The organism is Leifsonia sp. NPDC058292, from assembly GCF_042880955.1.
Lineage (GTDB): Bacteria > Actinomycetota > Actinomycetes > Actinomycetales > Microbacteriaceae > Leifsonia.
This window is the reverse complement of the sequence record NZ_JBHVYL010000007.1, coordinates 1-57,045: the sequence shown is the minus strand read 5'-3', so window position 1 is coordinate 57,045 and position 57,045 is coordinate 1. Positions and strand designations below refer to the sequence as shown.

General features: G+C 68.5%; 51 protein-coding genes (1 of these 51 only partly in view). 22 read left to right on the top strand and 29 right to left on the bottom strand.

The features are described from left to right. The 3 genes in view from gltX to ACFVWR_RS06440 are tightly spaced (at most 52 nt apart) and all read right to left on the bottom strand, a layout consistent with a single transcriptional unit that may run on beyond the window. Positions 1-785: the 5' portion of a glutamate--tRNA ligase gene (gltX, locus tag ACFVWR_RS06450; RefSeq protein ID WP_387209224.1), read on the bottom strand. The gene continues 733 nt to the left of window position 1, outside the view; the window shows 785 of its 1,518 coding nt (coding positions 1-785); the start codon lies at positions 783-785; the stop codon falls past the left edge of the window. Between the two features lie 36 nt (positions 786-821). Continuing rightward, complete coding sequence (locus tag ACFVWR_RS06445; protein WP_387209222.1) at positions 822-1,595, bottom strand: fumarylacetoacetate hydrolase family protein; 774 nt, start codon at positions 1,593-1,595, stop codon at positions 822-824. Positions 1,596-1,647: 52 nt separating this feature from the next. Then, positions 1,648-2,601, bottom strand: coding sequence for a LysR family transcriptional regulator (locus tag ACFVWR_RS06440; protein ID WP_387209219.1), 954 nt, complete (start codon positions 2,599-2,601; stop codon positions 1,648-1,650). An 83-nt stretch (positions 2,602-2,684) separates the two neighbouring features. Between ACFVWR_RS06440 and ACFVWR_RS06435 the strand changes: the two genes are divergently transcribed. After that, positions 2,685-3,746, top strand: coding sequence for an aminotransferase class V-fold PLP-dependent enzyme (locus ACFVWR_RS06435; RefSeq protein WP_387209216.1), 1,062 nt, complete (start codon positions 2,685-2,687; stop codon positions 3,744-3,746). Between the two features lie 15 nt (positions 3,747-3,761). On the opposite strand, the gene ACFVWR_RS06430 is transcribed toward ACFVWR_RS06435, so the two are convergent. Genes ACFVWR_RS06430 through ACFVWR_RS06420 form a run of 3 tightly spaced genes read right to left on the bottom strand, consistent with a single transcriptional unit; the run spans position 3,762 to position 7,595 of the window. Continuing rightward, entirely contained in the window at positions 3,762-4,895 is a 1,134-nt protein-coding gene (locus ACFVWR_RS06430) for a branched-chain amino acid aminotransferase (RefSeq protein WP_387209214.1), read from the bottom strand. Positions 4,896-4,934: 39 nt separating this feature from the next. After that, on the bottom strand, positions 4,935-6,002 hold the full coding sequence (locus ACFVWR_RS06425) for a 3-isopropylmalate dehydrogenase (RefSeq protein ID WP_387209212.1): 1,068 nt from the start codon (positions 6,000-6,002) through the stop codon (positions 4,935-4,937). 57 nt (positions 6,003-6,059) lie between these two features. Then, positions 6,060-7,595: an MFS transporter gene (locus ACFVWR_RS06420; RefSeq protein ID WP_387209209.1), complete on the bottom strand. Its 1,536-nt coding sequence runs from the start codon at positions 7,593-7,595 to the stop codon at positions 6,060-6,062. Positions 7,596-7,655: 60 nt separating this feature from the next. On the opposite strand from ACFVWR_RS06420, the gene ACFVWR_RS06415 reads away from it, so the two are divergent. Next, complete coding sequence (locus tag ACFVWR_RS06415; RefSeq protein ID WP_387209207.1) at positions 7,656-8,216, top strand: TetR/AcrR family transcriptional regulator; 561 nt, start codon at positions 7,656-7,658, stop codon at positions 8,214-8,216. On the opposite strand, the gene ACFVWR_RS06410 is transcribed toward ACFVWR_RS06415, so the two are convergent. The 3 genes from ACFVWR_RS06410 to serA form a co-directional block, all read right to left on the bottom strand. Beyond that, positions 8,213-9,460: an RNA polymerase sigma factor gene (locus tag ACFVWR_RS06410; protein WP_387209205.1), complete on the bottom strand. Its 1,248-nt coding sequence runs from the start codon at positions 9,458-9,460 to the stop codon at positions 8,213-8,215. The genes ACFVWR_RS06415 and ACFVWR_RS06410 overlap by 4 nt on opposite strands. Then, positions 9,457-9,822, bottom strand: coding sequence for a YciI family protein (locus ACFVWR_RS06405; RefSeq protein ID WP_387209203.1), 366 nt, complete (start codon positions 9,820-9,822; stop codon positions 9,457-9,459). The genes ACFVWR_RS06410 and ACFVWR_RS06405 overlap by 4 nt, the downstream gene beginning before the upstream one ends. A 106-nt stretch (positions 9,823-9,928) precedes the next feature. Beyond that, complete coding sequence (gene serA / locus ACFVWR_RS06400) at positions 9,929-11,521, bottom strand: phosphoglycerate dehydrogenase (RefSeq protein WP_387209201.1); 1,593 nt, start codon at positions 11,519-11,521, stop codon at positions 9,929-9,931. Between the two features lie 159 nt (positions 11,522-11,680). Here serA and ACFVWR_RS06395 point away from each other — a divergent pair, with 159 nt between their 5' ends. After that, entirely contained in the window at positions 11,681-12,070 is a 390-nt protein-coding gene (locus ACFVWR_RS06395; protein ID WP_387209199.1) for a DoxX family membrane protein, read from the top strand. A gap of 15 nt (positions 12,071-12,085) precedes the next feature. Here the strand turns inward: ACFVWR_RS06395 and ACFVWR_RS06390 are convergent, their stop codons facing one another. The 7 genes from ACFVWR_RS06390 to otsA all read right to left on the bottom strand — a co-directional run bounded on the left by ACFVWR_RS06390 (position 12,086) and on the right by otsA (position 20,497). After that, positions 12,086-12,808, bottom strand: coding sequence for a copper homeostasis protein CutC (locus ACFVWR_RS06390; RefSeq protein ID WP_387209197.1), 723 nt, complete (start codon positions 12,806-12,808; stop codon positions 12,086-12,088). A gap of 112 nt (positions 12,809-12,920) precedes the next feature. After that, positions 12,921-13,949, bottom strand: coding sequence for a ketol-acid reductoisomerase (ilvC, locus tag ACFVWR_RS06385; protein ID WP_387209195.1), 1,029 nt, complete (start codon positions 13,947-13,949; stop codon positions 12,921-12,923). A 57-nt stretch (positions 13,950-14,006) separates the two neighbouring features. Continuing rightward, the gene (gene ilvN, locus ACFVWR_RS06380; RefSeq protein ID WP_387209193.1) at positions 14,007-14,516 is read right to left on the bottom strand and encodes an acetolactate synthase small subunit; all 510 of its coding nucleotides are present in this window, start codon (positions 14,514-14,516) and stop codon (positions 14,007-14,009) included. 3 nt (positions 14,517-14,519) lie between these two features. Then, positions 14,520-16,319 (bottom strand): acetolactate synthase large subunit, encoded by a 1,800-nt coding sequence (locus ACFVWR_RS06375; protein ID WP_387209191.1) that lies wholly within the window; start codon positions 16,317-16,319, stop codon positions 14,520-14,522. A gap of 49 nt (positions 16,320-16,368) precedes the next feature. Next, positions 16,369-18,063 carry a dihydroxy-acid dehydratase gene (ilvD, locus tag ACFVWR_RS06370; RefSeq protein ID WP_387209189.1) on the bottom strand — a complete coding sequence of 565 codons (1,695 nt, stop codon included), beginning with the start codon at positions 18,061-18,063 and terminating at the stop codon, positions 16,369-16,371. Positions 18,064-18,132: 69 nt separating this feature from the next. Next, complete coding sequence (gene otsB / locus ACFVWR_RS06365) at positions 18,133-18,945, bottom strand: trehalose-phosphatase (protein ID WP_387209187.1); 813 nt, start codon at positions 18,943-18,945, stop codon at positions 18,133-18,135. Positions 18,946-19,018: 73 nt separating this feature from the next. Continuing rightward, entirely contained in the window at positions 19,019-20,497 is a 1,479-nt protein-coding gene (otsA, locus tag ACFVWR_RS06360; protein WP_387209185.1) for an alpha,alpha-trehalose-phosphate synthase (UDP-forming), read from the bottom strand. Between the two features lie 198 nt (positions 20,498-20,695). On the opposite strand from otsA, the gene ACFVWR_RS06355 reads away from it, so the two are divergent. Continuing rightward, positions 20,696-21,511, top strand: coding sequence for a sugar phosphate isomerase/epimerase family protein (locus ACFVWR_RS06355; RefSeq protein ID WP_387209183.1), 816 nt, complete (start codon positions 20,696-20,698; stop codon positions 21,509-21,511). 46 nt (positions 21,512-21,557) lie between these two features. Here ACFVWR_RS06355 and ACFVWR_RS06350 read toward each other — a convergent pair whose 3' ends face one another. Both ACFVWR_RS06350 and ACFVWR_RS06345 read right to left on the bottom strand, forming a co-directional pair. Continuing rightward, positions 21,558-22,445 carry an SGNH/GDSL hydrolase family protein gene (locus tag ACFVWR_RS06350; RefSeq protein WP_387209180.1) on the bottom strand — a complete coding sequence of 296 codons (888 nt, stop codon included), beginning with the start codon at positions 22,443-22,445 and terminating at the stop codon, positions 21,558-21,560. 58 nt (positions 22,446-22,503) lie between these two features. Beyond that, positions 22,504-23,163, bottom strand: a complete 660-nt coding sequence (locus ACFVWR_RS06345; RefSeq protein WP_387209178.1) for a TetR/AcrR family transcriptional regulator — start codon at positions 23,161-23,163, stop codon at positions 22,504-22,506. A 120-nt stretch (positions 23,164-23,283) separates the two neighbouring features. Between ACFVWR_RS06345 and ACFVWR_RS06340 the strand changes: the two genes are divergently transcribed. Both ACFVWR_RS06340 and ACFVWR_RS06335 read left to right on the top strand, forming a co-directional pair. Continuing rightward, positions 23,284-26,169 carry an MMPL family transporter gene (locus tag ACFVWR_RS06340; RefSeq protein ID WP_387209176.1) on the top strand — a complete coding sequence of 962 codons (2,886 nt, stop codon included), beginning with the start codon at positions 23,284-23,286 and terminating at the stop codon, positions 26,167-26,169. Beyond that, positions 26,169-28,109 (top strand): YhgE/Pip family protein, encoded by a 1,941-nt coding sequence (locus ACFVWR_RS06335; protein ID WP_387209174.1) that lies wholly within the window; start codon positions 26,169-26,171, stop codon positions 28,107-28,109. Before ACFVWR_RS06340 ends, ACFVWR_RS06335 begins: the two co-directional genes overlap by 1 nt. Before the next feature lie 15 nt (positions 28,110-28,124). Here the strand turns inward: ACFVWR_RS06335 and ACFVWR_RS06330 are convergent, their stop codons facing one another. After that, on the bottom strand, positions 28,125-29,282 hold the full coding sequence (locus ACFVWR_RS06330; RefSeq protein ID WP_387209172.1) for an SLC13 family permease: 1,158 nt from the start codon (positions 29,280-29,282) through the stop codon (positions 28,125-28,127). 110 nt (positions 29,283-29,392) lie between these two features. On the opposite strand from ACFVWR_RS06330, the gene ACFVWR_RS06325 reads away from it, so the two are divergent. Beyond that, positions 29,393-29,590, top strand: coding sequence for a hypothetical protein (locus ACFVWR_RS06325; protein ID WP_387209169.1), 198 nt, complete (start codon positions 29,393-29,395; stop codon positions 29,588-29,590). A gap of 87 nt (positions 29,591-29,677) precedes the next feature. After that, positions 29,678-30,178 (top strand): hypothetical protein, encoded by a 501-nt coding sequence (locus tag ACFVWR_RS06320; protein ID WP_387209167.1) that lies wholly within the window; start codon positions 29,678-29,680, stop codon positions 30,176-30,178. Here the strand turns inward: ACFVWR_RS06320 and ACFVWR_RS06315 are convergent. Further along, positions 30,175-31,551 carry a glucose-6-phosphate dehydrogenase gene (locus tag ACFVWR_RS06315; protein WP_387209165.1) on the bottom strand — a complete coding sequence of 459 codons (1,377 nt, stop codon included), beginning with the start codon at positions 31,549-31,551 and terminating at the stop codon, positions 30,175-30,177. The genes ACFVWR_RS06320 and ACFVWR_RS06315 overlap by 4 nt on opposite strands. Before the next feature lie 30 nt (positions 31,552-31,581). Between ACFVWR_RS06315 and ACFVWR_RS06310 the strand changes: the two genes are divergently transcribed. Genes ACFVWR_RS06310 through ACFVWR_RS06290 form a run of 5 tightly spaced genes read left to right on the top strand, consistent with a single transcriptional unit; the run spans position 31,582 to position 35,530 of the window. Then, complete coding sequence (locus tag ACFVWR_RS06310) at positions 31,582-33,363, top strand: glycoside hydrolase family 15 protein (protein ID WP_387209162.1); 1,782 nt, start codon at positions 31,582-31,584, stop codon at positions 33,361-33,363. Further along, a complete protein-coding gene (locus tag ACFVWR_RS06305) occupies positions 33,360-34,154 on the top strand; it encodes an alpha/beta hydrolase (RefSeq protein ID WP_387209159.1) in 795 nt (264 codons plus the stop codon). The genes ACFVWR_RS06310 and ACFVWR_RS06305 overlap by 4 nt, the downstream gene beginning before the upstream one ends. Continuing rightward, positions 34,147-34,437: an ATP-dependent Clp protease adapter ClpS gene (clpS, locus tag ACFVWR_RS06300; RefSeq protein ID WP_387209157.1), complete on the top strand. Its 291-nt coding sequence runs from the start codon at positions 34,147-34,149 to the stop codon at positions 34,435-34,437. Before ACFVWR_RS06305 ends, clpS begins: the two co-directional genes overlap by 8 nt. Continuing rightward, positions 34,434-34,931 carry a DUF2017 domain-containing protein gene (locus ACFVWR_RS06295; protein WP_387209155.1) on the top strand — a complete coding sequence of 166 codons (498 nt, stop codon included), beginning with the start codon at positions 34,434-34,436 and terminating at the stop codon, positions 34,929-34,931. Before clpS ends, ACFVWR_RS06295 begins: the two co-directional genes overlap by 4 nt. Before the next feature lie 44 nt (positions 34,932-34,975). Further along, the gene (locus ACFVWR_RS06290) at positions 34,976-35,530 is read left to right on the top strand and encodes an isochorismatase family protein (RefSeq protein WP_387209153.1); all 555 of its coding nucleotides are present in this window, start codon (positions 34,976-34,978) and stop codon (positions 35,528-35,530) included. A 58-nt stretch (positions 35,531-35,588) separates the two neighbouring features. Here ACFVWR_RS06290 and ACFVWR_RS06285 read toward each other — a convergent pair whose 3' ends face one another. Continuing rightward, positions 35,589-36,710 (bottom strand): hypothetical protein, encoded by a 1,122-nt coding sequence (locus ACFVWR_RS06285; RefSeq protein WP_387209151.1) that lies wholly within the window; start codon positions 36,708-36,710, stop codon positions 35,589-35,591. Positions 36,711-36,830: 120 nt separating this feature from the next. Between ACFVWR_RS06285 and ACFVWR_RS06280 the strand changes: the two genes are divergently transcribed. Genes ACFVWR_RS06280 through ACFVWR_RS06245 form a run of 8 tightly spaced genes read left to right on the top strand, consistent with a single transcriptional unit; the run spans position 36,831 to position 46,162 of the window. Then, positions 36,831-38,918 carry a hypothetical protein gene (locus ACFVWR_RS06280; protein WP_387209149.1) on the top strand — a complete coding sequence of 696 codons (2,088 nt, stop codon included), beginning with the start codon at positions 36,831-36,833 and terminating at the stop codon, positions 38,916-38,918. Continuing rightward, entirely contained in the window at positions 38,915-39,943 is a 1,029-nt protein-coding gene (locus ACFVWR_RS06275) for a LacI family DNA-binding transcriptional regulator (RefSeq protein WP_387209147.1), read from the top strand. The genes ACFVWR_RS06280 and ACFVWR_RS06275 overlap by 4 nt, the downstream gene beginning before the upstream one ends. Before the next feature lie 16 nt (positions 39,944-39,959). After that, positions 39,960-41,252: an ABC transporter substrate-binding protein gene (locus ACFVWR_RS06270; protein ID WP_387209145.1), complete on the top strand. Its 1,293-nt coding sequence runs from the start codon at positions 39,960-39,962 to the stop codon at positions 41,250-41,252. 2 nt (positions 41,253-41,254) lie between these two features. After that, positions 41,255-42,241 carry a carbohydrate ABC transporter permease gene (locus ACFVWR_RS06265; protein ID WP_387209143.1) on the top strand — a complete coding sequence of 329 codons (987 nt, stop codon included), beginning with the start codon at positions 41,255-41,257 and terminating at the stop codon, positions 42,239-42,241. Next, on the top strand, positions 42,238-43,173 hold the full coding sequence (locus ACFVWR_RS06260) for a carbohydrate ABC transporter permease (protein WP_387209141.1): 936 nt from the start codon (positions 42,238-42,240) through the stop codon (positions 43,171-43,173). The genes ACFVWR_RS06265 and ACFVWR_RS06260 overlap by 4 nt, the downstream gene beginning before the upstream one ends. Before the next feature lie 5 nt (positions 43,174-43,178). Next, a complete protein-coding gene (locus tag ACFVWR_RS06255) occupies positions 43,179-44,225 on the top strand; it encodes a hypothetical protein (protein ID WP_387209139.1) in 1,047 nt (348 codons plus the stop codon). Then, on the top strand, positions 44,222-45,295 hold the full coding sequence (locus ACFVWR_RS06250) for a glycosidase (protein WP_387209137.1): 1,074 nt from the start codon (positions 44,222-44,224) through the stop codon (positions 45,293-45,295). The genes ACFVWR_RS06255 and ACFVWR_RS06250 overlap by 4 nt, the downstream gene beginning before the upstream one ends. Before the next feature lie 27 nt (positions 45,296-45,322). Then, a complete protein-coding gene (locus ACFVWR_RS06245) occupies positions 45,323-46,162 on the top strand; it encodes an NAD(P)-dependent oxidoreductase (RefSeq protein WP_387209135.1) in 840 nt (279 codons plus the stop codon). A 22-nt stretch (positions 46,163-46,184) separates the two neighbouring features. Here the strand turns inward: ACFVWR_RS06245 and ACFVWR_RS06240 are convergent, their stop codons facing one another. The 7 genes from ACFVWR_RS06240 to ACFVWR_RS06210 all read right to left on the bottom strand — a co-directional run bounded on the left by ACFVWR_RS06240 (position 46,185) and on the right by ACFVWR_RS06210 (position 53,881). Next, entirely contained in the window at positions 46,185-47,231 is a 1,047-nt protein-coding gene (locus ACFVWR_RS06240; RefSeq protein WP_387209133.1) for a Gfo/Idh/MocA family protein, read from the bottom strand. Beyond that, positions 47,228-48,286 (bottom strand): Gfo/Idh/MocA family protein, encoded by a 1,059-nt coding sequence (locus ACFVWR_RS06235; protein WP_387209131.1) that lies wholly within the window; start codon positions 48,284-48,286, stop codon positions 47,228-47,230. Before ACFVWR_RS06235 ends, ACFVWR_RS06240 begins: the two co-directional genes overlap by 4 nt. A gap of 11 nt (positions 48,287-48,297) precedes the next feature. After that, a complete protein-coding gene (locus ACFVWR_RS06230; protein ID WP_387209129.1) occupies positions 48,298-49,167 on the bottom strand; it encodes a carbohydrate ABC transporter permease in 870 nt (289 codons plus the stop codon). Then, positions 49,160-50,140 carry a carbohydrate ABC transporter permease gene (locus ACFVWR_RS06225; protein ID WP_387209127.1) on the bottom strand — a complete coding sequence of 327 codons (981 nt, stop codon included), beginning with the start codon at positions 50,138-50,140 and terminating at the stop codon, positions 49,160-49,162. The genes ACFVWR_RS06230 and ACFVWR_RS06225 overlap by 8 nt, the downstream gene beginning before the upstream one ends. After that, a complete protein-coding gene (locus ACFVWR_RS06220; protein WP_387209124.1) occupies positions 50,140-51,405 on the bottom strand; it encodes an ABC transporter substrate-binding protein in 1,266 nt (421 codons plus the stop codon). The genes ACFVWR_RS06225 and ACFVWR_RS06220 overlap by 1 nt, the downstream gene beginning before the upstream one ends. 98 nt (positions 51,406-51,503) lie before the next feature. Beyond that, positions 51,504-52,676: a Gfo/Idh/MocA family protein gene (locus tag ACFVWR_RS06215; RefSeq protein WP_387209122.1), complete on the bottom strand. Its 1,173-nt coding sequence runs from the start codon at positions 52,674-52,676 to the stop codon at positions 51,504-51,506. Continuing rightward, positions 52,673-53,881, bottom strand: coding sequence for an ROK family protein (locus ACFVWR_RS06210; RefSeq protein ID WP_387209337.1), 1,209 nt, complete (start codon positions 53,879-53,881; stop codon positions 52,673-52,675). Before ACFVWR_RS06210 ends, ACFVWR_RS06215 begins: the two co-directional genes overlap by 4 nt. Positions 53,882-54,076: 195 nt before the next feature. Between ACFVWR_RS06210 and acs the strand changes: the two genes are divergently transcribed. Then, positions 54,077-56,143 (top strand): acetate--CoA ligase, encoded by a 2,067-nt coding sequence (gene acs, locus ACFVWR_RS06205; protein WP_387209120.1) that lies wholly within the window; start codon positions 54,077-54,079, stop codon positions 56,141-56,143. Here acs and ACFVWR_RS06200 read toward each other — a convergent pair whose 3' ends face one another. Beyond that, positions 56,144-56,923: an SDR family NAD(P)-dependent oxidoreductase gene (locus ACFVWR_RS06200; RefSeq protein ID WP_387209118.1), complete on the bottom strand. Its 780-nt coding sequence runs from the start codon at positions 56,921-56,923 to the stop codon at positions 56,144-56,146. Positions 56,924-57,045 lie beyond the last annotated feature (122 nt).

Below are 57,045 nucleotides of genomic sequence, written 5' to 3'. Positions count from 1 at the left end.
CCCATGACGTAGGGCAGGTGCCCGAAGCGGGGCACGAACGTGGTGATGCCGGCTTCGATGAGCGCGTGGTACAGCGCGATCTGACGAGGAGTCGACGAGAGCAGGTCTTCGCCGCGCAGCACGTGGGTGATTCCCATCAGTGCGTCATCGACGGGATTCACGAACGGGTAGAGGGGGTGGCCGTTCGGCCGCACGACCACGAAGTCGCTGAACGAGCCCGCGGGAAAAGTGATCTCACCGCGCACGAGATCGTCGAAACTCAGGTCGGTGTCGGGCACGCGCAGACGCAGGGCGGGCAGACGGCCCTCAGCGCGGAACGCGTCTCTCTGCTCCTCGGTGAGGTCGCGCTCGAAGTTGTCATAACCGAGCTTGGGGTCACGCCCGAGCGAGACGTTGCGCGCCTCGATCTCCTCGCCGGTGGCGAAGCTCTCGTAGATGTGGCCCGTGGCTTTCAGCTTGTCGATGACCTCGGCGTAGATGTCGTAGCGCTGCGACTGGCGGTACGGCGCGTGCGGTCCACCGACGTTCACACCCTCGTCCCAGTCGAGCTTCAGCCAGGTGAGGCCGTCGACGATCTGGGCGTAGCTCTCTTCACTGTCGCGCGCGGCATCCGTGTCTTCGATGCGGAACACGAGCTTGCCGCCGGTGTGCCGGGCGTAAGCCCAGTTGAAGAGGGCGGTGCGGATCAGGCCGACGTGCGGCGTGCCGGTGGGCGACGGGCAGAACCGAACGCGAACGTCGGCGCCGGTGGCCGTGGAGAACGGGTGAGAGGCTGTGTCAGACATACGAGAACAGCTTAGTTGGGAGCGCCGTGGCCCGGGCTACGCCTGCTTGGCAGCGCGCACCGGGTTCACGAGCGAGCCGACTCCCTCGATCTCGACCTCGACGGTGTCACCGGCGACGATCGGCCCGACTCCCGCTGGCGTACCTGTCAGGATCACGTCGCCCGGCAGCAGGGTGAACACGCTCGACGCGTAGGCGACGATCGTGGGGATGTCGTGCACCATGTCGCTGATCTTGCCGTCTTGTTTGAGCTCACCGTTCACGCGCGTGCGGATGGCCGCGTCGGGCGCGAGTTCCGTCTCGATCACGGGGCCGAGCGGGCAGAACGTGTCGAACCCTTTGGCGCGCGCCCACTGCCCGTCTGCCTTCTGGAGGTCGCGGGCGGTCACGTCGTTGGCGACCGTGTACCCGAAGATGTACTCGCGCGCATCCGCCGCCGCCACGTTCTTGGCGATCTTGCCGATGACCACGGCGAGCTCGCCCTCGAACTCCACCTGCTTCGACTGCGGCGGAACGACGATGGCGTCGCCGAGCCCGATGACCGCGGTGTTCGGCTTCAGGAAGAGCAGCGGCTCCCCGGGGGCCTCCCCGCCCATCTCGGCGGCGTGGTCGCGATAGTTCTTGCCGACGGCGACGACCTTGGATCGAGGGATGACGGGCGCGAGCAGGGCGCCGACCTTTCCGAGCGGAACGCGCTCGCCCGTCGTCTCGAATCCGGCGAACATGGGGTCGCCCTCGAGAACGACGAGGGCATCCTCGTCGACGATTCCGTAGTCGATGGCGCCGTCGTGGCTGAAGCGTGCGATTTTCACGACTCCGAGTCTAGTGCGGAGCGGCGCCGCGTGCCTGTGCTAGCCCGCGCGATCAGACGGTACGGAGGTCCCAGTCGCTCGCGTCCAGAGCGAGCAACGCAGCTGCGGTGGCGGCGATGGCGGGCACCTGATCCGACCCCGCGGCGCCGACGAGGTTGATCGTGCGGTGATCATGGTTCACGGTCGGGCGCACGACAACGCCTGCCGTCCGCGCGGCCGAGCCGACGGCCAGCGACGGGACGAGCGCCACACCAACCCCCTCGGCGACCATGCTCATCACGGCGACGAAGTTGTCGGTCTCGTAGGCGATCCGTGGCACGAAGTCGCGCGCATCCGTCAACTCCAAGAGGTGACCGCGGCAGCGCGGGCAGCCGGCGATCCACGACTCTCCGGCGAGGTCGGCGAGGTCGACGGCAGCCGAGTCGGCGAGCGGATGCCCGGCCGGCAGCACGATGAGCATCTCGTCGCGCCACACCGGCACCACGGCCAGGCCGCGAGCGCTCTCCCGATGCGGGTCGACCCTGTCGCCCGGATAGCTGAACGTGATGGCGAGGTCGGCCGACTGCTTGCGCACAGCCGACACCGCTTCCGGCGGCTCGGCTTCGGCATACGTGATGCGCACCCCGGGATGCGCGCCGCCCATCGTGCCGAGCAGTCGCGGCACGATGGTGGCCGAGGCCGACGGGAACGCTGCGAGCCGCACGCGCCCCGATCTCAGGCCGCGGAGATCGGCGAGTTCACCCGCCGCGGCGTCGAGAGCGGTCGTGACCGTTCCCGCGTGCCGCGCGAGCACACGCCCCGCCTCCGTGAGACGCACGCCCCGGCCGGCGCGCGTGACCACGGGCATCCCGAGCCGCGCCTCGAGTCGTTTCAGGTGCTGACTGATCGCGGGCTGGCTGTAACCGAGCGCGACCGCCGCCTGCGTGATCGAGCCGTGGTCAGCGACGGCGCGCACGACCCGCAGCGCGTGCGAGTCGAGGTCGAGCCGGTCGAAGTCGGAGGTCATGACAATGAAGCATAACGTCGCTCAATGCGTGTGATCCAACACTTGCCGTGGACGAATGAATCGCGAGGCGTCACGCTGGAGACATGCTCCTCGATCACGCCCGCTCGCAGTTCACGGCGCCGGCCGGCTATCTGGCCGCCTGCACGCAGGGGCTCCCCCTGAAGGCGACCATTGCGGCATCCAGGACCGAGCTCGACGTCTGGGAACGCGGCGACGCCACCCCGGCCCAGTACGGCGAGTCGGTCGAGCGGGCGCGCGCGGCTTACGGGCGCATCGTCGGCGTGCCGACCGACCGGGTCGCGATCGGCTCCCAGGTGTCCGTGCTCGTGAGCCTCGCGGCCGCGTCGGCGCCCGATGGGGCCGAGATCGTGTGCGTGGACGGCGACTTCAGTTCGACGATCTACCCCTTTCTGCAGCAGGAGTACCGCGGGGTGACCGTCGTGCACGCGCCGCTCGAACGGCTCGCCGAGACCATCGGGCCGAAGACCTGGCTGGTCGCGTTCTCCGTCGTTCAGTCCGCGACGGGAGCGGTCGCCGATGTCGACGCGGTGGTCGAGGCCGCGAGCGTCCACGGCGCCCGAACGCTCGCCGATCTCACGCAGGCCACCGGTTGGCTCCCGGTCGACGCGTCGCGGTTCGATCTGACGGTGTGCCACGCGTACAAGTGGCTGTGCGCGCCGCGCGGGTCGGCCTTCCTGACTGTGAACGACAGGATGCTGGCCGAACTCCGCCCGGTGCAGGCCGGATGGTTCGCCGGCGACGACCCGTGGGCGTCCTGCTACGGCCCCGGTATCCGGCTGGCCGCGGATGCCCGCTGCTTCGACGTCTCCCCCGCCTGGCCGGTGTGGCCGGGGACGGCGGCAGCACTGGAGTTCTTCGCCGACATCGACACCGAGACCGTACGCGCACACAGCGCCGGCCTCGGCGACGAGCTCTGCGCGCGGCTCGGGATGCGGTCGCGCGGTCAGGCGATCGTCACCTGGCCCGACACCGACGGCGCCGACCTCGCTGCCCTATCGGCGGCGGGGATCCGCGCGTCCGGCCGCGCCGGCCGTGCCCGGGTGGCCTTCCACCTCTGGAACACGGCCGAGGATCTCGACCTGGTTCTCGCGGCACTCCCCCGGCGCAGTCGCGTCGAGCGGTGACGTCGAGCGGTCGGTTCAGCCGTCGAGGCGCATCATCCAGTTGTGACGGTCGGGAAGGCGGCCGTACTGGATGTCGGTCAGTTCCTGGCGCAGCGCCATCGTGAGCTCACCGGGAGGCGCCGTGATGTCGCCGACCGTGAACGTGTCCGACTTGAGCTCGCCGATCGGGGTGATCACCGCCGCCGTGCCGCAGGCGAACACCTCGACGATGTCGCCCGACTCCACGCCGACGCGCCACTCGTCGATGGTCACCTTGCGCTGCTCGACCTTGTGGCCGCGGTCGCGAGCGAGCTGCAGCACCGACTCGAGCGTGATGCCCTCGAGGATGCTGTCCGACTCAGGGGTCACCACGGTGCCGTCTTTGTAGACGAGCACCACGTTCATCCCACCGAGCTCCTCGATGTACTTGCCCTCGACCGAGTCGAGGAAGAGCACCTGCGCGCAGCCGTGCTCGGCCGCCTCCGACTGCGGGAGGAGGCTCGACGCATAGTTGCCGCCGGTCTTCGCGGCGCCGGTTCCGCCCTTGCCGGCACGCGACCAGCGGTCGGAGAGCCAGATCGACACAGGGGCGACTCCGCCGTGGAAGTAGGCGCCCGCCGGGCTCGCGATCAGGTAGTACGCGACCTTGTTGGCCGGCCGCACACCGAGGAAGGCCTCTTTGGCGAACATGAACGGACGGAAGTACAGGCTGGTCTCCGGGGCAGACGGCACCCAGTCCCCGTCGACCTTGACGAGCTGCTTGAGCGAGTCGAGGAAGTACTCGACGGGGAGTTCCGGCAGCGCGAGACGGTACGCCGACCGCTGCATGCGCGCCGCGTTGGCCTCGGGGCGGAAGGTCCAGATCGAGCCGTCGGCATGACGGTACGCCTTGAGGCCCTCGAAGATCTCCTGTGCGTAGTGCAGCACCGCCGCCGACGGCTCCAGCTGGATGGGTCCGTACGGCGAGACGCGCGGCCGGTGCCAGCCGCCCTTGACCGACCAGCAGAGGTCGACCATGTGGTCGGTGAAGTAGTTGCCGAACCCGGGGTTCGCGAGGATCTCCGCGCGTTCGGCGGCGGACTTCGCCGCCTCGTTGCGGGTCACGGCGAACTGGAGGCCGCTGGTCTCGGTGGGCCCGTCGGTGAGGGTGATGCTGGTCGAAGCGTTCATGAGAGTCCTTTGCACTGCGTCAATTCAAAGCAGGGTGATCTAATTCTGCGCCACTGCGGCCGCGATCGCGTCGCCGATTTCGGCGGTGGTGCGGGATGCGCTGCCCTGCTGGTGGATGCGGGAGGCCAGGTCGGTCGTCACCGCACGCTCGACACGCTCCGCCAGGTCGCTGCTGCCGAGGTGACGCAGCAACAGGGCCACGGAGAGGATCGCAGCGGTGGGGTCGGCTTTCTGCTGGCCGGCGATGTCGGGGGCCGATCCGTGAACCGGCTCGAACATGCTGGGGAAGTCGCCTACCGGGTTGATGTTGCCGGAGGCCGCCAGTCCGATGCCACCGCTGATTGCGGCCGCGAGATCGGTGAGGATGTCGCCGAAGAGGTTGTCTGTGACGATCACGTCAAACCTATCAGGATTCGTGACGAGGAAGATCGTCGCCGCGTCGACGTGGAGGTAGTCGACGGCGATTCCCGGATGCTCGGCCGCGACCGTATCGACGATGCGCTTCCAGAGACCGCCCGCGAACGTCAGCACGTTGGTCTTGTGCACCAGGGTCAGCTTCTTGCGCCGCTGCTCGGCCTGATCGAAAGCGAACCGCACGACCCGCTCGACACCGTATGCGGTGTTCACCGACACCTCGTTGGCGATCTCGTGGGGGGTGCCGGCGCGGATGACGCCGCCGTTGCCGACGTACGGCCCTTCTGTTCCCTCGCGCACCACGACGAAGTCGATCTCGCCGGGGTCGGCCAGCGGGCTGGCGATGCCGGGGAAGAGCGTCGTCGGGCGGAGGCTCACATAGTGGTCGAGCGAGAACCGCAGCTTCAGCAGGAGCCCGCGTTCGATGTTCGCGTCTTTGAGGCGCGGGTCGCCCGGCACCCCGCCCACGGCGCCGAGCAGGATGGCGTCGTTCTGCTTGATCGAGTCGAGGTCTGCATCCGTCAGCACGTCGCCGGTGGCGAGATAGCGGTCGGCGCCGAGAGAGAACGGGGTCTTCTCGATCGTCAGCTCGCTGCCGGAGGTGACCGCGTCGAGCACCTTCACCGCTTCGGCCACGACCTCCGGTCCGATTCCGTCTCCCGGGATGACGGCGAGTCTGATCGTCTGCGGCATGGCACTCCTGCGGTCTCGATTGGTCTGTTCAGCCAGCCTACCGGCGAGCGGCGACGGTCAGCCGCGCACCTTGCGCAGCGAGATCAGGGCGAGCACGGCCGCGCACACCATCAGGGCGACGCCGATTCCGGCGGTCAGGGCGACCCCGGAGTCGAACGCGTGCCTCGCCGATTCGAGCAGCTGCTCGCCCAGCGCATCCGGCAGCTGCCCGGCGACCGTCGTCGCGCCGCCGATCGTCTCGCCTGCGGCGTGCGCCTGCGCGGCGGAGAGCCCGTCGGGCAGCACGACCGCCGAGCGGTACGACGCGGTGAGAATGGTGCCGAGCGTCGCGGTGCCGAGCACGGCCCCGAGCTCGTACGCGGTCTCCGACACGGCGGAGGCGGCGCCGGCCTTATCGGCCGGGGCACTCGAGAGGATGAGCTCGTTCGACACGGTCTCCGCCGCGCCGATCCCGAGACCGAGCAGCACGAAGGCGATCATGAGGACCGATGCGGGCGCATCCCCGCCCGACAGCGACACGAGGCCGTATCCCGACGCGGAGATGAGCAGACCGATCGGGATGACGATGCTCGGGCGCACCCGGCGCGCGATCGGAACCACCACCAGGCCGGCCACGATCATCGTCGCGAGCCCGGGCAGCAGCACAAGGCCCGACCCGATCGGACTGAGACCGAGCACCAACTGGAGGTGCTGCGAGACGAAGAACAGGAATCCGACGAGCGAGACGACGCTCAGCAGATTGACGAGCACGGCGCCGCTGAACGACGCGCGCCGGAACAGCCGCATGTCGAGCATCGGCACCGGCCGACGCAGCTGGCGCCGCACGAACAGCACGCCCGCCGTCACGCCGACCACGATCGCCAGCACCCCGACCAGCGTGAAGCCCTCGCTCGCAAGGGTCTTGATGCCGTAGACGACCGGCGCCATGGCGGCGAGCGACAGCACGATGCTCACGACGTCGATGGGGCCGGGGTTCGGATCCTTCGACTCGCGGATGAGCAGGGGCGTCAGAACGAGCATCGGCACGAGCACGGGAACGGCAAGCAGGAAGACGGAGCCCCACCAGAAGTGCTCGATCAGCAGCCCGCCGACGATCGGACCGAGGGCCGAACCGGCCGCGAATCCGGACGCCCAGATCGCGATCGCGAGTCTGCGTTGGTCCCGGTCGGTGAACGTGCTGCGCAGAAGAGACAGGGTCGACGGCATCAACATCGCACCGAAGAAGCCGAGCACGGCGCGGGACAGGATGAGGAGTTCGGTGGTCGGGGCGAAAGCGGCGGCGATCGACACGGCCGAGAACCCCACGGCGCCGATCAGCAGCAGCTTGCGCCGGCCGATCCTGTCGCCGAGGCTGCCCATCGACACCAGCAGTCCCGCGAGCACCAGCGGATAGGCGTCGATGATCCAGAGCATCCCCGTTCCACTCGGCTCCAGCGCCTGCGAGATCGCCGGCAGCGCGAAGCTCAGCACCGTGTTGTCGATCGAGACGAGCAACACGGGAAGCATGAGAACGGCGAGCGCCAGCCACTCGCGGGCGCCGGCGCGCACGGAGGCGACGACAGGCTGCGATTGCGTGGAGGGCGAAATGGACATGGCGTTTACTATACCGTCTGGACGGTACAGTGATCAAGCCAGAGCGGCTACCATGGGCACATGTCTTCGACTCCGTCCGCCGGCCCGTCGGCGCGCGATCGCGTTCTCGACGCCTTCGAACAACTCCTCACCGAACAGAGCGAGCGGGCGGCGACGCTCGACGCGGTCGCAGCGCGCGCTGGCGTATCCAAGGGCGGGCTGCTCTACCACTTCGCCTCGAAGGACGCCCTGGTCGAGGGGCTCGTCGGCCGGCTGCAGGCGCTCGTCGACGAAGACCTCGACCGGATGCGCACCGCACCCGCCGGCCCTGTCGACTACTTCGTGCGCAGCTCGGTGTCGTCGCAGAGCGCTCTCGACCGCACCGTCGTCGCCGTCGCGCGGCTCGCCCAGGGCGCAGACCCCCGTGCGCGCGAGATGCTCAGCACGATGCAGGCCGGCTGGCTGGGCGCACTCGAGACGGAGATCGCCGACCCGACCGTCGCCAAAGCGGTCATGCTGATCGGCGACGGCATCTACTACAACTCGGTGCTGCTGCCGGAGGCCACCGCCGTCGTGCGCGACGAGGCGGAGATGGACCGTCTCGTCGAGCTCGTGCTGGAGCTCGCCCACCGCAGAGCCTAGCCGCCCAGTTCGGCGATCCGTGCCTCGAGAAACCGTTGCGCCCGGGGGCTCGGCTCGAGCTCCCGGGCCCGCCGATACGCTTCCACCGGCGCGGGGAGGTCGTCGGCGAGCCGCGACAGCTCGCCGCGCACGGCGAACGACTGCGGCGCGATCGTGCCGACGAACGCATCCGGGATGCGCTCGAGCTCACCCAGCGCGGCCTCAGGTCCGACATCCGGGCTGTACCCGCGTGCCACCACCCGGCCGAGCTGCGCGGCCGGCGACGGCCACACGTCGACCAGGCGGTCGTAGAGTCGCGCGATCGAAGCCCAGTCGGTCTCGGCCCAAGACCCCGCCGTGGTGTGGAGTCCCGCTATCCCCGCCTGCAGGGCGAATCGCCCTCGGCCCGCGAGGGCGACGGTCGCCAGCCGTTCGCCGGCGGCGACCATCCCCCCGTCCCACCCGGCCCGGTCGGCGTCGGCGAGTGTCACGAAATCACCGGCCGGCGAGAGCCGTGACGACTGCCTGGCCTCTGTGAGCAGGAGGAGTGCCAGCAGCCCTGTCGCCTCTGCGTCATCGGGGCGCACCCGGTGGGCGTCGGCAGCCAGAGCCAGCGCGTCGGCACGCACCCGGGCATCCGGAGTCGCGTGCCCCGCCGTGTAAAGCAGGTAGATCGCGGTGAGCGCGTCGGGAAAGCGCGCGGTCACCTCGGCTTCGTCTTCGATCGCGAACCGCACATCCGAGTCGTGGATGCGGCGCTTCGCCCGCGTGAGTCTGGCCGCCATCGTGCTCGTCTGCACGAGGAACACGGCCGCCACGTCGCTGGTGGGCATCCCGCAGACGAACCTCAGGGCGAGCGCCACCCTCGCCTCCTCCGCCACGTCGGGATGGCAGACGAGCAGGATGAGTTCGAGCCGTTCATCGCCCGAGAACTCGAAGCTCGGGTCGGTGGTCGCGCTGTCTGGCATGGGCAGGTCCGCTGTTCGCCGCAGCTCGGCCGCGATGGCGGGCAGGCTGCGTCTCGTCGTCTGTTCTGCGCGCACGGTGTCGACGGCGATCCGCCGTGCCACGGTCGTGATCCAGGCCGCGGGATTGTCGGGGGCGCGCCCGGTCGCCGCGAGGGCGACGGCGCGCGCGAAGGCCTCCTGCACGGCGTCCTCCGCCAGCAGCAGATCCCCCGTGTAGCGGGCGACGGCGCCGAGGATGCGCGGGGAATCCTCCCGAAACGCATCCTCGACGCCGGTGGCGCCGGAGGCGACCGTCACTTCACGGTGTCGAGCACCAGCACCGGGTGCAGTCCGAGCCATCCGTCGGTCGGCACGAGAGCGGCGAGCTCCTTCGCCTGCTGCGGCGACTGCGCCGTGAAGACGTAGAGGCCGGTGACGACCTCGCGCGTCTCGCCGAACGGACCGTCGGTGAAGACGGGCGCTCCCCCGGCGCTGGGGGTGATCTTCGTGGCGGCGGCCTCGCCCTGCAGGGCGTTGCTGACGACGAGGCGCTCACCCGCGGCGGCCACCGCCTCCTGGAAGGCCCGGTGGCCGGCCATCCCGGCTTCCCACTGCTCCGCGGTCATGGTCGACGGGTCCCATTCGGGCTCGTGGATGAGGATCACGTATTCGTCGGACATGGGTGTCTCCCTTACGTCGTGCGCGGTGTGCGCTTCTGATGTGAACACCACTACGACGTAAGCTAACCGCCGAAATCGACAGACGGCCAGAAATACTTTTGCCGGTTCAGGCCTCGGTGATGTCGATCTCGTGCATCAGGTCGGCGTCGATCGCGACGCGCACCTTCTCGAGGAGCCCCTCGGGGATGCGCGAGTCGACCGTCAGCACGCTGAGGGCCTTGCCGCCGGCGGACGTGCGGGCGATCTGCATGCCGGCGATGTTGATGGACGCCTCGCCGAACTCGTGGCCGTAGATGGCGACGATGCCGGGGCGGTCGTCGTAGATCATGACGATGAGGTGCTCGGCGATCGGCACCTCGACGTCGTAGCCGTTGATCTCGACGATCTTCTCGATCTGCTTCGTGCCGGTCAGCGTTCCCGAGACCGAGATCTGCGATCCGTCGCTGAGCGCACCGCGCAGCGTGATGAGGTTGCGGTACTCCTCGCTCACCGAGTCGGTGATCAAGCGCACCTCGATGCCGCGCTGCTCGGCGAGCAGCGGCGCGTTCACGTACGACACCGTCTCGCTGACGATGTTGGTGAAGATGCCTTTCAGCGCGGCCAGCTTGAGCACGCTCACGTCGTAGTCGAGCAGTTCGCCGCGAACCTCGACGTCGACGCTGGTGAGCGGGCTGTGCGAGAGACCGGCGAACACCTGGCCGAGCTTCTCGACGAGCGGGATGCCGGGGCGCACGTAGGGGTCGATGACGCCGCCGGCCACATTGACCGCATCCGGAACGAGTTCGCCAGAGAGAGCCAGGCGCACCGACTTGGCGACCGAGACGCCCGCCTTCTCCTGAGCTTCGTCCGTCGAGGCCCCGAGGTGCGGTGTGACGACGACGTTCTCCAGCGCGAGCAGCGGCGAGTCGGTGGGCGGCTCGCTGACGAACACGTCGAGGCCGGCTCCGGCGATCGACTTCGTCGAGAGTGCGCGGTACAGCGCGTCTTCGTCGATCAGTCCACCGCGGGCGACGTTGACGATGAACGCGGTCGACTTCATGAGCGCCAGCTGGTCGTCGCTGATCATGCCCGTCGTCTCCGGCGTCTTCGGCATGTGGATCGTGATGAAGTCGGCTTCGGCGAGCAGTTCGTCGAGCGTCACCAGCTGCACGCCGAGCTGCTGCGCGCGAGCCGACGTGACGTAGGGGTCGTAAGCGATCACCTTGGTGCCGAACGCCTGCAGGCGGGCGGTGATCAACGCGCCGATGCGGCCGAGGCCGATGATGCCGACGGTCTTCTCGTAGAGCTCGACGCCGGTGTACTTCGATCGTTTCCACAGCCCCTGGGCGAGCGCACTGTGCGCGGCGGGGATATGACGGGCAAGGCTCAGGATGTGGCCGACGGTCAGCTCGGCGGCGGAGATGATGTTCGAGGTGGGGGCGTTCACAACCATGACACCGGCGGTGGTCGCCGTCTTGATGTCGACGTTGTCGAGCCCGACACCGGCACGCGCGACGACCCGGAGTTTCGGGGCCGCGGCGATCACCTCCGCGTCGACCTTGGTCGCGGACCGCACGAGGATCGCATCCGCATCCGCCACCGCGGAGAGCAGCGCGGCCCGGTCGGTGCCGTCGACGGAGCGGATCTCGAAGTCCGGCCCGAGGGCGTCGACGGTTGCAGGCGAAAGTTCTTCGGCGATCAGCACGACCGGCTTTGTCACGTGGCAGTTCCTTTGAGTGGGAGCAGGCTTGGGAGGCGAGCGCCACGATCATTGGGGCGCGATCAGCACACACTCTACCGGCTGCCACAGGGTGCCTTTCACCGCGTTACGCCGCGTGGAGCGGCGTCACGCGAGCCCTCCCGATGCAGACTGGAGCGTGTGACCCCCTTCGAGATCGTTCAGCTCATCGTCCGCATCCTGCTCGCGGCGATCTTCATCGGGATGGGCGTCGCGCACTTCCGGCGCGGCCCCCGTCGCACGATGGCGAAGATGATCCCGCCGAGGATGCGCCGGCGAGGCGCACTCCGCCCGGAGGTGCTCGTGGCCATCACCGGCGTGTGCGAGATCGCAGGCGGCATCGGTCTCCTCGTTCCGGCGACGCGGGTGCCGGCTGCCGTGCTGCTGGCGGTGTTCCTGGTCGCGGTGTTCCCGGCGAATGCCTACGCCGCGCGCCACGGGGAGACCTTCGGCCGGCTGGCCACCCCGCTCGTGCCGCGACTCATCGGGCAGCTCGCCCTCATCGCGCTCTGCGTCGTGGCGGCGCTGTAGCGGCGGGTTCGCGGCTCAGCGACCGGGAACGGCGGCGACCGCCTCGCGCACGACGTCGGGCGACGTCACGTCGTAGGAGTCGTCACCGCCGCCGGGACCGCTCGTGGTTCCTGTGACGGAGGCGCGAGCCGAGAGGTGCACGGCATCGACGCCGGTCGCGGCGATGGCCTGGATGTCTTGAACGCGCACTCCCCCGCCCGCCATGACCTGGATGCGACCCGAGGCCTGCGCGGTCAGAGCGGCGAGCATCCCGACGCCGTCGATGCTGCGCGCGGCGCCGCCGGAGCTGAGGATGCGGGTCACGCCGAGCCCGACCAGAGCGTCGAGCGCGCCGAGAGGGTCGGCCACGGCATCCATGGCCCGATGGAAGGTGACCTCGATGCCGTCCGCGGCGTCGACCAAGGCGGCCGTCGCGTCCAGGTCGAGGGTGCCGGCCGGGGTGAGCGCGCCGATGACCACGCCACCGGCGCCGGCAGCGCGGGCCGCGCGCACGTCCGCGACGGTGACATCCAGCTCATCCGGCGTGTAGACGAAACCGCCACCACGGGGACGAACCAGCACCTGCACGAAATCGGGACGGGATGCCGCCCTCGCCTGCTCGACCGCGGCCGCGATCAGCCCGGCAGACGGCGTGAGACCTCCCGTCGCGAGGGCCGCGCACAACTCGATGCGGTCGACGCCCGCGTCGAGCGCGACACGCACGCCCGCGGGATCTTGCACGGCGATCTCGATCTGCACTGCTTCTCCTCCGCTGCTGACGCCTGCCCTACCCCACCCCGGTGACCGTTCGTGCGAAAAGCGCGGTCCGGGAGACCGGAACCGCGCTTTTCACACGAATGGAGCGCGGTAGCTAGCGGGCGACCTCGCCGTCCACGTAGTCGTCGTCGTTCGAGGCGTTCCAGGCGAACAGCTTGCGCAGCTCGCGGCCGGTGGCCTCGATCGGGTGCTGCTCGCCCTTCTTGCGCAGGGCGAGGAACTCAGGCGCGCCCGCATCCTGGTCGGCGATGAAGCGCTCGGCGAACGCGCCGGACTGGATGTCGGCGAGAACGGCCTGCATGTTCTCCTTGACGTGCGGGTCGATGACGCGCGGGCCGGAGACGTAGTCGCCGTACTCGGCCGTGTCGGAGACGCTCCAGCGCTGCTTGGCGATGCCGCCCTCCCACATCAGGTCGACGATGAGCTTCAGCTCGTGGAGCACCTCGAAGTAGGCGACCTGCGGCTGGTAGCCGGCCTCGGTCAGAGTCTCGAAGCCGTACTGCACGAGCTGCGAGACGCCGCCGCAGAGCACGGCCTGCTCACCGAACAGGTCGGTCTCGGTCTCTTCGGTGAAGGTGGTCTTGATGCCGCCGGCGCGCAGGCCGCCGATGCCCTTGGCGTAGCTGAGGACGAGCGGCCAAGCGTTGCCGGTCGCATCCTTCTCGACGGCGACGATCACGGGAACGCCGCGGCCGGCCTCGTACTCGCGGCGCACGGTGTGGCCGGGGCCCTTCGGGGCGACCATGATGACGTCGACGCCCTCGGGTGCCTCGATGTAGCCGAACCGGATATTGAAGCCGTGCCCGAAGACGAGCGCGTTGCCCTCCTCGATGTTCGGCTGGATGTCGTCGGAGTAGAGGTGGCGCTGCACCTGGTCGGGGGCGAGGATGACGATGACGTCAGCCCACTTGGCGGCGTCGGCGGCGCTGAGCACCTGGAACCCGGCCTCCTCGGCCTTGGGCTTCGACTTCGAGCCCTCCTTCAGTCCGATGACGACCTCGACACCGGAGTCGCGAAGGTTCTGCGCGTGCGCGTGCCCCTGCGAGCCGTAACCGATGACGGCGACCTTCTTGCCGTGGATGATCGACAGGTCAGCGTCGTTGTCGTAGTAGATCTCAGCCACTTGATGTATCTCCTTGGTTGTGGGTTCTGGCTTGTACTTCGTCGCCGGGACGGCGAGCTAGTTCTTGAAGACTCGCTCGGTGATCGATTTCGAGCCACGGCCGATCGCGAGGAGGCCCGACTGGGCCATCTCTTTGATCCCGTAAGGCTCGAGCACCTTGAGGAGAGCCTGCGTCTTGCCGCTGTCACCGGTGACCTCGATGACGAGGGCGTCGGTCGCAACGTCGACGACGCGGGCGCGGAAGAGGTTGACCGCCTCGAGCACCTGCGAGCGCGTGGTGTTGTCGACCCGAACCTTGATCAGCAGGTGCTCGCGCTGCACCGACTGCGCGGGATCCAGCTCGACGATCTTGATCACGTTGATCAGCTTGTTGAGCTGTTTGGTGATCTGCTCGAGCGGGAGGTCCTCCACGTTGACCACCACGGTGATCCGCGAGAGGCCCTCGACCTCGCTGGTGCCCACCGCGAGCGACGCGATGTTGAAGCCGCGACGGGCGAAGAGCCCGGCGACACGGGTCAGCAGACCCGGTTTGTCCTCGACGAGGAGGGAAAGGACGTGCGTGCTCATCGGTTACTCCTCCTCGAATGCGGGGCTGTGGTCACGGGCGTACTGCACATAGCTGTTGCTGACGCCTTGCGGCACCATCGGCCACACCATCGCGTCGGCACTCACCACGAAGTCGATCACCACGGGGCGGTCGTTGGTCTCGAGCGCGAGCTTGATGGCCGCATCCACCTCCTCTTCCTTCGTGACGCGGATGCCGAGAGCGCCGTACGCCTCGGCCAGCTTCACGAAGTCGGGCACGCGGATGGTGTCGTGACCGGTGTTCAGGTCGGTGTTGGAGTAGCGACCGTCATAGAAGAGGGTCTGCCACTGGCGCACCATGCCGAGCGACGAGTTGTTGATGATCGCGACCTTGATCGGGATCTTGTTGATCGTGCAGGTCGCGAGCTCCTGATTCGTCATCTGGAAGCATCCGTCGCCGTCGATCGACCAGACCACCCGGTCGGGCTGGGCGACCTTGGCGCCCATCGCGGCGGGTACCGAGTAGCCCATCGTGCCCGCGCCGCCGGAGTTCAGCCAGGAGTTGGGGCGCTCGTACTTGATGAACTGCGCCGCCCACATCTGGTGCTGACCGACGCCGGCGGTGTACACACCCTCCGGACCGGTGAGCTCGCCGATGCGCTGGATGACGTGCTGCGGGGAGAGCAGTCCGTCGGTCGGCTTGGTGAAGCCGAGCGGGAACTCCTCACGCAGCCCGTTCAGATACGTCCACCATTCGACGATGTCGGGCTCGGTGGCCCGCTTCGCCTCCTGGAACGCGGCGGTGAGGTCGACGATGACGTCTTTGGCATCGCCGACGATGGGGACGTCGGCGATCCTGATCTTCGAGATCTCAGCCGGATCGATGTCGACGTGCACGACTTTCGCGTTGGGCGCGAACAACGAGGTGTTGCCCGTGACGCGGTCGTCGAACCGCGCGCCGAGCGAGATGATGAGGTCGGACTCCTGCAGGGCGAGCACGGCGGGGACCGTGCCGTGCATCCCGGGCATGCCCAGGTGCTGCGGATGCGAGTCGGGGAAAGCTCCGCGCGCCATCAGCGTGGTGGTCACCGGAACCCCGGTCGCCTCCGCCAGGCCGAGCAGCTCCTGCGAGGCGCGAGCGCGGATGACACCGCCTCCGACGTACAGGATCGGCTTCTTGGCCTCGACCAGCATCTGCGCGGCGGCGAGGATCTGCTTGCCGTGCGCTTTGGTGATCGGGCGGTAGCCGGGCAGGTCGATCTTCGGCGGCCAGATGAACGGCACGGTGTTCTGCTGTGCGTCCTTCGTGATGTCGACGAGCACGGGCCCCGGACGACCGGTTCCTGCGATGTGGTACGCCGCGGCGATCGTCGACGGGATGTCCGCCGCGTCTTTCACGAGGAACGAGTGCTTCGTGATCGGCATCGTGATACCCACGATGTCGGCCTCCTGGAAGGCGTCGGTGCCCATCAGCGTGGAGAAGACCTGGCCGGTGATGAACACAACCGGCACGGAGTCCATGTGGGCGTCCATGATGGCGGTGACCAGGTTCGTCGCGCCGGGGCCCGACGTGGCCATGGCCACACCGACCTTGCCGCTCGCCGAGGCGTATCCCTCGGCGGCGTGGCCCGCGCCCTGCTCGTGGCGGACCAGGATGTGACGGATCTTGGTGGAGTCCATGATCGCGTCGTAGATGGGGAGGATCGCACCTCCGGGCAGCCCGAAGACGCTTTCGACGCCGAGCTGTTCGAGGGTGCGGACGACGGACTGGGAGCCCGTCAGGAGTTCAGGCGACGCCTTGGACGGCGTCGCGGACGGCAACACGGTAGCTGGTTCCGAGGACATGAATCGGCGAGTCCCTTACGTACGAAACGGATGATGCAGAGAGCGCAAGCTACCCGGTGACCGCGCCTTCCGCAGCGGAATGCACGAGCTTCGAGTACTTTGCGAGAACGCCACGGGTATAGCGCGGAGGCAGTGGCGCCCAACCTTCACGGCGGGCGGTCAGCTCGGACTCGTCGACAAGTAGGTCGAGCGAGCGAGCCGCGATATCGACCCGTATCAGATCACCATCGCGCACGAAGGCGATGGGACCTGCGTCCACCGCTTCGGGTGCTATGTGGCCGATGCAGAGGCCGGTTGTGCCGCCTGAGAATCGTCCGTCTGTCAAGAGTAGTACATCTTTGCCGAGGCCTGCGCCCTTGATGGCCGCGGTGATCGCGAGCATCTCGCGCATTCCGGGGCCGCCCTTCGGGCCCTCGTACCGGATGATCACGACGTCGCCGGCCTTGATGCTTCCCTCGGTGAGCGCATCCATGGCCGCGCGCTCGCGCTCGAACACACGCGCGGGACCCTCGAACACGTCGGCGTCGAACCCGGCGGTCTTCACGACGGCGCCCTCGGGTGCGAAGGTGCCCTTCAGGATGGTGATGCCGCCGGTGGCGTGGATGGGGTCGTCGAGCGAACGCATGACCTCGCCGTCCGGGGCGGGCGGGTTGATCTCGGCGAGGTTCTCGGCGACGGTCTTGCCGGTGACCGTGAGGCAGTCCCCGTGCAGCAGGCCGGCATCCAGCAGCGCCTTCATGACGACGGGGACGCCGCCGTGACGGTCGACGTCGTTCATGACGTACTTTCCGAACGGCTTCAGGTCGCCGATGTGCGGCACCTTGTCACCGATGCGGTTGAAGTCGTCGATCGTGAGGTCGACCTCTGCCTCGTTCGCGATCGCGAGAAGGTGCAGCACCACGTTGGTGGAGCCGCCGAACGCCATCGCGACCGCGATCGCGTTCTCGAAGGCCTTCTTGGTGAGGATGTCCCTGGCGGTGATGCCGAGCTTCAGCAGGTTCACGACGGCCTCGCCCGAACGGTGCGCGAAGTAGTCGCGGCGGCGGTCGGCCGAGGGCGGAGCGGCCGAGCCGGGGAGGCTCATCCCGAGAGCTTCGGCCACGGATGCCATGGTGTTCGCGGTGTACATGCCGCCGCAGGCGCCCTCGCCGGGAGCGATGGCGCACTCGATGCGCTTGAGGTCTTCTTCGCTCATCTTGCCCGCCTTGCAGGCGCCGACCGCCTCGAAGGAGTCGATGATGGTGACGTCTTTCTCGGTGCCGTCCGACAGCTTGACCCAGCCGGGTGCGATCGAACCGGCGTAGAGGAACACCGCGGAGAGGTCGAGCCGGGCGGCGGCCATGAGCATGCCGGGCAACGATTTGTCGCAGCCGGCCAGCAGCACGGTGCCGTCGAGGCGCTCGGCCATCATCACGGTCTCGACCGAGTCGGCGATGACCTCACGCGAGACGAGCGAGAAGTGCATCCCCTCGTGACCCATGGAGATGCCGTCGGAGACGGAGATCGTGCCGAACTGGAGCGGGTAACCGCCCCCGGAGTGGACGCCCTCTTTGGCGCCCTGAGCGAGACGGTCGAGCGACAGGTTGCACGGCGTGATCTCGTTCCACGAGCTCGCGATGCCGATCTGCGGCTTCTCCCAGTCTTCGTCTCCCATTCCGACCGCGCGGAGCATGCCGCGGCTGGTGGTGGCTTCGATTCCGTCGGTGACAACGCGCGATCGCGGTTTCCAATCGATGTCTGGCATGGGACAACTCTAGAACGCCGCGGATGCCGTTCCGTTCATGCGACCGAAGCCGGTGGAGAACCCGCCGCCTCAGACCCTGGCCGCGCGGGCCTCGGCGAGCAGGGTGAGCATCGTCGCGACGGCCCTCTCGTCGGCGACACGGAACTGCGCGGCGGTCTCCCCCGCGCCGACCTTCACGCCGATGTCGCCGGTGCCAGGGCGCAGAACGCGGAACCCGTCTTCGTCGGTGAGGTCGTCGCCGGCGAACAGCACGGCGGTCGCGTCGGTGTACTCGCGCAGGCGCTCGATCCCGTCGCCCTTGTCTGCGCCGCGCACCGAGAACTCGATGATGTCCTTGCCGTCGCGGATCGTGAGGGCGTCGCTGATCGCCGTCGCGGCGGAGGATGCCGCGGTGACGATGTCCTCGCCCGTGCCCGACTCCAGGTTGCGGTAGTGCACCCCGTAGCCGACGGGCTTGGTCTCGAGACGCGTTCCGGGGTTCGCCTCGACGAGCGCGCGCAGCACGTCGCCGAGCCGGGCGAGCTTGTCCTGCTCGTCAACGCTGAGGTCGAGCGAGACGCCGTCGCGCCCGAAGCGCACCTCGACGCCGTGCGATCCGATGAGGAGGGCATCCGCGTCGGCCTCGGTCACGATCTCGAGGCTGGAGAGCGGGCGGCCGGACACGTACGCGATCCAGGTGCTCGGCATCGTCTCGAGGCGCTCGAGCGCCGCCTTGGCCTCGGGCAGCGCCCGGGCCGATTTCGGTGTGTCGACGAACGGTGCGAGCGTGCCGTCGAAGTCGAGGGCCAGCAGCAGCCTGTCGGCGGCTGCGAGAGACGTGATGGCCTCGACGATGGCGAGGGCGGAGTCGAGCGGTGCGGCGGGGGCGGAGTCGGTGGTCATGCTTCTTTCCGAGGTCGGTACGAATGGTGTAACGCGGGGATGCGCGGGGCGCCCGGCAGGGCCGGGTGCGCCCCTAGCGGCGGTTGACGGGCGGGTTCTGCAGCGGGTGGTCGCCGTGCGCACTGCGGGTGAGCGCGTCGAGGAAAGAAGCGGACCACTTGGCCACGTCGTTGGTCAGCACCCGCTTGCGCAGCGCCCGCATCCGGCGCGTGCGTTCGCGTTTCGGCATCGCCACCGCCTGCAGGATGGTCTCCTTCAGCCCCTCGATGTCGTGCGGGTTGATGAGAAGGGCCTGCCGCAGCTCGTCGCTCGCGCCGGCGAACTCGCTCAGCACGAGCACACCGTCGTCGTCGACGCGCGTGGCGACGTACTCCTTCGCGACCAGGTTCATGCCGTCTCGGAGTGCGGTCACGAGCATGACGTCGGCGGCAAGGTACAGGGCCACCATCTCCTCGCGCGGGTAGCCGTGGTGCAGGTAGGAGACGGCCGTGTGACCCAGGGTCGCGTAGTCGCCGTTGATGCGGCCGACGGTCAGTTCGATCTCGTCGCGCAGCTGCCGGTACGTCTCGACGCGCTCACGGCTGGGGCTCGCGACCTGGATGAGCGCCACATCCTCCACCGAGATGTCGCCTTCGGCGAGCAGCTCACCGAACGCCTTCAGCCGGTGGCCGATGCCCTTCGTGTAGTCGAGCCGGTCGACGCCCAGCATGATCGTGCCGGGGTTGCCCAGCTCTTCGCGGATCTGTTTCGCCCGCTCCTGGATCTCGGGGCGGCGCGCCATCGACTGGTACTGCTCGGCATCGATGGAGATCGGGAACTGCCGCGCGAGAACGGTGCGCACCAGGCCGCCGTGACGGTTGGTGGTGACGTGCCGGTGCGAGCCTGCCTCGGGATCGTCTGTGTCGATCGGCACCTCGATGATGGGGCCGCGCGTCTCGTAGCCCTTGAGACGGCGCACAGCGCGAGAGAAGTTGCCCGCATCCGCGACCCGCTGGAAACCGATGACATCGGCGCCGAGCAGTCCGTCGATGATCTGGCGGCGCCACGGGAGCTGCGAATAGATGCCGTACGGCGGGAAAGGGATGTGGTTGAAGAAGCCGATCACGAGGTCGGGCCGCACCGCACGGAGCATGGCGGGCACCAGTTGCAGCTGGTAGTCGTGCACCCAGACCACGGCGCCTTTCGCCGAGGTGGCGGCTGCCGCATCCGCGAACCGCTGGTTCACTTTCACGTACGAATCCCACCACTCGCGGTGGAAGCTGGGCGGGGCGATCACGTCGTGGTAGAGCGGCCAGAGCGTGTCGTTCGAGAAGCCCTCGTAGTACTCCTGCAGCTCCTGCTCGCTGAGACGCACAGGATGGATGTTGATGCCGTCGGCCTCGAACGGCTCGATGTCCTCATCGGCGACGCCTGCCCAGCCGATCCAGACCCCGTCTTCGGCGCGCATCACCGGTTCGAGCGCCGCGACCAGACCGCCGGGAGACGGCCGCCACGTCGCGTTCCCGTCGTCGTCGGTGACGCGGTCGACGGGCAGCCGGTTCGATACGATCACCAGTTCGTACGTGTCGCCTTCGTCGGTGTGGCCAGTGGTCTCGGTGGGGTGCGGATGTGCTGAAATGGTTGGTCCAATCCCTCGCGCGCTGCGGGTTTTCACGCTTCTTCCAGGGTACCAGCGTGGTTCAAGGGGTCACGGGGCACCGTTCTCCGGGCGGTAACGCCTCGTTCAGCCGGTGGAGCTACCGTGAGCGCGATGATGCGAATCGGAATGAGCACGTCCTGCGTCTACCCGCTGCCGACGGAGCACGCGTTCCGGCTCGCGCAGCAGGTGGGGTTCGACGGCGTGGAGGTGATGGTCACCCGAGACGAGGCGACCCAGTCCGCTGCCGTGCTCCTCGACCTGTCCGAACGGTATTCGATGCCGATCCTCTCGATCCACGCACCGGTGCTGCTGCTCACGCACTTCGTGTGGGGGCGGGATCCCCGGGTGAAGCTGGAGCGCGCCGCCGAGCTCGCCGGAGCGGTCGGCGCCTCGACGGTGGTCGTGCATCCCCCGTTCCGCTGGCAATCGGGCTACGCCGAGGGCTTCGTGGCGATCGTGCGCCAGATCGCGCAGTCGAGCGGCGTCGAGATCGCCGTGGAGAACATGTTCCCGTGGAAGATCGGCGGCCGCGCGCTCGCCGCGTACTCGCCCGGCTGGAACCCGGCGGAGTGGGACACCGACGCCGTCACCCTGGACTTCTCCCACGCGGCCCTCAGCGGCCTGGACTCGTTTCAGCTCGCGACCTCGCTCGGCGACCGCCTGCGCCACGTGCACCTGTGCGACGGTTCAGGCGCACTCGACGATGGACGCATCTTCGACGAGCATCTGCTGCCGGGCCACGGCGGACAGCCTGTCGCCGAGGTGCTTCGGATGCTCGACGCGGCGGGATGGTCGGGCGACGTCGTCGCGGAGATCAACACGCGGAAGGCCCGCACGGAGGAGGAGCGGGTCGCGATGCTCGCCGAGACGTTGGCTTTCGCGGTGCAGGAGAGATCGGCCGGCACGCCGGCGAATCATCCGGACTGACGGTCATTTTCGCGCGGGGCGCGGAAGACTCCGGCCGGACGGAGGGTCAGTCGACGGCGGTGCCGAGGCGGCGGATGAGCTCGCGGGAGTACTCCTTGTAGCCCGCCGCGGTCGGGTGGAAGGCCGTGTAGCCGGTCGTGTTGACCCAGGGCTTCTTCGTGCCGATGCCGTGTCCGTCGAAATCGACGTCGACGAACGTGATCGGCATCCCCTGGGCGCGCTCGGCGTCGACGGCGTCTCTGATGACCTCGTTCAGTCCGATCGTCGCGGCGTTGATCGCGGCAGCGACACCGAAGTCGGAGGCCGTCGGATCGGAGGCGTCGTAGAGGAGGGCGTAGCCGGTCACGACGATGCGCGCGTTCGGCGCAGCCTTCGCGATGGCGGTGTACACGCTGTCGAGCCGGTCGGGCAGCACGTTCAGCAGGCTGAGCGCCGACGACAGCTCGTTGCGGCACGGCACCGACTTTCCGGCGGCGCAGTCGGCCGCGATGGTGGCGACACCGAGGTCGTTGCCGCCGACGCTCACCGTGACCAGGTCGGTCTTCTCGTCGAGCGGCGGGAGTTGCCGCTTCAGCAGATCGGCGGTGGTGGCGCCGCTGCAGGCCGCATTGGTGACGAGGTCGATGCCGGCGGCCGCGGCGAACACATCCGGATACGCGTTGTCGCTCATCACGCAGCGCCCCGCCTCTTTCCCGCCACCCATGCCGGCGGCGAACGAGTCGCCGAGCGCGACGTACCGGGTGGCCGTGGTGAGTGGCCGACGAGGAAAGGGGTCCACGGTCGGCGTGGGAGTCGGCGTCGCCTGGGCTGTGGAGACCGCACGGGTGGCGCCGGAGTCGTTCGAGGACGCCGACCAGGCGATGGCGCCGATACCGGCGAGCGCGCCGACAGCGACGACGGCGACGATGGGGATCAGGATTGTTCTGCGTCGCATCCGTGCAACGTTACCGGCGCATCCTTGAGACCCGCTCGAAATCGCGCGCCCGGCCGACTCAGATGGGTTCGGTGAGCGCCAGGAGGATCGCGGGCACGCTGGAGGAGAGGCGTTCCGAGAACTTGCGCTCGTCGCCCGAGAGCAGCGCCCGCGCCTCGGCGTTCGCGCACAGTTCGGCGATAACCCGCACAGCCTCCTCCGAGTCGATGGTGAAGCGACGGGATGCGGAGGCCAAGGCCGCCACGACGATCTCGGTGAGCTCGCGGAAGAAGCCGTCTTGATACTCGAGAAAACCGCCGGCGATCTGCGGGTCGCGCATGGCGAGCAAGAGGAACTCCGATTGCACGAGCCACCAGCGGCGGTCGTCCGACTGCAGTTCGAGCACCTTGGTGATGATCTCGACGACGTCGTCGTCTTCGATCCCTTTGCCGTCGCCCACGAGCGGGGTGAGGAACTGCGCGACACCGGCGTTCAGCTGCTCGATCCGCATCGCCTTCTCACGCTCCATGAGAGCGAAGAACAGTTCTTCCTTACTTGAGAAGTTCGAGTAGAAGGCGCCGCGAGTGAAGCCGGCGGCCTCGGTGATCATCTCCACGCTCGCTGCGTGCACCCCGTGCTCGGCGAAGATCTCGAACGCCGCGTCGAGCAGGCGTGAGCGCGTCTTCTGACGCCGTGCCGACTCGGTCGGGGCGTCTTCCCTGAGAACTGACGTGTCCAAGCTGAAACCTTCCTGAATCGGACTCGCATACACCAGTGTATTCGATACATTCGAGTATCGGATACGACGGTGTATCGAACCTTTCTTGCGCTGTGTACCACCCGATATGTAGGAGAACGCGTGTCCTCGATTCTGTATTCGATCGGCCGCTGGGCTTTTCGTGCCCGCAAGCTGGTCGTCTCCCTCTGGATCGTGCTGCTCGTCGCCCTCGGCGGTGGGGCCGCCCTGCTGAACCAGGGAACGGACAACAGTTTCAGCATCCCGGGAACCGAATCGCAAGAGGCCCTCGACACGCTCAGCCGAACTTTCCCGCAGGTCAGCGGCACCTCCGCCCAGATCGTCGTGGTGGCCCCGAAGGGCGACACCGTCCGTGAGCCGGACATCGAGCAACCCGTCAAGGATGCCGTCGCCGATCTCGAGAAGCTCGACGGCGTCTCCGGCGTGACCTCCCCCTACGACGACGGGGTCAAGGGATCGATCTCCGACGACGCCTCGACCGCCATCGTCACCGTACAGCTCGAAGGTCAGTTGACGACAGTGCCGGCCGAGACGAAGACCGCGCTGAAGGATGCGGGCGACGCCCTCGGCACGCAGCTTCCGCAAGAGTCCCAGGTCGCCGTGGGCGGGGCACTGTTCTCGCAGAGCCTGCCCGCCCTGAGCGTCACCGAGCTGCTCGGCGTCGGCATCGCGCTCGTGGTGCTCATCCTGACGTTCGGATCGTTCATCGCCGCGGGGATGCCGCTGCTGACCGCGCTGCTCGGAGTCGGCCTCTCGATCGCGTTGATCTTCATCGCGACGCTGTTCGGCCCGATCTCCTCGACGACGCCCCTGCTCGCACTCATGCTCGGGCTCGCCGTCGGCATCGACTACTCACTGTTCATCATCTCCCGGCATCAGAGCCAGCTGAAGGCCGGGGTCTCGCCGGAGGAGTCGACCGCGCGGTCGGTCGCGACGGCGGGCTCCGCCGTGCTCTTCGCCGGGATCACCGTGATCATCGCGCTCGTCGGGCTGTCTGTGGCGAACATCCCCTTCCTCACCACGATGGGCATCGCGGCCTCCGTGGCGGTCGCCATCGCCGTACTGATCTCCCTCACCCTCACTCCCGCGCTCCTGGGCTTCGCGGGTGCGCGCATCACGCCGGGCCGACGCGCCCTGAAGCGCGCCGCGAAGCGCGCAGCCCGCAAGGCAGCCACCGACGCCGACCCAGCGGACGGCGGGGACGCCGTGACCGGCGAGGCGGTCGCGTCCGCCGCATCCGCCGCATCCGCCGCCCCGAGCCTCGCGCACGCGGCGAAGGCCGACGTGCCACCGGGGTTCTTCCGGGGCTGGGTGCGTGCGGTCACGCGCTTCCCCGTCGTCACCATCGTGGCCGTCGTCGCCCTGCTCGGCATCGCGTCCATCCCGGCGGCACAGCTCCGGCTCGCGCTGCCCGACGCCGGCTCCCACGCGGTCGACGACCCGGCGCGCATCACCTACGACCTGATCTCCGAACACTTCGGCCCGGGATACAACGGCCCGCTGATCGTGACCGGCTCGATCATCTCGAGCACCGACCCTGTCGGGCTGATGACCAAGATCAGTGACGAGATCGCCGACCTGCCGGGGGTCGCCGGGGTTCCGCTCGCCACGCCGAACAAGAGCGCAGACACCGGGATCGTGCAGGTGATCCCAACCACCGGCCCCGATTCGGAGAAGACCGCCGACCTCGTGGCCGCGATCCGCGGGCTGCACCAGCACTTCGTCGACGAATACGGCGTCGACCTGAAGGTGACCGGAACGACGGCCGCCCAGATCGACGTCTCGAACCGGCTCGGAGGCGCCCTGCTGCCGTTCGGCATCCTGGTGGTCGGCCTGTCGCTGGTGCTGCTGACGATGGTGTTCCGCTCGATCGCGGTGCCCATCAAGGCGGCGCTCGGCTATCTGCTGTCGGTGGGCGCCGCTTTCGGGGCCGTCACCGTCGTGTTCGAGTGGGGCTGGCTCGGAGATGCGCTCAACGTCGCCAAGGAGGGCCCGGTGATCAGCTTCATGCCGATCATCCTGATGGGCGTGCTCTTCGGCCTGGCGATGGACTACGAGGTGTTCCTCGTCAGCCGCATCCGCGAGGACTACGTGCACGGCGGCAACGCCCGGCGCGCGGTGCAGAGCGGATTCGTCGGATCGGCGAAGGTGGTGACGGCCGCGGCCATCATCATGATCTCCGTCTTCGCGGCCTTCGTTCCCGAAGGCGACACGTCGATCAAGCCGATCGCCCTCGGCCTCGCCGTCGGCGTGTTCGTCGACGCGTTCATCGTTCGCATGACACTCGTGCCTGCCGTGCTGCAGTTGCTCGGCGAGAAGGCGTGGTGGATGCCGCGCTGGCTCGACCGCATCCTGCCATCGTTCGACGTCGAGGGCGAGGGCCTGCAGAAGGAGCTCGAGCTCGCCGAGTGGCCCGAGCCCGGCGGCCGCGTCATCGCCGCGGCCGAGGGGCTCGGAGTAGTTGCGGGCAAGCGCAGCCTCTTCTCCGACGTGTCGTTCCGGCTCTCCGACGGGGATGTGCTCGTGGTGCACGGTGGCGACCGAACCGCCGGCGCGGCACTGCTCATGGCGATGACCGGGCGAACGAAGCCCGACGCCGGACTGCTCAAGGTCGCGGGCTACGTGCTGCCCACCCGGAGCGGCGCCGTGCGCGCGCGCACCGCCGTGGTGCGGCTCGCCACGTCGGAGACGCCGGTCGAGGATGTGCGCCGCGCCCTCCTCGGCGACCCGCAGGTGCTCGCACTCGACGCCGTCGACACCGTCACCGACCCTGTGGAACGGCGGCGCATCCGCTACGAACTGGCCGATGCGATCGGTCGTGCGCACGCCGACGATCGCCCTTTCGCCTTCGCCCTCAGTTGCGTCGAGCCCGACGGCCTCGACGACATCCTGCCCGACGGCGTGGAGCCGAGCTCCGTGCTTCTCGGCGGCCGAACACCCGCCGCTCCCGCCCCCGCCCACCGCTCCCCCGAAAAGGTCTCCGCCTGATGTCCACCTCCCCCTCCCCCCTGCGTCGCCCGCGCTCGCTGTTCTCGCTGGAGCGGATGCGGTCGGACAAGCGCGTGACCTGGCTCACGGTGGTGGGCATCCTGCTCGTTCCTCTGGTGATCGGCGGGCTTCTCGTCTGGGCCCTGTGGAACCCGACCGAGCGTCTCGGCGACGTCAAGGCGGCCGTGGTCAACCTCGACCAACCCGTGGAGGTCGACGGCCAGACGGTGCCGCTCGGGCGCCAGCTCTCCGCCGGTCTGCTCGACAGCGAGAAGGACAACTTCAGCTGGGTGCTCACCGACCAGAAGGATGCCGCGAGCGGCCTCACCGACGGCTCCTACGTGGCCGTCGTCACCATTCCAGCGGGATTCTCGAAAGCCGCGACCTCGCCCGCCGGCGACGCGGCCGACGCCACGCAGGCGACGATCGACGTGCAGACGAGCGCGGCCTCGAAACTCGTGGACCCCTCGATCAGCCAAGCGGTCACCAGCACGGCGACGTCAGTGCTGAACAAGCAGCTCACGTCGACCTATCTCGAGAACGTGTACGTGGGCTTCAACACGCTGCACGACCAGATCTCGAAGGCCGCCTCCGGCGCCTCGCAGCTCTCCAGCGGTGCGAGTCAGCTCGCCGGCGGCACACACCAGCTCGCCGACGCGAGCGGCCAACTGGCGACCGGTGCAGACCAGCTGTCCGCCGGCGTCTCGCAGCTCTCGACGGGCACCTCGTCGCTCGCGGGCGGGTTCGGCACCCTGGCGGACAAGACATCGGAGTTCGCGAACGGTCTCTCGCAGCTCAGCACGCAGGGCGTCGCGCCGCTCGCGTCAGGAGCCGGCGGCGTCTCGCAGGGGGTCACGCTCGCTGCCCAATCGGCGAAGGCGGCGCTCAGCGAGTGCGTGACGGCCCACGGTGAGACCGATCCCGCTTGCGTCGCGATCGCCAAAACGGTCGGGATCATGACGACGAGCCCCGGCCAGGGGCAGCCCGATCTCGTCACCGGCGCCGGTCAGCTCGCTGCCGGCACGAAGACCGTCGCCGACTCGACCGCCCAGTTGGCGGCGGGCGGCCAGCAGCTCGCCGGCGGGATATCCCAGTCCGCCTCCGGCGCTCGACAACTCGCCTCCGGCGCAGCGCAGTCGGCCACGGGAGCCGCTCAATACTCGGCAGGGGTGCGCCAGTTCGCCGACGGCGTTCCCGCGCTCGCGACGGGCGCCGACCAGACGGCCGCGGGCGCCGCGTCCCTCTCCTCCGGGCTCGCGCAGGCGGTGAAGCAACTCCCGAGCTACTCGGAGAGCGACCGCAAGAACCTCGCATCCGTCGCGTCCGAGCCGGTCAAGCAGGATGCCGCGGCCGCGAGCGGATTCGGCGAGACGAGCATCCCCCTGTTCGCGGCCGTCGCCCTGTGGCTCGGCGCGCTCGCCACCTTCCTCGTGCTGCAGGCGGTCTCACGACGATCGATGCTCACCACGCGCGCCTCCGGGAGGATCGCGTGGGACGGCTTCATCCCTGCGGCGGTCGTCGGCGCACTGCAAGGCGTGCTGGTGGCCGGGATCATGCAGTTCGCGCTCTCCCTCGACGCCGGACACTGGTTCGGCTTCGCCGGAGTCGCCGCGCTGGCCGGTGTCGCCTTCGCCGCCGTGAACCACGGCCTCGTGGCGCTCCTCGGCGGCGTCGGACGGTTCATTTCGATGCTCGTCGTCGTGATCACCCTGGCCTCGGGGATCGTCTCGACGGTTCCCGGCTTCTTCGACAGCGTGATGGCCTGGCTGCCGACGTCCACAGCGATCGTTGCTTTCCGCGGCGTCGTCGAGTCGACGGACGGGGTCTGGCGCGGGATCGGCGGCCTCCTGCTCTGGGCGGCGTTCGGCTTCGCGCTCGCCCTCATCGCTGTGGCGCGCAAACGCATCGTGAGGGTCTCGCAGCTGCTCCCGGCGGAGTAGCTTCCTGCTCCCGAGTCAGGCGAGCGTCAGGGAGAGAGCGAGGGTGGCGAGAACGACCGTGACGGGTGCGACGACCAGTCCGAGGAGCATGTAGCGGCGCCACGACATCGGCACGTCGAGGGCGGTCAGACGCTGATGCCACAGCAGCGTCGCCAACGACGCCCACGGCGTGATCAAGGGGCCGACGTTGACACCGATCAGGAGCGCGACCAGGCGAACGGGCGAGTCGGCGACGGGCTCGAGCGCGAGGTAGGCGGGGAGATTGTCGATGGCGTTCGCCCCGACCATGCCGGTGCCGGCGAGCCTCAGCAGGTCGAGCGGCGACTCACCTGAGCCGGACACGGTCGCGAGCACGGTCGCCAGGCCCACCGCGTGCAGCGCCTCGATGAACAGGAACAGCCCCGAGGCCAGCACGACGAGCTGCCAGGGCAGCATCCCGAACGTCAGCACCGACGGCCGGCGCACGGCGAACAACACCACGAGAACGATCGCGGCGGCGCTCGCCGGCAACCACACCGGCAGGCCGGAGACGAGGGCGGGCAGCAGCGCGATCACGACGGCGGCGCTGCACCAGAAGAGCACGTCGTCCTCGATGGGGTCGCGCGCCTCCGGGGTGTACCGCTGCGTCAGCGATGTGCGGAAGATCAGGAACACGGCGACGGCCGGCACCACGATCGCGACGGCGGCGGGCGCAGCCGTCATCGCGGCGAACTCCAGCGGAGTCGGCGATCCCATCGCGTGCTGCGCCAGAAGGTTGGTGAGGTTCGACACGGGCAGCAGCAGGGATGCCGTGTTGGCCAGCCACACCGTCGTCAGTGCGAAGGGCAGCGGGCTCAGGCCGACGTGGCGGGCGAGAACGACGACGACCGGCGTGAGCAGAACGGCGGTGGTGTCCAGCGAGAGAAAGATGGTACTCACCGTCGCCACGATCACGACGAGGAGCCAGAGCAGCCAGGCGCGCCCGCGCCCCCAGCGCGCCGTCTGCTGGGCGAGCACGGTGAAGAGCCCGGCCTCGGCGGCGAGCTCGGTGACCACCGTGACGGCGACCACGAAGAGCAGGATGGGCCACACCCTGTCCCACAGCACCAGGGCATCCGACACCGGAAGAATGCCGGTCACGACGGCGATGCCGCCGAGAAGCAGGAGGCCGGCGCCGATCAGCGCTGTTCTCATCCTCATCCTCTCTCTGTTGCCGGTCTCCCCGGTGGCTGGATCGACCCTATCCCGGGGCGTACTGTTCGGAACGCGCGCGGTAGCGTTGCATGCGGAGCGAAAGGACGCGAATGCGCAAGTTCATCTTCAACGGCGCTGTGATCAGTGCGGCGGTCGGCCTGTGGTCCACCATCCAGTCGAGCCGGAGCGGCCAACGCGATTGGCGAATCGTGCTGATGTGGGTGAATGCGGGCATCGCACTCGCGATCGCGGTCGGAACAGTGCTCCAAGAGTCGAAAGAAGCTCAAATCAACGAGAAATCGCGCTGATCACGCGGCGTGTCCGCCGTTCTCCTGGCCGGATGTCGACCACACTTGTATTCACAAGGGTGGTAACAACCTGGAAGGGGTTGCACGATGTTTGGTCGCAGGCGGCACGCCGCCGCGGTTCCGGCGGCTCCGGTTCCGCAATTGAGCGAGGCGCAGATCCTCGACGTGGTGCACGAGAAGGTCGCCGAACTGATCGGCGAGCGCGGCGAATGGACTGTGTCCCGCCGCTCCCAAGACGACACCGACACGATCTTCCATTCCGTGCTGGCCCAGTCCGTCTCCCTGAGCATCACCACCGCTCTGCTCGAGGCCAAGCGCCGCATCGAAGCGGGAGAGCTCGCCGAGTCGAGCGAACGCGAGCCGCTTCACGCGGCGGCCGTCGCCGAGCCGGCTGACGCCGCATCCGCGGAGCCGGTGCTCGACGCCGAGGTCACCGCACCTGAAGCCGACAGCGAAACCGTGCAGGAGCCCGCCGCATTCGGCTGGGAGCCCGCACCGATCACCGTCTGGACAGACCTGCGCAAGCCTGTCACCGGCGAGATCCCCGCGATCGCGCAGCGCACGCCCGCTCAGCGCACAGCCGCCTAACCGAGCGCCTTCCAGGATGCGGGGCCGCTCGAGCCCGCCCGGTAGGTCTGCAACGGAACCTCGTCTTTCGCCCACGCGGTGACGACGGGAGCCACGATGCGCCAGCACTCCTCCGCCGTGTCTCCGCGCACCGACAGCGATGGGTCACCGTCGAGGATCCCCTCGAGCACCTCGCCGTAGGCCAGGAGCTGCCCCGGCCCGAAGTCGACGGAGAGCTCGGCGCGTTCGATCTCGAACGGGTCGCCCGGGCCGTTGATGTTCAGTTCGAGCGACATCTCGTCGGGCGCCAGCATGATGCGCAGCTTGGTCGGCTCCGACGCGCCTTTGAGACCGGTCGGGATGTGCTGGGCCGGCTTGAACGTGACCACGATCTCGCGATGACGCTCCCCCAGCGCCTTGCCGGAACGGAGGGTGAACGGCACGCCCGCCCAGCGCCAGGTGTCCACCTCGAACGTCACCTCGGCGAGCGTCTCGGTCTTGCGCGCCGAGTCCACGCCCTTCTCGCCGACGTAAGAGGGCAGCTGACGGCCGTCGATGGTGCCCGCACTGTAGCGGGCACGACGGCTCGAGGTGGTCGGGTCGTCGCCGAAGACGCGCGTAGCGCGGAGAACCGCACCCTTCGCATCCCGGAGATCTTGCGCGTCGAGCGTCGACGGCGGCTCCATGGCCAGCACAGCGAGCACCTGAAGCAGATGCGACTGGATCATGTCGACCATCGCGCCGGCCTTGTCGTAGTAGCGCGCGCGGTCTTCGAGCCCGAGCGTCTCGTCGTAGATGACGTCGACGCGGTCGATGTGCTGCGAACTCCACAGGGGCTCGAAGATGCGATTCGCGAAACGCATTCCCAGCAGGTTGTACACGGTGGAGCGACCGAGGAAGTGGTCGACCCGGTGGATCTGGTCTTCGGGCACCAGCTTCGCGAGCGTCTTGTTGAGCGCGACCGCGCTGCGGCGGTCGGTGCCGAACGGCTTCTCGAGGGCCAGCGCCGTGCCCTCCGGCAGGTCGACCTTCTCGAGGGCTTCGCAGGCGAGGGCCGCGACGGCAGGCGGGAGCGCGAAGTAGAGGGCGGGAACGCCCGTGCAGGCCGCGAAGATCCTCGTCAGATCCTCCGGCTTCGTGACGTCGGCCGACAGGTACACGCTGTCTTTCAGCGCGTTCTCGACGGCCGGGCCGCCGCAGTCCATGGTCTTGAAGGCGGCTCGCACCACGGAGCGCCAGTGCGCATCCGTCCACTCCTCACTTCCCGAACCGATGAGTTGGATGCGTCGATCGGGATGATTCGTGAGCAACTGACCGAGAGCGGGAAGGAGAAGTCGCGACGAAAGATCACCGCTTGCTCCGAGAATCACGAGAGTGGCCACAGGCTGCGTCATGCCATCCACAGTACGGCCATACTGGAGAGCATGTCGTTACCGATAGAGGATTATGCCCTGATCAGTGACTGCTTCACCGGGGCACTCGTCGGCAAGGACGGCAGCATCGATTGGCTGTGCGTTCCGCGCTACGACTCGCAATCGCTGTTCGGAGCCCTTCTCGGCACCGAGGAGCACGGCCGCTGGCTCTTGGCGCCCGACGACGCGACGGCGACCTCCACCCGGCGCTACGAGGGCGACACCATGATCCTCGTGACCCGGTGGACGACGGCCGACGGCGAGGTCGACGTGATCGACGCGATGCCGATGAGCGACGGGCGGGCCGACGTGGTGCGTCGGGTACGCGGTGTGCGCGGCACGGTTCGGATGCGGCAGGATCTCCGGCTCCGGTTCGGCTACGCGACCGCCATCCCGTGGGTGCGCAAAGACCACTCGGAGCATCCCCCGGCACTGATCGCGGTGGCCGGTCCCGACGCGATCGTGGTGCGCGGTGCCGCGCTCCACCCGACCGACCACAGCCACGCGGGCGTGTTCGACATCGAAGCGGGAGAGACGGTCGACCTCAGCCTCACCTGGTTCCGATCGCACCGCGACACCCCGGCTCCCCCGGATGTGGAGGCGGCTCTGGCCCAGACGCGCGAGTGGTGGACGACCTGGGCCGAAGGCGGCGAACACGAGGGCCCGTATCGGGAGGCCGTGGTGCGGTCACTGCTCATCCTTCGCGCCCTTACGCACCTGCAGACCGGCGGGATCGTCGCAGCGGCGACCACCTCGCTTCCCGAGAATTTCGGCGGCGAACGCAACTGGGACTACCGCTACGTGTGGCTGCGGGATGCCTCGCTCACCATCTCGGTGCTGCTCGCCCACGGCTACAACGACTACGTCGACCACTGGCGCAGCTGGCTGTTGCGCGCGGTGGCGGGCGACCCCGCCGACGTTCAGATCATGTACGGACTCTCCGGCGAACGCGACCTCGACGAGCGCACCATCGCGAGTCTGCCGGGCTACCAGGGCGCCTCTCCGGTGCGCGTCGGCAACGACGCGTCGAACCAGTTCCAGGCCGACGTGATCGGCGAGGTGATGCTCGCTCTCGCGCACGGCAGGCTCAACGGCGTGGAGGAGACCCGCTTCTCCTGGGCTCTCCAGCGTGCTCTGATGGGCTACCTCGAAGAGCACTGGCGTGAGCCCGATCACGGCATCTGGGAGATCAGAGGCGAGCCGAAGTACTTCACCCACTCGCGCGCACTGGTCTGGGCGGCCTTCGACCGAGCCGTGAAGGCGGTCGAAGAGCACGGTCTCGAGGGCCCGGTGGAGCGGTGGCGGATGCTGCGCGACGAGGTGCGCGCCGACGTCGAGGCGAACGGATTCGACCCGGAGCGCAACAGCTACGTGCAGTCCTTCCACAGCCAGGAGGTCGACGCGTCGCTGCTTCAGCTCGCACAGGTCGGCTACTGCGACTGGCAGGACCCGCGGATGCTGGGAACCGTCGCCGCCATCGAGAAGGACCTGCTGCGGGACGGGCTCCTGTTGCGCTATCGAACGGAGGCCGGGGTCGACGGGCTGCCGCCGGGCGAGCATCCGTTTCTCGCCTGCTCCTTCTGGCTGGTCGAACAGTACGCCCACTCGAATCGGCAGGAGGATGCGAAGAAGCTGATGGATCGGCTCCTCGCTCTCGCGAACGACGTGGGCATGCTCTCGGAGGAATACGACGTCGCCGGCCTCTCCCAGGCAGGGAACACGCCGCAGGCGCTCACCCACCTGACCCTGGTGCGGGCCGCCGACGCCATCGGCGGAGCGGAAGGGGTGCGATGACCGCGATGACAGCGACGGCGGCGGAGCCCAGCTGGCACCGCAAGCCGGCTTCCCGCGGCGCACGCATCGCCCGGGCGATCGTTGCCTGGGTCGCGGCCGCGCTCGTGCTCGTCATCGTCGGCTTCCTGGTCTGGGCGAACACGTACATGGAGGCCGAGCGCGCACCGCTCGACTCGGTGTGGGCAGACCCTGCGGTGTCCATCTCGGACCGCGGTGACTCGGTGGTGCTTGCACCCACCGGCGAGGCGTCAGGAGTCGGCCTCGTCTTCGTTCCCGGAGCGAGGGTCGATGCTTACGCCTACCTGTACAAGCTGTCGGGCGTCGTCGCCGCAGCAGGCGTGACGGTGGTCGTGACGAAGCCCATCCTCAATCTCGCGTTCTTCGATCAGCGCCCCCTCTCGACGTTCACGAGCCAGGCCCCGGCTGTCACCGACTGGTACGTCGGCGGCCACTCGCTCGGCGGGGTGAGGGCCTGCCAGTATGCGACCGACCCCGCGGTGAAAGGCCTGGTGCTGTTGGGCAGCTACTGCGCGAACGATCTCTCCACCACCGACCTCGCCGTGATCAGTCTGTCCGGCAGCGAAGACGGCCTCAGCACGCCTCAGAAGGTCTCGGATGCGCGCCACCTGCTGCCGGCGGATGCGACGATGACGGAGATCGCCGGGGCGAACCACGCGCGATTCGGCGACTACGGACCGCAGCCGGGCGACGGAACGGCCACGATCGGCACGAGCAGGATGCGCGACGAGGTCACCGCCGGTCTCAGTGGGTTCTGGGGCGGCGATGACTGACGCCCGTCCACTGGAAGACACGATTCTCGACGAGAGGATCGAGCTCGGCGTGCCCTGGGTAACGATCGTCTGGAACGACCCGGTGAACCTCATGTCGTATGTCACCTACGTGTTCGAGACGTACTTCGGATACCCGACCCATGAGGCGGAGCGGCTGATGCTCATGGTGCACGAGGATGGGCGGGCCGCGGTCGCCACCGGAACCCGCGAGGAGATGGAGCGCCACGTGGAGGCCATGCACGGCTACGGGCTCTGGGCGACGCTGACGAAGGCCGACGCGTGAGGGACTTCCGGCGCGAACGCGACGGCGCCGTCTGCGCGACCTTCGCAGCGGAGGAGGTCGAGATCATCGTGCAGCTCGCCGGCGAGAGCGCGGCCCTGGCCGACACGGCCCGCCGAGGAGCGGAACCCCGGAGCGACCCTGCCCTCATCCGTCTCCTGCCGGACGCCTACCCGGGGGACGCCGCCGCCTCGGCGGAGTTCCGGCGGTTCACCACCGACGGCCTCGCGGGACGCAAAGCGGAGAACGCCCGCACCGTGATCGCAACCCTCGCCACGCCGGGAGCCGGCGAGGTCGAGGTGCGGCTCGACGACGGCGCCTCGACGGCCTGGCTGCAGGCGATCACCGACATCCGTCTGGTGATCGCCGCACGGCTCGGCATCGTGCAAGACGGCGACGATGGCGACATCCATGATGAGCAGACGGCTCTGCTGCGCGCCGTCTACGACTGGCTCGCCTACGTTCAGGACTCGCTGGTGGGCGCGCTGCGTCGATAGCGATGCCGGTGGCGATGTCGGCGCCCGGGCGTACTTTGGGCGGCATGACAACGCTGGAGAACCGACCCAACACCGCGCTCCTGGTCATCGACGTGCAGAACGACGTCGTTCGAGGAGCCTACGAACGCGACACCGTCGTCGCCAACGTCGCAACGCTGGTCGACCGGGCGAGGGCAGAGAGCGTCCCTGTCGTCTGGGTGCAGCATTCCGACGACAACATCGTGCTCGGCAGCGAGGGCTGGGAGATCGTGCCCGAACTGAGCCGCAGCGACACAGAGTCGGTCGTGCAGAAGAACTACGGCGACGCCTTCGAGGCCACCGACCTTGAGACGGTGCTGTCAGGGCTGGGCGTCGGGCGACTGATCGTCGCCGGCGCTCAGACCGACGAGTGCATCCGGTCGACCCTGCACGGGGCGTTCACGCGCGGCTACGATGCCACCCTGGTCGGCGACGCCCACACCACCGAAGATCTCAGCGAGTGGGGTGCGCCGACCCCCGACCTGGTGATCGCCCACACCAACCTCTACTGGGACAACCACACCGCGCCCGGCCGCACAGCTTCGACGGTGTCGACCAGCGACGTCGACTTCGCCGGCTGAACGGCACTCGCAGGAACTGCCCCGGCAACTCACACCGGACAACTCACCACCGGGCAACTCACACCGGGAAGCGCACGGCGGCTGCGACCGCACCGCCTCCGGGCACGTCTTCGGCGCGCAGCGCGTACACCTTGGCCTTGGAGGCGAGCGAGCGCCGGATGATCTCGTCGACCACACCGTAGTTTCCGGGCTCGTCGTCGTCAGCGAGCGTGATCGCGCCACTCTCGTCGTCGATCGTGCCGGGAACACGTCGGTCGATGTCGAAGATCAGCGTCTCGACAGCACCGAACGTCGCGGCGCGCGCGATGTCGCTCAGGTCGGCAAGGGCCGTGCCGGCGGCGATCCTGCTGCCGAACTCGTCTTGCAGCTTAGCGACCTTCGAGGCGTACACGGTGTCGAGCACGTGACGTGCCGCAGCGGCCAGCTCCTCCTCCGACTTCTCCTCCGGACTGCCGGAGATGACCTCGTCGACGAGGTGCTGATACGTGTTCACCGCGGGATAGATGCCGAGGAGCGGTTCCGACGCAGCAAGGATGAGCGGCTCCGTCGAACTGGCGAGAAGCGGCCGCAGCGCGCGGTCGACGGCCTGCGCGTATTCGCGCATCCGCACCTTCTGGCCTTCTTCGCCCACATGACGGATGTCTCCGTTGCGGCTGGGCGGCGCGATCGGGCCGACGGCGTCGCTCACGTTCTCCGGAAGGTTCGGTACATCCACGACGGTCGCGGGCTCTTCGGCCGACACCTTGATGAGCCGGGACGATTTTCCGGCGAGCGCGATGATGTAAGCCGACTGCGGAAAGGTCACGGCACGGAAGAGCGGCTTGACGTAGAACCTGTCGGCGATGTCGCACGACGACGTCAAGCGGTTCGGCAGACGGAACGTCTCGCTGAACTCGCCGTTCAGGAACACCGCGAGCGAACGCGACTGGTAGCGCCAGAGATCGCGGTCGTCGAGGATGATCTCGCCCTCCGCGCGGATGCTGGCGACCCGCTCTTTCGGAACGCCCTTCTCCTCCAGCTGCCGCACGGCAAGAGCCAGGTGGTTCTTGAGCTCGATCCTGGCGCGGTCGGCCTCGGGAGGCGTCGTACCGGTCGGCAGATAGATCGACACTGCTCCGGGCTCGCGCAAGGCGGAGATCCTTTCGATGTCGGCCTTGGTCGGGATGTCTTTGTATTCCATTTCGGCTCCCTCGGTCGTCGATGTCCGGTTCCGCCAGTCTTCCGCCGGGGGCATCCGTTGACAACCCCCGAAAACCCGCCTACCGTCCCCTAAACCGGTTTAGAACGAGGGAGCGCAACGATGCGCGATACGAGAAAACTTCCTGTCTTCGGGCGAGTCGCGGTGGTCGCGGGAGCGGTTCTGCTGACCGTCACGGGCGCACAGCTGCCGGCTGCGGCGAGCGCCGGATCCACCGCTGCGGACACCGTGTCGGCGTCCGCATCCGCAGCGCCTGCGAAGCTCACGAACCTGGCGCACCTCGACTTCCTCCTCGACGACGTTCCCCTCCTGCCCGGTGTGCCCGGGCACACGACCTACGACCAGGCCGACCGACCGGTCGCCCGCGCTCCGTGGGTCTACGCCGATCGCCAGAGCGACGGCAGCTTCAAGCGGGTCGGCGGTGGCGCGATCACGAACGCCGCACAGGGCTGGTATGCCCAGGGCGCGTTCGACGCCGACGACATCTCCCGGGCAGCGGTCGTGTATCTCCGCGACTGGGCCCAGAACGGCACCGCCACGAGCAAGCAGACGGCGTACGACCTGCTGCGCTCGCTCACCTACCTTCAGACGAGCACCGGCGCGAACGCCGGCAACGTCGTGCTCTGGCAGCAGTCCGACGGCACGCTGAACCCGAGCGCCATCCCCGTCGAACTCCCCGATCCGAGCGACTCGGCCGAATCGTTCTGGCTGGCCCGTACGGTGTGGGCGCTCGGGGAGGGATACGCCGGTTTCCGGAAAGCCGACCCCGCGTTCGCCGCTTTCCTGCAGCAGAGGCTCACCCTCGCCCTCGGTGCCCTCGAGCGCCAGTCGCTGGCCGAGTACGGCAAGACCGCCATCGCAAACGGCGTTCGGGTGCCGTCGTGGCTGATCTCGGGCAGCGCCAGCGCGACATCGGAGGCTGTGCTCGGCCTGAGTGCCTACGTGCGGGCGAACCCGGCGGACCGCTCTGCGGCGAAGGCGCTCTCGCAGTATGCGGAGGGCATCGCTCGCCTGTCGAGCGGCGGCGTCGGCCAGTGGCCGTTCGGCGCTCTGCTCCCCGAAGCGAACTCGCCCACCTTCTGGCATGCCTGGGGTGGGATGGAGCCGGCAGCCCTCGCAAGCGCCTCGACGGTGCTCCACCGTTCCGATCTTCAGCGCGAAGCGGCGACGGACGCCGCACAGTTCACGGCGCAGCTGCTCGCCACCGGTGGCCCCGACAACGGCTGGACACCCACCCCCGCCGACCAGACCCAGATCGCCTACGGTGTGGACTCGCGGGTGCAGGGCCTGCTCGCCACCGCCGACGCCACCAGAGCCGCAGGGCTCGCGCAGCTCGCGACGGCGCAGGCCGCCTGGTTCTTCGGCGCCAACCCAGCGGGCGTACCCGTGTACGACCCGGCGACCGGCGTGTGCGTGGACGGGATCGCCGGCGACGGCACGGTCAACCGCAACTGCGGAGCCGAGTCGGTGATCCACACGGAGCTCACGATGCTGGCGCTGGACGCGCATCCCGCCGTCGCCGCCGGCGCCGTCTCGCTCACGCGGACCACCGCGACCGACGGTCTGCGGGTCGCCGAGGCCGAGACGGGTGCGCTCAGCGGTGCCGCATCGGTCGTTACCCCGCCATCCGCCTGGACAGGCTCCGCCAACTGGTCGGGCGGTGCGTACGTGCAGACGTCGGCCGGCGCCATGATCACGATCACCGTGCCCGCACTCGCGGGTGACACCCGGGTGCTTCCGATCGCGAACCTCGGCTCCGGTGGGCGCGGCAGCACGGACTGGACGGCCTCCGCTGGTGCCCGCACAACGCGACTCGGCGCGTCCGACAATGCCGAGCGGTCGCAGCAGGGAATCGCGCCCACCCCGGTGTTCCTCCTGCCTCAGACCCTGCGCGGTACCGCGCCGGCCGGAACGACGACGCTGACCGCCCGGGCCGGGGGTTCCGCGCAGCTGGATGCCGTGCTCCTGCAACCCCTCGTCTCGCACCTCGGGCTCGCCGGTGCGGGCGCATCCCTCGACATCTACGTCAACGCGGTCGACCGGCAGAGCCGCAAGCCCTCCGCGGCCACGGGCAACGTGACCGTCACGCGCTTCGACCGCTTCGGCCGCCAGGTCGGCTCGCCTGTTCGACAGAACGGCGGATCCATCGTCGTCGAGCCCGGCGGATTCACGACGGTGGCGAGCCGATGAAGGCAGCGCGGGTCACGATCAACGACGTCGCGCGCGTCGCCGGGGTCAGCAAGGGCCTCGTCTCCCTGGCGCTCAACGACAGGCGCGGGGTCGCCTCGGAGACGAGGGACCGCATCCTCTCCGCGGCACAGGACCTCGGCTGGAACCCCAACCCCGGGGCGCGCGGACTCAGCACGCGCCGGGCCTACGCGCTCGGCCTCATCCTGCGCCGAGACCCCACCACGATCGAGGTCGACCCCTTCTTCCCTGCGTTCATCGCCGGCGTGGAGACCGTACTGTCCGAGCGGGGCCAGGTGCTCGTGCTCAGCCTCGCCCGCGACCACCGCTCCGAGGCGCGCGCCTACGAACGGCTCGCCGCCGACGGCCGGGTGGACGGGTTTCTGATCACCGACCTCCTGGCGGACGACGCGAGGATCGGGCTCATCGAGTCGCTCGGGCTGCGCGCGGTCTCGCTCGGAGCGCCGGCGACCGAGAGCCCGTTCCCGGCCGTGACACGCGACCACGACCCCGGCATCGACGCTCTCCTCGATCACCTCGTCTCCCTGGGCCACCGCGAGATCGCACACGTCGCCGGGGATGAACGGATGCTGCACGGCCGCCGGCGCCGCGAGCGCTACGAGCACGCGATGCTGCGGGCGGGCCTTGTTCCACACGTGGTGCCGTCGGACTTCTCGCCCGAGGAGGGTGCAGAGGCCACCAAACGTCTGCTCGACGGCGAGCAACCGCCCACGGCGATCGTGTACGGGAACGACCCGATGGCCGTCGCCGGCATGGGCGTCGCCCACGAGCGAGGTCTGGTGCTGCCCAGGGACCTCTCGGTCACTGGCCTCGACGGGTCCCAGATCGGCACCTACGTCTACCCCGCCCTGACCACTCTCGACAACGACCCGACCGGGTGGGGCATCGCCGCCGCGAGCGCTCTGCTCCGACTCGTCGAGGAGGGCGAGTCCGACGATGTCGCCCTCCCGCCCGCACGACTCGTCGTGCGAACGTCCACCGCCCCACCGAACCAGCAGCAGCACTGAACGAAGGAATCGAACAATGCAAAGACGCAGAATCGCGATCGGCATCGTCACCGCGGCCGCCATCGCCGGCACCATCGCCGGTTGCGGCAGCAGCGGGGGCAACGCATCGGACGCCATGAAGGCGCACGGCCCCATCACCATCTGGTATTCGAACAACGCCCAGGAGGTGCAGTGGGGCAAGGCGATGGTCTCGTCGTGGAACTCCGCGCATCCGAAGGAGAAGATCAAGGCCCAGGAGGTGCCTGCGGGCAAGAGCACGGAGGAGGTGCTGGGAGCCGCCATCACCGCGGGGACCACGCCTTGCCTCGTGTTCAACAACCTTCCCGCTGTCACCGGCCAGTTCCAGAAACAGGGCGGCCTGGTCGACCTGTCGAAGTTCAGCGACGCGAACTCCTACATCGAGACCCGTAGCGGCAGCGCGGCCGACCAGTACAAGTCGGCCGACGGCGACTATTACCAGATGCCGTGGAAGCAGAACCCGGTGATGATCTTCTACAACAAGGAACTGTTCGCTAAAGCGGGACTGAGCGCAGACTCCCCCGACCTCTCGACCTACGACAAGTTCATCGCTGCAGCGAAGCAGATCAAGTCGAGCGGCGCTGCGCCGTACGCGATCTACCCGGCCCCGACGAGCGAGTTCTTTCAGCCGAACTTCGACTATCTGCCGCTGCTGGCGGCTCAGACCGGCGGCAAGGGCATGATCGAAGACGGCAAGGCCACCATCGCCGGCAAGGACGGCCTCGAGGTCGCCAACTTCTGGCGCACGATCTACAGTGACGGCCTCGCCGGCAACGAGCAGTACCAGGGCGACGCCTTCGCCGACGGCAAGGCCGCCATGGCGATCGTCGGGCCGTGGGCCATCGCGTACTACGGCGACAAGGTGAAATGGGGCTCCGTTCCTGTTCCCACGAAGGACGGTGTGGCAGCCGACAAGACGTACACCTTCCCGGATGCGAAGAACGTCGGCATGTACACGTCGTGCAAGAACCAGGGCACGGCCTGGGATGTGCTGAAGTTCGCGACCAGCAAGGACCAGGACAACAAGCTCCTCACCGTGACCGGTCAGATGCCCATCCGCGACGACCTCGCCACGGTGTACGCCGACTACTTCGCCGCGCACCCGGACTACAAGGAGTTCGGCTCGCAGTCGGCTCGCACGGTCGACGACCCGTCCGGCCCCAACACGGTGGCGCAGCTGCAGGCGCTCCGCAACGCGTACACGAAATCGGTGATCTCCGGCTCGGGAAGCGTCGAAGACGCGTTCAAGGCTGCGGCCGAGAAGATCGACAAGCTGCAGGCGCAGAAGTAGCCATGTCGACCATCCGCACCACCTCCGGCGGCGGAGGCGCATCCACCCCCGCCGCCGGGCGCCCTCCGAAGGAGCGACGGCGCGCGAACCAGGCGTCCAAGCCCCTGATTCAGCGGATCTTCGGACGCAACCCGATGGGTTGGCTGTTCAGCGCTCCGTACCTGATCTTCGTGCTGGTGATCTTCGCCTACCCGCTGCTGTTCGCAATCTACATGTCGTTCTTCGACTACTTCTTCGCGGCTCCCGGGGCCGTCGTCGACCGTCCGTTCGTCGGGCTCGACAACTATCTGAACGCGTTCACCGACCCGGCCGTTTTGCAGTCGTTCGGCAATGTCGGCATCTTCCTGATCATCAACGTGCCACTGACGGTCGTGCTCAGCATCGTTCTCGCCAGCGGCCTCAACAGCATCAAACGCTTCCGCACCTTTCTGCGCGTGAGCTACTACGTCCCGTACGTGACCGCCAGCGTGGCGATCATCGGCGTGTGGCTGTTCCTGTTCAACCAGGACGGGCTCGTCAACCAGATCCTGGGGCCGCTCGCGCCGAACCCGAGCTGGTTCGTCAACCCGACGCTCGCGATGCCGATGATCGCGATCTACGTCACGTGGAAGCAGCTCGGGTTCTACATCCTGCTGTACCTCGCAGCACTGCAGAACGTTCCGACCGAGCTCTACGAGTCGGCCTCCACCGACGGCGCCGGCCGGGTGCGGCAGTTCTTCTCGGTGACCGTTCCCGGTGTTCGACCCGCGACCGTGCTCGTGCTGCTGCTGTCGACCATCGTCGGCGCGAACCTCTTCACGGAGCCGTACCTGCTCACCGGCGGCGGCGGTCCGAACGGAGCGTCGACCTCCCCTGTGCTCCTCATCTATCAGCAGGGCATCCAGCAGGGCCACCCCGGGTTCGCCGCCGCGATCGGCATCGTGCTCGTCGTGGTCGTGCTCATCATCGCCTACTTGCAGAACCGATTCGCGGGAGACCGAGACTCATGACCACCACTGTCATTCCAGGATCCACCGGCGATGCCGCCGCACCGCGGGAGCCGTCCCGTCGGCGGCGCCCGAAGGCCGACCTGTCGTCGCCGAGGTCGCTCAGCCGCGGCCAGGCGGTGGTGCAGGGGATCGTGCTCACCATCGGTGCGCTCGCGTTCCTCTTCCCCTTCTACTACATGCTGGTCGCGTCGTTTCAGGCCACCCCGAACCCGACGGTCGCCGGCGCTTTCCCGAACCCGAGCAACCTGACCTTCAACAACTACGTGAACATCAACGACCGGATCAACCTGTGGAGCGGTCTGGCGAGTTCGGGGATCTTCACGGCAGGCGTCATCGTGTGCACCGTGGTGTTCGGCCTGCTCGCCGGGTACGCGCTGTCGATCCTTCAGTGGCGGGGCCGGGGAGTCACGTTCGCGCTGGCGCTGCTGGTGCAGGTCATCCCGTTTCAGCTGCTGATGATTCCGCTCTACGTGCTGATCGCCCGCAACTACGGTCTCGCCGACAACTATCTCGGCATGATCCTGCCGTTCGCCATCAACTCGACGGCGGTGCTGATCTTCCGGCAGTACTTCCTGCAGATACCGAAAGAGCTCTTCGACGCCGCCAGGATCGACGGCGCCGGTGAGTTCGCCATCATGCGGCGGATCGCCCTGCCTCTCGTGCGTCCCGCGCTCGTGACGGTGCTGCTGCTGACCTTCATCGGACCGTGGAACGAGTTCCTCTGGCCCTTCCTCATCACGAAAGAGGCCTCGATGCAGCCGCTGGCGGTGTCACTCGCGAACTACATCAGCACCGTCGCCGCCTCCACGACGAACCCGTACGGGGCCATCCTCGCCGGCGCCGTCGTGCTCGCGGCTCCCGTGGTCGTGCTGTTCATCGTCTTCCAGCGCTACTTCACCTCCACCGACATCGGCTCGGGGGTGAAGGGATGAGCGCGGTGGCGCCCGAGGGAGTCTCGCCGGACAGAGCGCCGGTCGACGCCGCCGCCCTGCGCGCGGCGTATGCCGAGGCCATGCAGCACACCAATGCGCTGACCGACGTCATCTCGACCGACCAGTTCTCGGCCGAGTACCCCGAACGCCCCGACTGGGCGATCGGACCGTTCGCCCGCGACGAGACGCTCACCTTCCGGCTCGACCGCCAGTGGAACGACCCGACCGGAATCGGCTGGAGAAGCGACTCGATCTTCAACCCGACCCTGATCGAGCGGGAAGACGAGCTGCACATGTTCTATCGGGCCTCTCCGCGCAAGGAGTCGACGTCGAGCAGGATCGGCCACGCGGTGCGGCGGGACGGAGAGTGGACGGACTCCCCCGCGAATCCGATCGTGTACCCCACGCTCGCCAACGAGACCCTCGGCTGCGAAGACCCGAAGATCTACGCCGTCGACGGCAGATATGTGCTGTTCTACAACGCGATCTGGCGCACCGACACCGGCGAGGTCGCGTGCGACATCATGCTGGCGGTCTCTGACGATCTGGCGCACTGGGACAAGCGCGGCCTCGCCGTGCCCTACGAGGTGTCGCAACTCTGGGCGAAGGGAGCCGTCGTGCCCCGGGATGCCGCCGGAAACGCCGTGCGCATCGGTGGCGACTACCTGATGTTCCTGTCGGAGGGCTGCGGAGGGCGGCCGATGGTCGGCCGGTCTGACGACCTGGTCTCCTGGCGCTTCGAGGAGCACCCGTACCTCGACCTGTCGGCGCTCGGCGGCTCGTTGCACGAGGTCGCCTGCGCCGTCGCCGACGGCCCCGACCTCGTTCTCGATTTCTTCTACGCCGACCGGAACGGCGACTTCGCAGCGGCCCAAGCCCTCTACTCGCCCGACGACCCGTTCCACCAGCTCGACGTCCACCGCGGCGGCTCCCTGGCCTGGGGCGGCCTGCAGAAGCTTGGGGACGAGTGGGCTTTCGCCCAGGGCTGGGACGCCCCGGCCTCCTCCCGCGAGATGTACTTCTACCGTTCCACCGGAAGGGCCACACGATGAGCACCCCCGAGCAATTCCCGTATGCCCTCGCCCGGGTCGGCGTGGTGATGACGCCCGAGCCCGGCAATCCTCTGGAGACGGAGGGCGTGCTGAATCCGGCCAGTGGTCGTGGCCCCGACGGCGAGCTCTACCTGCTGCCGCGCCTGGTCGCGAGCGGCAACGTCTCGCGTGTCGGTCTGGCGAAAGTGGATGTCGTCGACGGCGTTCCCGTCTCGGTCGCCCGCGAAGGGGTCGTGCTCGAGCCCGAGCGCGAGTGGGAGAAGGGCGCGAACAACTCGGGGGTCGAAGATCCACGGGTCACGTTCATCCCCGCTCTCGCGCTGCACGTGATGACGTACGTGGCGTTCGGTCCGCTCGGTCCGCGCACCGCCGTCGCCACCTCGAGCGATCTGCGCGAGTGGCGCCGCCTCGGGCCGGTCACCTTCGAGTACGACGACGACCTGGGCGTCGACCTCGGGCTGTACCACAACAAGGACACCGTGTTCTTTCCCGAGCCGGTGGTCGCCCCCGACGGAACGCACAGCCTCGCGGTGCTGCACCGCCCGGTGTGGGAGCTCGGCGAGGTGCGGCCCGGCGAAGGCAACCGTCCACCGGCGACGGTGCCCGAACCGCGCCCCAGCATCTGGATCGCCTTCGTGCCCCTGGATGCGGTGCGCGGCGACCTGCGCGAACTCGCGCGCTGGCGGCAGAACCGGTTTCTCGCCGGCCCCGAGTATCCGTTCGAGGAGCTGAAGATCGGTGCGGGCCCGGCTCCCCTCCGCGTGCCGGAGGGGTGGCTGCTGCTGCACCACGGGGTGACCGGCGTGATCGTGAACTCGATGGCGCAGCAGCAGAACGTCAACTACGGCGCCGGGGCGATGCTGCTCGACGCCGAAGAGCCGTGGCGGGTGCTCGACCGCACCAGCGCGCCGCTGCTCTCAGCCGAAACGGAGGACGAACGCAGCGGCATCGTGCCGAACGTGGTCTTCCCGACCGCGATCGAGGCGGTCGACGGCGAAACCTTCGTCTTCTACGGCATGGCCGACTCGAAGATCGGTGTCGCGAGGCTCGAGAGGACGGCCCTTCCCTAGCGACCGGGTTCGGCGCACAGTGGAGACATGAACATCGCCTTCCTGGGTCTCGGCCGCATGGGCCGAGAGCTCGTTCCCCACCTCATCGACGCCGGCCACCGGGTGACGGCCTGGAACCGTTCGCCCGAACCCGCCCAAGTGATCGGCCGACGCGGCGCCCACGTCGCCGCCACCGCCGGTGAGGCCGTCGGCACTGCGGAGGCCGTCGTCTCCGCTCTGTTCGGCCCCGACACCGTGCGGGAGGTCATCCTCGACGGCGACCTGCCTTTCGCCCCGCACGCGCTCTGGGTCGACGTGACGACCGTCTCCCCCGCCGACGCGACGGAGTTCGCCTCCTGGGCGGACGGAGTCGGGGTGCGCTACGTCCACTCTCCCGTGATCGGGTCACTCGCACCCGCGCGCGCCGGAAAGCTCGGCGTCCTGGTCGGCGGCGAGCTGGATGCGGCCCGCGAGGCCCGCAAGATCGTCGCCCTCTGGGCCGATCCTGACAAGCTGAGGATGCTCGGCTCTCCCGCCAAGGCCGCCACCGGCAAGCTCATCGCCAACCTGGCCCTCGCCGTCTCCGCGGAGGCGCTCATCGAATCCCTTCGTCTGGGCGAAGCCGGCGGTCTCGACCAGCGGGAGGTGCTCGACACACTCGGCATCACGACCATCGCACCGATCGCCGGGATGAAGGGCGAGACCATCGTCTCCGGCGACTTCGACGACACCCAGTTCTCGGCAGCGCTGCTCGCCAAAGACCTCGGCCTGATGCTGGCGACCGCCGAGAAGCCGCTCCCCGCCGTCGCCCTCGTGGCGGAAGCTCTCCGGCGCGCGATCGACGCCGGCGACGGCGAACGCGACTTCACGGTGATCGCGCGCGACTGAGCGACGGCCAGCCGGGCGCGAGCTACACCGCGACGGGCTGCCCCGTGGCCGCCGAGGCCTGCGCCGCCGCGACGATCTGCAGTGTGCGCACGCCCACGTCCCCGCCCGGCACGGCGGGGCGTCCCTCGCGGACAGCGTGCAGAAACTCGCCCAGCATCGCCGCGTCGAGGTCGTCGCCCGTGCCCGTCCAGACGGGACCGCCGAGGTCGTAGCCGCTGACGTGCTGCGCGAACGGCGCGACCGTGATCGTGCCGCGCGTCCCCGTGATCTGCAGGGTGACACCACCCCAGGTGGCTGCCGAGTCGGGAACGCTCCACGAACAATCGATCGTCGCGACGACCCCCGAAGGATAGACGGCGGTGACCAGCCCACCGGTCTCGACCTGCACGCCGGAGTCCGCGTGGAGCATCCGGTTGCTGACGGCCCGCACGGTGGCAGGCAGCTCTCCGAGCAGTTCGTCGAGCAGGTCGGCGCAGTGCACCACGTGGTCGACGAGCGCACCGCCGCCCGAGAGCGCAGGGTCGGTGAACCAGGCCCTGTCCGCCAGCGGGATCTTCCCGTTGTTCGTGCCCTTCACCCCGACGACGGTGCCGAGCTGGCCGGAGCGCACGCGCGCGACGGCATCCCGGAACGAGGATGCGAAGCGCACCGGGTATGCGGTCATCAGCGTGACGCCGGCACGCTCGGCCGCCGCCACCATCGCTCGCGCGTCGTCGACGGTCGTCGCCAGCGGCTTCTCGCACAGGATGTGAGCCCCCGCCGCCGCCGCTTGCTCGACGAGCGAGCGGTGCCGAGCGTTCTCGGCCGTGACGATCACCGCGTCGGGCCCCCAAGCCAGCGCCTCCTCATAGCTGTGAACGTACGGCACACCGAGCATGCCGGCGAGGTCGGCGCCGCGGGGCGAGTCGTCGGGCGCGCTCGCGCCGTCGGGGTCCGTGATCACCAGCTCGATGTCGTCGCGCCCCGCGAGCAGTCGGCTGTATCCGATCGCGTGCGTGTGCGCGAACGACAGCACCGCCACTTTCAGCTTGCGACGATCGGCCACGGCCACTTCCTCTTCTCGGTTCATGCGCTCACCCGCGCGCTCTCGGTCGTGCTCTCGGTCGTGCTCTCGAATGTGCTCTCGGTCGCGATCGTGGCGTCCAGCGCGACCTCCACCGCCAAGCCGGTGCGGATCGACCGGGCGGCGGCCTCGGCGAGCGCGACGGCTCGGATGCCGTCGGCCGCGGAAACGCGCGGCTCCGGGCCACCGAGTGCGGCAGCGGCGAGCTCACGCAGCTGCGTCGTGTACGGGCTCTCCGCGTGCGCGGGCGGCGGCAGGTAGCCGTCGGTCTCTTGGGCCGACGGCACATCCATCGTCACGGGAACGTCGACGCCCGAGTCGATGGCGAGGACTCCTTTCGTTCCCGCAATGTCGGCGCTCGTGCGGAAGGTCGTCCCGCGCGCACCCCACGTGCCCTGCACATGACTGATCGCGCCCGAGCGGTGCGTCAGCACGACGTGTGCGGTCACGACCTCCGGCACGATGCCCGCGACGCTCGGCGGACTCTGCACCGCGTAGACCTGGCTCACCTCCCCGGCCAGCCAGAGCGCCTGGTCGAGGTCGTGGATCATCTGGTCGAGCACGATGCCGCCTCCGGCGTTCTCGTCGAAGAACCACGAGCCGGCGCGGGGCGCCTCGCCACCTCGCACGAACCGCAGCACGGCGGGCTCGCCGATCCGGCCCGCATCCACCTCGGCCTTGATCGCCGCGTACTCGGGGAAGAACCGCACAACGTGGGCCGGGAACACGCGCAGCCCGGCGGCCTCAGCGGCGGCGGCGATCTCCCGCGCCTCTGCCGACGTCGCAGCGAGCGGCTTCTCGCAGATCACCGGCCTGCCCGCGGCGATCGCTGCCAGCGCGAGGTCACGGTGGGAACGGCTCGACGTGACGATGTCCACGATGTCCGCTCGGGCGAGCAAAGACTCCAGGTCAGGCGCGACGCCGAACCCGTACCGCTCGGCGAGGGCCTTGGCGCCGTCGTGCGAATACACGGTCACCTCCGCGCCGAGTTCGCGCCAGCCGGCAGCATGGACGTGCGAGATACCGCCGGCGCCGATCAGGCCGACTCGAAGAGTGTTCACAGAACTTCTTTCTACTTCATACCCGAGAATGCGATGCCGTCGATGACGCGCTTCTGCATGATCAGGAACAGGATGAGCACGGGCGCCATCGCGAGGAGGCTGGCCGCGAGCAGCAGCGGATAGTCCGGAATGGACCGCTGACTTGTGAGCGTGGCGATGCCGGCCGACAGCGGCATCTGGGTGGAGTCGGTCGCCACGATGAGCGGCCAGAGCAGGTCGTTCCACGACGCGAGCACCGTGATGATCGCGAGCGCGGACAGGCCCGGCTTCGCCAAGGGCAGCATCACCTTCCAGAAGGTCTGGAAGTGATTCGCGCCGTCGAGGCGTGCTGCCTCCGCCAGCTCGTCCGGCAGCCCGAGGAAGAACTGCCGCATCAGGAAGGTGCCGAACGCGCTGAAGATGCCGGGCGCCGCGATACCGGCGATGGTGTTCAGCCAGCCGAGCCCCTGCACGATCTGGTACTGCGGAAGCAGGTAGACCTGCGGCGGCACCATCAGGATGGCGAGCACGAGCCCGAAGATCGTGCGCTTGAACGGAAAGTCCATCCGGGCGAACGCGTAGCCCGCCATCGAGCAGAGCAGCAGTTGCCCGACCGTGCGGATGATCGTCACGGCCACCGAGACCCAGAGCTGGTTCAGAAACGGCAACTGGTCGAACACGTGCGCGAAGTTCTCCCAGTGCAGCGTTCCCGGCCAGACGGTCGGCGGCACCGAGGTCACCTGCGCGTTCGTGGAGAGGGACATCAGGATCTGCCACACGAACGGGAAGATCATGAACACGGATGCGACGATCAGCACCACGTGCGTGGCGCCGGTGCCGATCCAGGCGCGCGATCCCTTGGCACGCATCCCGGCGCCGCGGATGTCGACGGCACTAGACATAGTTGACCCACCTCTTCTGCATGCGGAACTGAAGAATCGTGAACACGCCCACAAGCAGCAGGATCGCCACTCCGACAGCGGCCGCGTAGCCGTTGTCGCCCGTCTGCTGGTGCTGGAAGAACAGGTACACCATCGACTGCGTGTTGTTGATCGCCGGGTTCTGCGTGCCCATCAGCGCGTACAGCAGGTCGAACAGCTGGAACCCCGTGATGACGGTCATCACCGAGACGAAGAAGATCGACGGGCTGAGCAGCGGAACGGTGATCGCGAAGAACTGCCGCAGCCGGCTCGCGCCGTCGAGCGACGACGCCTCGTACATCTCCGGCGGGATGCCCTTCATGCCGGCCGAGAGCACGATCAGGTTGAACCCGACCGAGATCCACATCCCGACGATTCCGACGGCGATCAGCGCCACCCATTCGGTCGAGAGCCAGTTGGGCCCCTTGATGCCCACCAGCGAGAGCACGTAGTTGAGCATCCCGAAGTCGCCGTTGAAGATGATGCGCCACACCATCGAGACGGCGGCCGGCATGGCCACATACGGGAGGAAGAACGCCGTGCGATACAGGGCGGCGAACCTCAGGCCCGGCCGGTTGATCAGACTCGCGAAGATGACGGCGAGCGGGATGCCGACGAGCAGGAAGCCGACGTAGATGAGCGTGTTGAGGATGGACCGCCAGAACATCGGGTCCGACAGCATCGTCTCGTAGTTGGTGAGGCCGCTCCAGGTCGCGCCGCCGAACACGCCCCACGTCGTGAAGCTGAAGTAGGCGTTGCGGATGATCGGCCAGATGTAGAACACGACCACGCCGAACAGGAGCGGCAGCACGAACAGCGCCGCCCACAGCCATTCCTTCTTCTTGGCGCGCGACACACCGCGCGACGGACCGCGGTTTCGGCCGCGTGCCGCCCTGGCGGGTGCCGCCGTCGTGGCGACGGCACCCGCTTCATCCGTGATCGTCGAGGTGGACATCATTCTTTCGCGAGGGCCGCGTTCATCTTGTCGGCGAGCTCTTTGGCGACGTCGGCCACCGGCCGCTTGCCGTCGAAGGCGTCGGGGAGCAGGTCGGACTCGAGCTTGTTCCAGGCAGCCGTGTTCTTCGAGATCGGGTAGGGGAACGACGAGTCGTTCGCCTCGGTCAGGAAGATGTTCAGATCCCACGGAGCCGTCTTCACGAAGGCCTCCTGGGTGTCGTTGAACGCGGGGTTCGCCGCGCCGAGTTCGGCCTGGATCTCTGCCGCCTTCTTGCCTGCGAGGTAGTTCTGGAACGCGACGGCTGCCGCCTTGTTCTTCGACTCCTTGGACACGACGTTGGCGAGGCCGTGGATGACGGTCGCGCTGCGCTCACCCTTGGGCAGCGGCACGAGCGCGATCGAGTCCTTGATCGGCGAGCCGAGCAGCTCCGCGTTCGACCAGGTGCCCGACCAGAACATGGCCGATTTGCCGTTGATGAACCACTGGTCCTGGGGCGTGTCCGACAGCTGCGAGAGCGACGGGGACGAGCCGTCGGCCACGAGGTCGCGCACGAACTGCAGCCCCTTGATCGTCTTCGGATCGTCGTAGCCCGACGTCTTGCCGTCTTTCGAGATGACCGAGCCGCCGGCCTGCAGGATGGTGTTGTAGTAGACCTCCTGGCCGCCCGCCAGCCCGCTGGCCACGCCGTAGATGCCGTCGCCCTTCAGCTTGTCGGAGATCTCTTTGGCCTTCTGATGGAACTCGTCCCACGTCCAGTCGGCGGTGGGATACGCGACGCCCGCCTTGTCGAAGATCGCCTTGTTGTAATAGACCGCGATCGTGTCGAAGTCCTTCGGGGTGCCGTACTGCTTGCCGTCGTAGCTGTAGAGCTCGTTCAGGGCGGCCGGGTAGTTCGAGGGGTCGACGGCCGAGCTCACCGGCTCCAGCATCCCGTTGGAGGCGTAGAGCTGGAAGTTCGGGCCGTTCATCCAGAACACGTCGGGCAGCGTCTTCGACGAGCCCTGGGTCTGCAGCTTGGTGAAGAAGTTCTGGTACGGCGTGATCTGCTCGGTCACCTTGATCTTCGGGTACTCCTTGTTGAAGTCCTTGATCAGGGCATCCATCGCCGGCTTCTGGTTGGAGTCCCAGAACGCGTACGAGATGCTGGCCGAGAGATTAGGATCGGCAGTGGCATCGGAGCCGCTCCCAGTTGTCGATGAGCAGCCGGCTAACAGGGCAGCGGCAGCAACCGCGGCTCCAGCGGCGAGCAGAGCTTTTCGCATTGGATCTCCTTGTGATCGAGGGGTGTTCTGGTGCTGCCCGGGCCGGCGACTTGCTCTCGCCGGCCCGGGACGTTTCTGGGGATGCGCGGGCGCCGCGGCTACAGCAGCCGCGCCACATGCTCGGCGACGGGTGGAACGGATCTCGGCCGGGCGCCGTCTCTCAGCGATTCCGTCGCGGCGACCGCTGTCGCCACCGCGTTCCGCGCCGCGATCGGCGAGGTCTCGGTCGCTGCTCCGTCACGCACGAAGTCGACGAACTCCGCGACGGTGAGTGCGTCGGCGTCGCCGTGCCCGCCGGAGTCCCCGTGCACGCGGTATTCGACGTCTCCCCGGGGCTCGTAGTCGGTGCGGCGGTTCCACACCCGCACGACACCGCCTTCGGAGTCTCCGAAGTTCTCCAGCCGCCCCTCCGTACCGATGACGGTGTAGTTGCGCCAGTAGTCCGGCGTGAAGTGGCACTGCTGGTACGAGGCGAGAACACCGTTGTCGAGTCGCATGGTGATCATCGAGATGTCCTCGACGTCGATCACCGGGTTCAGCTCGGTCTGGCTGAGCGGCGGCCAGTTGTCGTGCGAGAACCAGTCCGGCATCGTGCGGTCGGAATTGTCGCGGCGGTCGTCGATGCCGCCGTACACGGCGAGGTCGCCCATCCCGGTGACCTGGGTCGTGTACCCACCGGCCAGCCAGTGGATGATGTCGATGTCGTGCGCACCCTTCTGCAGCAGCAGGCCGTTCGCCTTCGCGCGCTCCGCGTGCCAGTCCTTGAAGTAGTAGTCGCCGCCGTTTCCGACGAAGTGCCGGCACCAGACCGCCTTGACCTCGCCGATGTCGCCGCGGCGGATGATGTCGCGCATGATGCGCACGACCTCCATGTGCCGCATGTTGTGACCCACGTAGAGCTTGGTGCCGCTCTCGGCGGCGGCCTGGAGGATGGCGTCGGCGTCGGCGAGGGCGATCGCCAGCGGCTTCTCGAGATACACGGCGATTCCGGCGCGCAGCAGGTCGATCGCGATCTCGGCGTGCGTGTGATCCGGGGAGGTCACGAACGCCGCATCCACCATTTGGTCGCTCGCGATCAGCTCACGGTGGCCCCGGAAGAGCCGTACACCGTCGCCGTAGGATGCGCGGGCGCGTTCCAGCGCCGCCTCACTCGGATCGGCGACGGCGACGATCGCCCCCGCGCCGCTCGTGACGGCGTTCTGGGCGATGTACGACCGCGCGCCCACTCCGATGACGGCGAGCTTCAGCGGCGTGCGCTGGATGGTGGTCATGACGGGAAGACCCTTTCTGCGAGCGTCCGCACGCTCGCGATGTCGATGTGCGGTTCGGTGATGTCCGCGACGCCGTAGACACGCTCGGCGCACTCGGCGAAGGCCAGGGCCAGCGCGCCGAGCACCACGGACTCCGCCCCCAGTTCCGACTCGATGATCGGCGGCCTGATCGGCAGCGGGATGGCACCCCAGACGGCACGGCGCAACGGCTCGAGCAAGGCGTCGCCCGCCCGGGACAAACCGCCACCGACCACGACCACGTCGGGATCGATGGCCATGGCCACGGTCGCGATCCCGGTGGCGAGACCGCCGACGAACCGCTCGATCTCGGCGATCGAATCGGCGTCGCCCTCGATCGCCCGGCGGAAGACCTCCTCGCCGCTGTCGGCCGTGCTCCACGTGAGCTGTCCGCGAGCGTTGACCTGCTTGGAGAAGACGATGTCGCCGACCTCGCCTGCGGCACTGTGGCTTCCCCGGCGCAGGCGGCCGCCGATGATGAGCCCCATCGAGATGCGGTGGCCGGCGAAGAAGTACACGACGTCGTCGCGCATCCGGGCGGCGCCCATCCTGTGCTCCGCGAGCGCTGCGAGCCGCATGTCGTTCTCGACCATCACGTCGCAGCCGAACCGGGTGCGGAGGTGGCCGGCGACATCCACTCCCTCCCAGTCGGGAAAGTTGCGCGACACGAGCAGCCGCCCGTTCTCGCCGACGAGGCCCGAAACCGCGACCGTCATGAACAGGAGCTTGCGACGATCGACTCCACTGCCGTCGAGGCAGCGATCGATCGCCTCCTCGACCGCTTGCATCCTGCCGGGCCCGGCGAAGCTGTCGTCCACGGCCTCGTCGGCCCAGGCCACGACCGCGCCCGCCAGATCGGCGACGGCCACCCGGATGCGGTGGATTCCGACATCGACGCCGATCGCGTAACCCGATCCCCCGGCGAACTCGTAGAGGCGGGCCGGCCGGCCGGCACCCCGGCCGCCGAGGGTGTGCTCGGCGACCTCGCGGACGATGCCGCGCTCGCCCATCTGCGAGAGCGCCGCTTCGACGGTCGGACGCGAGAGTCCGGTGCGGGTCGCGACCTGTGCCACCGTGGCCCGGCCGCCGTCCCGCAACGCCACTGCGCACCGCGCGGCGTTGCCGGCCCTCAGGCGTGAAGCCTCGGGCTCCTGGGTGCGTTCGACGACCATCCGGTTCAGCTCCATCACTGCCTGGCGAACGCTCCCGCTATTTCGAAAGAGCGTTGCGTAATTGATTTCGGTCAGTAAAGCATGGCTGCGAATCAGCGGTCAAGACATTTCGAATAGAACTCAAGGCGGTTGCGTAAATGTGCAGAATCCTGCTCGCAACGATCACTCTGGACTCCCGTTGTTGCGGTCACGTTTCCAGTTCGTTGCGCAATGAGGCGCGCGTTTCAGCGCACGACCGCGCCGCCCGGTAGCGTTCCAGCCGTGACGTCGACGATCGAGAACCTGTCAACCGAGACCCGCACCTACCGGCCCGATGCAGCCTTCGCCGACCAAGCGAACCTGGGGGCCGACGCCTGGGAGCTCGCGGCCGACCCGGTGCCCTTCTGGGAGGCGCAGGCCGACCGTCTCGACTGGCGCACCCGGTGGGAGATCGCGCACACGTGGGAGCCCGCCGTCGACACCGGCGAGCGCGACGCGAACGGTGAGACCGTCCTCAGCGTTCCGAAGGCGACCTGGTTCGCCGGCGGCACGCTGAACGCCGCCGTGAATTGCGTCGACCGCCATGTGGACGCCGGCAACGGCGACCGGGTCGCCATCCACTTCGAGGGTGAGCCTGGAGACCGTGAGACGATCACGTACGCCGACTTGCAGAGACGCGTCGCTCAGGCGGCGAACGCCCTCGAAGAGCTCGGCATCGGCGAAGGCGACCGAGTCGTCGTGTACCTGCCGGTCATCCCTGAGACGATCGTGATCACTCTCGCGATCGCCAGGCTCGGCGCCATCCACTCCCTCGTGTTCGGCGGCTTCTCGGCCGAGGCGCTGCGGTTCCGGGTGGAAGACACCGGCGCCAAGCTCCTCGTCACCTCCGACGGGCAATTCCGCCGCGGGCGCGCCGTCGCCGTCAAGGAGGCCGCAGACGCCGCCGTCTCCGGAACGAACGCCATCGAGCACGTGCTCGTCGTGCGCCGCACGGGCGACCTCACACCGGACATCCCCTGGACCCCGGGGCGCGACGTCTGGTGGCACGAGACGGTCGACGTCGCCGCCGACGTGCACTCGCCCCGGTTCTTCGACGCCGAGACGCCCCTGTTCATCATCTACACGTCGGGCACCACCGGCAGGCCGAAGGGCGTCGTGCACACCACCGGCGGATACCTCACCCAGGCGTCCTGGAGCCACTGGGCGCTGTTCGACGCCAAAGACGCAGACGTCTACTGGTGCACCGCCGATCTCGCCTGGGTCACGGCGCACACTTATGTGCTCTACGGTCCGTTCTCCAACGGCGCGACCTCGGTGATCTACGAGGGAACGCCGAACACGCCGCATCCCGGCCGCCATTTCGAGGTCATCGAACGCTACGGGGTCACCACGTACTACACGGCGCCGACGCTCATCCGCACACTCATGACCTGGTTTCCGGATGGCGTTCCCAGCCGCTGGGATCTGACCAGCATCCGTCTGCTCGGCACCGTCGGCGAGGCGATCAACCCCGAGGCCTGGGTGTGGTTCCGCGACAACATCGGCGCCTCGACGGCTCCGATCGTCGACACCTGGTGGCAGTCGGAGAGCGGCTCGGCCATCGTCGCTCCCCTGCCCGGCGTCTCGACGCTCAAGCCGGGATCGGCGACCCGGGCCGTGCCGGGCGTGACCGTGCGGATCGTCGACGAGGCCGGCGACCAGGTGCCGAACGGCGCCGGCGGCTACATCGTGATCGACGGAACCTGGCCGTCGATGGCCCGAACCGTCTGGGGCGATCCGCAGCGCTACCTCGACTCGTACTGGCGGCGCTACGCCGACCGCGGCTACTTCCTCGCCGGCGACGGCGCCAAGTACGACGCCGACGGCGACATCTGGCTGCTCGGCCGCATCGACGACGTCATCAACGTCTCCGGCCACCGCCTCTCGACGATCGAGATCGAGTCCGCCCTCGTGTCGCATCCGAGCGTGGGCGAGGCCGGGGTCGTCGGGGTTGCGGATGCGACCACCGGTCAGGCGATCGCGGCATTCGTCATCGCGGGTCGGCCGCTCGACGCCGCGGAGCACGACCGGCTCCGAGCGGACCTGCGACAGCACGTGAGCCACGAGATCGGCCCGATAGCCAAACCGCGCGACATCGTCATCGTGCCCGACCTCCCCAAGACGCGCTCCGGCAAGATCATGCGCCGCCTCCTGGTCGACCTCTTCGAGGGCCGGCCGCTCGGCGACACGACCTCGCTGCAGGACGACTCGGTGCCCGAGCAGATCGCGGACCTGCTGCGAGGGGTCAGGGCAGGTTGATCAGAGCGTCGTGATCAGGCCGCCGTCGATGGTGACCGTCGCGCCGGTGATGTTCCCGCCGCGTTCGCCGGCCAGCCACAGCACCACGTCGGCGACCTCCTCAGCGCGAGTGAACCTGCCGGTCGCGGCCCCGGCCGCCGCTCCGCGCGCCACATCCTCCGGGCGCTGACCTGTCGCTTTCGCCACGGTCTCGGCGACACCGCCGGCGCCGAGCCACAGCGCCGTCTCCACCGGGCCGGGGCACACGCTGTTGACCCGGATGCCCTGGGGCGAGAACTCTTTCGAGAGCGATTTCGCGAAGTTGGTGAGTGCAGCCTTGGCGGCGCTGTAGTCGATCACATCGGGATCGGGAAGGAACGCGTTCACCGAGCTCACGTTCACGATCGTGCCATGACCGGCGGCGAGCATGACCGGAAGGGCCGCGCGCGTGGTGCGCACCGCCGCCAGCAGGTTCAGGTTCAGGGATGCATCCCACTGCTCGTCGGTGACCGCGAGAAACCCGCCGACCCGCGTCTTGGCGAGCCCGACATTGTTCACCAGGAGGTCGATCCTCTCCCCTGCCGCCGCGATCAGCGCCTCCGGCGCCGCCGGGTCACTCAGGTCGACCGCCACGAATTCGACGGCGCCACCGTCGACCAGCTCTGCGATCTCCGCCGTGATCGTGCGCGCACCGGCGACGACGTGCGCTCCCTCTCCGACCAGGGCACGCACGACGGCGAGCCCGATCCCCTTGCTTGCCCCCGTGACGACCGCGCGCTTACCCTCTAGCCCCAGTTCCATGGGCCGAGCGTATGGCTCGCCGCGCCCCCGCGTCTACGACGAGTTCCGCCCACGTGCCTGTCACCCCGCGGGCGTGTCCACCGAGGGGTCCCGACACGCCGTTACGACACGCGGTCGGACGG

Coding starts and splice junctions, on each gene's coding strand:
- ACFVWR_RS06440 (WP_387209219.1), bottom strand. CDS start 2,601: ATGACCTCCGACTTCGACCGGCTCGACCTCGACTCGCACGCGCTGCGG.
- ACFVWR_RS06435 (WP_387209216.1), top strand. CDS start 2,685: ATGCTCCTCGATCACGCCCGCTCGCAGTTCACGGCGCCGGCCGGCTAT.
- ACFVWR_RS06430 (WP_387209214.1), bottom strand. CDS start 4,895: ATGAACGCTTCGACCAGCATCACCCTCACCGACGGGCCCACCGAGACC.
- ACFVWR_RS06425 (WP_387209212.1), bottom strand. CDS start 6,002: ATGCCGCAGACGATCAGACTCGCCGTCATCCCGGGAGACGGAATCGGA.
- ACFVWR_RS06420 (WP_387209209.1), bottom strand. CDS start 7,595: ATGTCCATTTCGCCCTCCACGCAATCGCAGCCTGTCGTCGCCTCCGTG.
- ACFVWR_RS06415 (WP_387209207.1), top strand. CDS start 7,656: ATGTCTTCGACTCCGTCCGCCGGCCCGTCGGCGCGCGATCGCGTTCTC.
- ACFVWR_RS06405 (WP_387209203.1), bottom strand. CDS start 9,822: ATGTCCGACGAATACGTGATCCTCATCCACGAGCCCGAATGGGACCCG.
- ilvN (WP_387209193.1), bottom strand. CDS start 14,516: ATGAGCACGCACGTCCTTTCCCTCCTCGTCGAGGACAAACCGGGTCTG.
- ACFVWR_RS06375 (WP_387209191.1), bottom strand. CDS start 16,319: ATGTCCTCGGAACCAGCTACCGTGTTGCCGTCCGCGACGCCGTCCAAG.
- ilvD (WP_387209189.1), bottom strand. CDS start 18,063: ATGCCAGACATCGATTGGAAACCGCGATCGCGCGTTGTCACCGACGGA.
- otsB (WP_387209187.1), bottom strand. CDS start 18,945: ATGACCACCGACTCCGCCCCCGCCGCACCGCTCGACTCCGCCCTCGCC.
- ACFVWR_RS06355 (WP_387209183.1), top strand. CDS start 20,696: ATGATGCGAATCGGAATGAGCACGTCCTGCGTCTACCCGCTGCCGACG.
- ACFVWR_RS06350 (WP_387209180.1), bottom strand. CDS start 22,445: ATGCGACGCAGAACAATCCTGATCCCCATCGTCGCCGTCGTCGCTGTC.
- ACFVWR_RS06335 (WP_387209174.1), top strand. CDS start 26,169: ATGTCCACCTCCCCCTCCCCCCTGCGTCGCCCGCGCTCGCTGTTCTCG.
- ACFVWR_RS06330 (WP_387209172.1), bottom strand. CDS start 29,282: ATGAGAACAGCGCTGATCGGCGCCGGCCTCCTGCTTCTCGGCGGCATC.
- ACFVWR_RS06325 (WP_387209169.1), top strand. CDS start 29,393: ATGCGCAAGTTCATCTTCAACGGCGCTGTGATCAGTGCGGCGGTCGGC.
- ACFVWR_RS06320 (WP_387209167.1), top strand. CDS start 29,678: ATGTTTGGTCGCAGGCGGCACGCCGCCGCGGTTCCGGCGGCTCCGGTT.
- ACFVWR_RS06315 (WP_387209165.1), bottom strand. CDS start 31,551: ATGACGCAGCCTGTGGCCACTCTCGTGATTCTCGGAGCAAGCGGTGAT.
- ACFVWR_RS06310 (WP_387209162.1), top strand. CDS start 31,582: ATGTCGTTACCGATAGAGGATTATGCCCTGATCAGTGACTGCTTCACC.
- ACFVWR_RS06305 (WP_387209159.1), top strand. CDS start 33,360: ATGACCGCGATGACAGCGACGGCGGCGGAGCCCAGCTGGCACCGCAAG.
- clpS (WP_387209157.1), top strand. CDS start 34,147: ATGACTGACGCCCGTCCACTGGAAGACACGATTCTCGACGAGAGGATC.
- ACFVWR_RS06290 (WP_387209153.1), top strand. CDS start 34,976: ATGACAACGCTGGAGAACCGACCCAACACCGCGCTCCTGGTCATCGAC.
- ACFVWR_RS06285 (WP_387209151.1), bottom strand. CDS start 36,710: ATGGAATACAAAGACATCCCGACCAAGGCCGACATCGAAAGGATCTCC.
- ACFVWR_RS06280 (WP_387209149.1), top strand. CDS start 36,831: ATGCGCGATACGAGAAAACTTCCTGTCTTCGGGCGAGTCGCGGTGGTC.
- ACFVWR_RS06275 (WP_387209147.1), top strand. CDS start 38,915: ATGAAGGCAGCGCGGGTCACGATCAACGACGTCGCGCGCGTCGCCGGG.
- ACFVWR_RS06270 (WP_387209145.1), top strand. CDS start 39,960: ATGCAAAGACGCAGAATCGCGATCGGCATCGTCACCGCGGCCGCCATC.
- ACFVWR_RS06265 (WP_387209143.1), top strand. CDS start 41,255: ATGTCGACCATCCGCACCACCTCCGGCGGCGGAGGCGCATCCACCCCC.
- ACFVWR_RS06260 (WP_387209141.1), top strand. CDS start 42,238: ATGACCACCACTGTCATTCCAGGATCCACCGGCGATGCCGCCGCACCG.
- ACFVWR_RS06250 (WP_387209137.1), top strand. CDS start 44,222: ATGAGCACCCCCGAGCAATTCCCGTATGCCCTCGCCCGGGTCGGCGTG.
- ACFVWR_RS06245 (WP_387209135.1), top strand. CDS start 45,323: ATGAACATCGCCTTCCTGGGTCTCGGCCGCATGGGCCGAGAGCTCGTT.
- ACFVWR_RS06240 (WP_387209133.1), bottom strand. CDS start 47,231: ATGAACCGAGAAGAGGAAGTGGCCGTGGCCGATCGTCGCAAGCTGAAA.
- ACFVWR_RS06230 (WP_387209129.1), bottom strand. CDS start 49,167: ATGTCTAGTGCCGTCGACATCCGCGGCGCCGGGATGCGTGCCAAGGGA.
- ACFVWR_RS06225 (WP_387209127.1), bottom strand. CDS start 50,140: ATGTCCACCTCGACGATCACGGATGAAGCGGGTGCCGTCGCCACGACG.
- ACFVWR_RS06220 (WP_387209124.1), bottom strand. CDS start 51,405: ATGCGAAAAGCTCTGCTCGCCGCTGGAGCCGCGGTTGCTGCCGCTGCC.
- ACFVWR_RS06215 (WP_387209122.1), bottom strand. CDS start 52,676: ATGACCACCATCCAGCGCACGCCGCTGAAGCTCGCCGTCATCGGAGTG.
- ACFVWR_RS06210 (WP_387209337.1), bottom strand. CDS start 53,881: ATGGAGCTGAACCGGATGGTCGTCGAACGCACCCAGGAGCCCGAGGCT.
- acs (WP_387209120.1), top strand. CDS start 54,077: ATGAGGCGCGCGTTTCAGCGCACGACCGCGCCGCCCGGTAGCGTTCCA.
- ACFVWR_RS06200 (WP_387209118.1), bottom strand. CDS start 56,923: ATGGAACTGGGGCTAGAGGGTAAGCGCGCGGTCGTCACGGGGGCAAGC.